We start from the raw sequence: 57,382 nt of genomic DNA, 5'->3' as shown, positions 1-57,382 counted from the left end.
GGGCCGCGGCGAGCTCTCCCCCGGTCGCCGGGCGCGACGGCCGCGGCCCCGCGCCATGATCCTCACGAAGCCCCCTGCGGGTACAGCGGTTTTCCGCCGCCGAGGGCCTCGCGCTGGGCGTCCGTGAGCCGTCCGGCCCCGGCGGCGACGGTGTACAGACCGGGCGCGGTCCGGTGGAGGGCCACGGGTCCGGCGATCCCCGGATACCGTTCCGCGTCGCCGAGTGCTGCGGTCACCCGGTCGTCGGGCCAGCCGAGTGCGGCGGCGAGGCGGTCCGGCCCGAGGGGAACGCCCGCGTGGACCAGCGCGGCGAGCACGGTCAGCGCGTCCTCGGACGCGGGAGCCTCGGAGCCGCCCGCCATGTCCTCGCTGAGGATGCCGAAGAACTGGCTCATCCGGGCCAGCCGGGCCCCCACCGGACTGCCCGGCGGGAAGATCGCGGCTCCCTGGCTGCTGGTTTCCGCGAGGGTGGCGTGAGTCCGGGCACTGGCCGTCCACACCCGGGCCCACGGGTCGTCGTCGACGACGTAACGCTCGCGCCGCCGCCCGGCGTCCCGTTCCCGGCGGACCATCGCCAGCTCCTCCAGATAGCCGATGGCCTTGGACACGGACGCGGGGCTGACCTGGAGACGGCGAACCAGTTCGGAGGCCGTGAGGCTGCCGGATTCGGTGGTGAAGAGGTGCGCGAGCACCCTGGCGGCCATACGCGGAAGCCCGATGTGGACCATGGTCGCCGCGAACCGCTCCGCGAAGCCGTCCGCCGTACCGGGTCCGTCCCCGCCGCCCCCGTCCCGCGCCGCCTCGCCCGGGTGCGGGCCCGTCCGTCCCCGGCGGGCGCGCTGCCCGGTGGCCTGCTGCGCGGGATCGGCGCCGTAGCCCTCCGGTCCGCCGTTGCGGGCGACCTCCCGGCTGACGGTGGACGTCGGCCGGCCCAGCCGCCGGGCGATCTCGGCGTATCCGAGACCCTCCGACAGGGCGGACGCGATCCGCCGCCGGTCGTCGTGCGTCAGTCTGCCTCCCGGCATCGATGCCCGTCCTCTCGCTGGCCGGCCCCTGGGAACCACGCGTCGGTTCCGCTCGCCGACGGCCGCTCCAGTATGCGTTCACCGTCATCCCATTGCAACAAACTCACCTTCATCCTTGCATTCACCCTCAGACTCATTGCAATTTTCGCCTTTAAATTCCAAAGAATCAAGGGCAAATACCCAAGCAATAGTTTGACGAATATAGAAAGGCAACGTAGCTTTCGTGCTCCTGAAATAGCTATGACGATCGACAGACGGGGGTGAACGGATGACCGCGAGCGACGGCGTCGTGCTCGAAGCCGAGGGGCTCCGGATGCGCTACGGCACGACCGACGTCCTGCACGATGTGAGTTTCCGGGTGCGCCACGGTGAAGTCCTGGCGCTGCTGGGGCCGAACGGCGCGGGCAAGACCACCACGATCGAGATCCTGGAGGGCTTCCGGATGCGCTCGGCGGGCCGGGTCGAGGTCCTCGGCACGGACCCCGCCCACGGGGACGAGTCCTGGCGCGCCCGTCTGGGAGTCGTCCTCCAGTCCTGGCGGGACCACGGCAAGTGGCGGGTGCGTGAACTGCTCGCCCACCTCGGTACGTACTACGCCCCCTACTCCACCCCCGCGCGCCGGCGGCCCTGGGACACCGACTACCTCATCGCCGCCGTCGGCCTGACCGCGCACGCGGACAAGAAGATCAAGGCCCTGTCCGGCGGACAGCGGCGCAGGCTCGATGTGGCGATCGGCATCGTCGGCCGCCCCGAAGTGCTGTTCCTGGACGAGCCGACGGCGGGTTTCGACCCGGAGGCGCGATACGAGTTCCACGATCTGGTCCACCGTCTCGCGCGGGACCACGAGACCACGATCCTGCTGACCACCCACGATCTGAACGAGGCGGACAAACTCGCCGACCGCATCGTGATCCTCACGGGCGGCCGGATCGTCGCCGACGGCACGGCGGCCGAACTGGCCCGGCGTATCGCGGGCGAGGACGAGGTCCGCTGGACACTCGGGGGCCGGCGCTTCACCGAGTCGACCCCCGACTCGACCGCCTTCGTACGCGGACTGTTCGGCCGCCACGGCGAGGAGATCGGCGAACTGGAGGTCCGCCGGGCCTCCCTGGAGGACACCTATATGACGCTGGTGCGCGAGAGCGAGACCGCCGTACGGAAGACACAGTCCGGACGCGAGGCGAAGGAGGAGGCGGCCCGGTGAGCGCGACGACCACGGCGGTACGGGCGGGCTGGACGCGCGGCCTGATCGAACTGCGCCAGTCCTTCACCAACGGCTCCGATCTGCTCTCCCACTTCCTGTGGCCGGTGCTGATGCTGGTGACCCTCTTCTTCCTGCGGGACCGGGAGTTCGGCTCCAGCGGATTCCTGCTCGGGACCCTGGTCCTGCCGAGCGTTCTCGGTATGAACGTCGCGATGGGCATGGTCAGCATGAGCCAGGTGCTCACCGCCGAGCGCGAGGACGGCACCCTGCTGCGCGCCAAGGCGACACCGAACGGCATGCTCGGGTATCTCACCGGCAAGGTCGTCTCGGTCGGCGGCGGACTGCTCGCCGATCTCGCGATCCTGCTGATCCCCGGACTGCTCCTCATCGACGGGCTCTCCGCCGGCAGCCCGGGTTCCTGGCCGACCCTCGCCTGGGTACTGGTCCTGGGGATGCTGGCGACCCTGCCGGTCGGCGCGATCCTGGGCTCGGTGTTCCCGACCGCCCGGGCCCAGGGTCTGGTCCAGCTGCCGGTCATGGGCCTGATCGCGATCTCCGGCATCTTCTATCCGATCACCTCCCTCCCGGAGTGGCTCCAGTGGATCGCCCAGGCCACCCCCATCTACTGGCTGGGCCTCGGCATGCGCTCCGCACTGCTCCCCGAGTCCGCCGTCTCCGTCGAGGTCGGCGACTCCTGGCGCCAGCTGGAGACCGCCGGAGTACTGGGAGTCTGGGCGGTGCTCGGGCTGCTCGTCGCCCCGGTCGTCCTGCGCCGGATGGCCCGCCGGGAGTCGGGTTCGAGCGTCGCCGAACGCCGCGAGAGGGCGCTCAGCCGGGTCGGCTGAGCGTGTCGTGGTCGTCTGGGGGCAGGGGGCTCTCCGGCTTACCTGGTCGGCTCACGCTGATGAGGCTCTACAACTCGACGGGAGTACAGCCGGTGAGCCGTACGACGAGCTGCGCGGCCAGCAGCCACGGCAGCCGGGGATCCCCGAACGGCACGTCCACGGTCTCCTCGACGACCAGGAGTGTCGGGGCCCCGGGCCGGGTGAGGTCCGGGGTGTAGAGGCGGCCGTGATAGCCGTACGAACGCGGATACCGCACCCGGATCGCGGTGTGCCCCCGGGCGTACAGATGGGGACACTGCCGGATCGCCTGCGCCGCGCAGGGCAGGCACACGGGCGGATGCGTGGTGACGGCCCCCTCCGGCCACCCGGGTTCACGGCCGCCGGGCCCGCCGTCCAGCAGCCACAGGACCCCGTGCTCGGGGATGTGGGAGGCGGCCTCACCGCACAGATGGCACAACAGCATCCTCATCGCCCTGCGCTGCCGGTTCGGATGCACCCCCGCGAACAGCGGGCGCCCGCGTCCACCGTGGGGCGCGGGCCTGCGACCCCGGTGGAGCAGGGCATCGGACTCGCCCCGGTCGGTGGGCAGTTCACGGGCGTACGCGATCCCGCCGCGCCGCCCGGGACGGCGTACGACGGGCTCCTCGATCACGGTCTCCCCTGACCAGGCGGCCATCCAGGGAACGCTGACCGGCGGCTGTGGGCGGAGTTGTGTCACGGGGGGCCTTTCACGGTTGTACGAAGGGGGCTGGGGTGGCCGCCCGGGTGCGGGTCGGCGGGGGTTCCGACGGCACCCGGGCGACCGGCTTCAGGAGCCGGGGGCCACAGGAGGAGGCACCCCCGGAAACCGCCACCGGCGACTCCACCGGGGTCATGGGCGTGCCTCACGTACCCCCGATGGCCAGCGCACACCAGACGCCGTCCCCGCTCACGCCCCACCCGTCGGCGAGCGCGGAGACCAGCAGAAGTCCCCGGCCGCTCTCGTCGTACGGCCCGGCCTCCCGGGGCACGACCGTCTGAGGACCGGCACTGCGCACCTCGGCCCACAGCCGGGTCTCGGTGCGCCACACCCGTACGCCCACGGCGCCGTGACCGTGCTCCAGCGCGTTGGTGACCAGCTCCGACATCAGCAACTCGACGGTGTCGGCGAGAGTGCCGAGCCCCCACAGGCCCATATGCGCCCGCACGACCCGCCGCATGAGCGCGGGCCACAACCGGTCACCGTCCGTCAACGGCTCACCCTGCTTCCCATCCCGCCCGAGGGTCACATCGAACCCGCTGCCGGATCCGGTTTCTTCGGGTCTCGTGACTGCCATCGGCATCTGCCCAGTCCTCCACGGTTCTTCGGACAGGGCGCGGCTGGGCCCCCGGGTCAGGAAGGTCCGGTATGTGCATCGCCGTCCGGCTTGGCTGTTCCCAACTACCGTGAGGCATCGTTGAGTTAACCTGCAACTCAATCCCAAGCACCAGAGAAATTGGCACATGCCACAGCACCGGCATGGGCTTCCGGAGGGGAAACTGAGCGCCCATGACCCCACACAGGCATGCGCCAGGGACCAACAGAGCATCAGGAAGGGTGGACAGGTGGCAGCACGGAGGGGACCGACGTACCGTCGACGGGAACTGGGCAAGGAGCTACGGCGCCTGCGCGAAGGTGTAGGCCTGACGATTCAGGAGGCAGTGGCGGGACTCGGTTTCAGCGACACGAAGCTCGGCCGGGTCGAGACCGGGCACAACAGCCTTCCCAAAGCGGAAGACCTGGAGAAGCTGCTCAACCGGTACGGGATCGAGGACATCGACGACCGGGAGTTTCTGATGTCGCTCCAACGCGAGTCGCTGAGCCGCGATCGTTTCATTCGATTCCGGCACTTCCTACCGTCCGGCATGCCGATGTACATGGGCCTGGAAACCGATGCGCTGGAAGCCCGGGCTTGGCATCCGACTCTGATCTATGGACTGCTTCAGTCCGAGGCGTACGCCCGGGCCCAGTTCATGACCGCCAAACCGATCAATGAAACAACCACAGCCTTCGTCGAGAACAACGTGCGCCTGCGAATGCAGCGCAAGGAGAGGCTGACCTGCGCGGAGAATCCCTTGACACTCCGCGTGATCCTGGACGAGGCGGCGCTCAGGCGGGTGATGGGCAGCGCGGAGGTCATGAAGGGGCAGTACGAGGAGATCGAACGGTTGAATGCCCTGGACAATGTGACCGTCCAGATCCTCCCCATGAACGTCCCGGCATACCGCTCCGACATCAACTTCCTCATCCTGAACTTCGATGCTCGGGTGGACCCGATCGTCACGTCGGACGCGGGGGAAATGATGACCTTCACCGACAAGGAACTTGACGTCTGGAAGTACAACCAGAGGTTCGACGCCATGCGCAGCGAGGCTCTTGGACCTTCGGCGACTGCCGAATTCCTGCACCAACTAGCACAGGAGCTCTAGCCATGTACTTTCACCGGAACACGCTCAATGTGGCGGGCGAACCCAGGTGGATGAAGTCCTCCTACAGCAACGAGTACGGCGCAAATTGCGTCGAAGTCGCCAATCTGACCACCCGGGTCGGCATCCGCGACTCCAAGAACACACAGGGCCCCGCCCTCCACGTCACCCCTCATGCCTGGGCCCGGTTCATCGCCTTCGCGAGCGAACCCGTTTCCACCTGACCCCGCGCGGGGCGCGCCGTTCGACCGACGAGCGGGCGCGCCCAGCGCTCACGCCTCGCGTGCGCGGAGATCGCCTGAGCCGTCGCCGCTCCGAAAACCATCTGTCCCGCGTTCCTCGCCATGCGTGACCATGGAGCGGATCAATCAACCCGGAAGGGACGAGCATGGGTGACCACAAGAAACCACCGGCGGACCTGTCGACGGGAAGACCGCCCCCGGGGAACGCTGACGGTCAGGTGCCGGCTCCCCCGCCTTCCGGCGGCAAGCACAAGAAGAAGTAGTGGTGCACTCTTTCGCAAACCGGCGTCGACGACTCGCGGAAACAATGGAACGGCAAGCCACTTGGCCTGTCCGTTCGCCGTGGATCCGGGAGGCCGTCGACGTCCTTCCCCGGCATCTGTTCGCACCGGACAGGCTGTGGCACTGGGACGGTCACGCCTATGTCCCGCTGGACCGTGCGGGGGACGGCTCCCGGTGGGCGGACGAGGTGTACGCCGATCCGGACGCCGCGGCCGTCACCCAGGTCACCGACGGCCGGGCCTCCTCCAGCCTGTCGTGCCAGGGCGTGGTGGTGGACATGCTCGACTCGCTCCTGCTGGAACCCGGACAGCGAACCCTGGAACTGGGCACGGGCACGGGCTGGAACGCCGCACTGCTGGCCTACCGGACCGGGCCGGGCCGGGTGACCAGCGTGGAGGTGGACCCCGCGTTGGCGTCGGTGGCCGGGAAGCGACTGGAAGCCGTGGCGGCCGATGTGGCGGTGGAGGTGGGTGACGGCACTGCGGGGTGGGAGCACGGCGCACCGTACGACCGGGTGATCTCGACCTACGCCGTGGACCGCGTCCCCTGGGCATGGGTGGCGCAGACACAGCCCGGGGGCCGGATCGTCACGCCCTGGGGGCGGCTCGGACATGTGGCGCTCACCGTCGCCGACGACGGCCGCTCGGCGAGTGGCTGGGTGCAGGGCCTGGCCCAGTTCATGCCCGCTCGCGGGACCGACCATAGCTATGACGACTTCACTGCCGTGCGCGGTGACGGGCCATCCGATTCCCAGCGGGGTTGGGCGCGGGATCTGACGCCTCTGCGGAACAATTGGCATCTGCTCTTCGCCCTGCGTGTGGCGCTTCCTGATGTACGGATCACCACGTCAACCAACGCGGACGGTGTCAAAGCCCGTCTCCACGAGGGCACTTCGTCGTGGGCGGAGCTGTCCCGGCGGAGTGACGGCACCACCGTGGCACATCAGGGCGGCCCGCGCCGACTGGCAGACGAACTGGAGCGGGCGTGGGAGGTGTGGCTCGACATGGGAGAACCGGACCTGTACGACTACGGCCTGACGGTTGAATCGACGGGCGACCAGCACGCCTGGGCCGTGGACCCTGAATCGGGCCCACGCTGGCCCGCGCCCGAAGCCTGAGGGTCGGCCGGCACAGCGCATCCACCTCAAGGAACTCCTCAGCCACACCACGTCCGATCTCGCTGGTCGCCAACCGCCGTTCCCCTGCGCTGCGTCCGTCCGCTGCCGTCAACTACTGCCGTCAGACGCCTCAGATCACGGCAGCCGTCCCCACCGGATCCATTCGCGATGGGGACGGTCTGCTTATTTCCCGCGATACCCGAGAGCGCCCTCGATGCTACCCGGACATACGGACCAGGTTTATGAATCTTCTACGTCGAGTCGCTCCGCCGCATCCAGCAAGCGCTGCGGCAACTTCGAACTTGCCGCCAACACCTCGATACCGACGAGGCGCCCCTTCCCATCGAAGTCAAGGTTGATCATGCCTCCAACCTCGACTGGATCGCAGGGATACATGCGCGACACTTCTTTGCGTGTTTGCGAATCGGTGAAATATATGTATGCCGCATCCACCTGCTGATCGTATGTGACTCTGACGTCCACCATGGTCAACGCCTCCCCTGGAGGCGGTTGATGTAAGCCTGACTCACGTCAGTCATCACTGTATTCACATTCCCATCAATGGTCTTGGCAACAAACACTTTGGAGTTGGGATCGTAGTAGCCCGTTTTCCACTGATCATCATGATGATAGGAGAAGGGCTCTCTCCCAAGAACGGCTCGAGCATCCTCTGCCGAAACCCCACGCTGCTCCAAGCGCTGCATCGCGTGACCAGTAAAGGCATCAGTCGGACTGGCGGCCCGAGGGACCTCCTTGGGCGTGATATCCCCGATGCCCTCACACGTGCACGACTCCGCATGGCCCGGGAAATAGCCGCCGCAATTATGAACGAGGATCGGAGTGGCCCCCGCCAGCACATAGTACGCGTGCAGATTCCCGACTGTGAGGTCATGCGTGCGCTGCCGCTTCTCGAAGTAGCGGGTGTCCTCCAGGACCGCGATCGCGCCGTCGGGAGTCGTGAGGCGGGTTCCGGGCTTGAGGTCGCCGGCGTCGGTCCAGGACTGTTCGGACTCGACCCAGAAGGGGTGGGTCGTGGTGGTGATCAGGGTTGAGGTCTTGCCGTCGTGGGTGACGGTGAGTTCGACGAATTCCTTGTCGTCCTCGGTGACGATCGTGCCGACGACTTCGCGGACGACCTCCTTCCCGGTCCCGGGGTCGGTCGTGGTGATCCTGTCACCGGTTCTGACCTTCTCGATCGGTTTGGTGGAGCCGTCGGCGAGGAGTACGCGGGTGCCGGGAAGGAAACTGTGCTTGGTCGCACAGCTCTCCGTGTCCTGCTTCGTGGCCTTCTTGTACTTGGCCTCGGCCGCGGCCAGTTTGTCCCTGGCCTTGTTGAGCGTCTTGGAGGTGTCCCAGACTTCCTTGACTCCGCTGACCAGGTCGTCGAGGAGGCCGCCCACGCGCTTGGCCAGCTTCGCGGCGTCGTTCCATTTCCATGGAGCTCCGTACTTCGCGAGCAGCTTTCCTGCCAGGCCCCCGGCGAAGCTCCCCGCGATGTTGAGGAGGGTTTCGCCGCAGGAAGCGGCGTCGCCGCTGGATATGCAGTCCAGTGCGGCGGTGACGCCGAGCTCGTCCATCAGGATCTTGGCGAGCTTCTTGCCGGCGTTGACGACCTTCTGCTTGGCCTTGTTGTGCGAGGCCGATGCCCGGGCGACGTTCTTGCTCGCGTTGTTCGCCGCCTTGCCTGTGGGCGTCGACTGCTTCTTCTCGTCCTGGGTCGTGCCGATGGCGCATTCCAGGGTCACGCAGAACCCGGCGTACAGGCCCGACGGGTCGGCCAGCGTCACCGGTGTGTTGTTCGCGTACGCGTAGGCGTTCATCTGCTGCGGGTCGGTGACGTCGATGACCGGGTCGACGGAGATGAATTTGCCCAGGGCGGAGTCGTATTGACGCGCGCCCAGGTTCGTCAGTCCCGTGGAGTTGTCGACCGTTCCACCGACGAATCCCTTCTGGCCCGGCCAGACGCTGGTATTGCCGGTGCGCGGGTTACCGTACGGATCCAGGCGGCGCTGGGTGACCGCACCGGTGGTGGAGTCGATCGCGATGTCGCCCGTGCCGTGGTGGTCCGAGGCGAGGTAGCTGACCTTGTTGTCGGAGGTGCGTACGGCGACGGTCTGCCCGGCGTGGGTGTAGTAGCGCGTGGCCTTCGCGGCGGTGGCACCGGTCGGGAGATGGAGTTCGGTGCCCCCGGGGAGGTAGAGCGTGGTGCCCGAGGGGTCCTTGCGCTTGAGGCGGTTGCCGCTTCCGTCGTACAGGAAGGTGGTCTCGGTGGCCTCGTTCTCGTTCGGCGTGGTGGGATCGTCCGGCTCGGCGATCTTGGTGACCTTGCCCTCGGGGTTCCAGGTCAGGGTCTGGGTGTCACCGCCGATGGTCCGCCGGGTGGTGTTTCCGGCGTTGTCGTAGGCGTACTTCGCCACCTGGGGGCCGGTCCGGGTCTGCTCGGTGACCTTGGTGACCGCGTGAGGGCCGCCGTCGCCGGGCTCCTTGGGGATGCCGTTGTCGTTGGCGTCCGCGTAGGCGTAGGTGCGGGTGACGTTCTTCGTGGCGTCGAGGCCGGTGTCGTGGCGGACTTCCTTGGTGCGGTTGCCGATCTTGTCGATCGTGTACGACGTCCAGTACGGAGCCGGCCCGCCGAGGGGGCTCGCACCGGGTGCGGCGGCGCAGGCGCTCGGTGTGCTGCCGTTGTACTCGGGAGTCTTCATACCGACCGTGCCGGAGCCGGCCGCCGTGGTCGCAGTGGCCGCCGGGGTCCAGACCTCGGACAGCCTGCGCTGTGCGTCGTACGCGAAGCACTGCACGTCCGTGACGGCCGTGGAAGCGGTGTTCGCAGTGTCGGAGATCGAGAGGACGTTCCCTGCGGGGTCGTACGAGGTCCTGACGTCCTTCGCGGCCCTGCCCAGGCCGTCGACGGTGACGAGCTGACGGGTGATGCGGTCCGTGCCCTTCTCGTAGAAGAAGTGCTGCTCGGACTGCTTGGCGCCGCCGTTCATCGTGAGGGTGGAGAGCTGGCTTGTGGGTGTCCACACCGTGTTGGTGACGTAGTTGGACGTTCCGGACAGGCTGACGGGACGCTGCAACCCGTCGTAATCGAAAAGGAGGGTCTCCTGCGCGAGCCCTCCGACCCCCGGCATGCCCTGGGAGGCTACGGTGCCGTCTTTGTTGTAGCGGGTGGTGAACGCGTACAGGCCCTTGAGGGCCGACCCCTCCGAGGCGGGCACGGAGCTCAGCGTCAGAATGGGACGGTAGAGCATGTCGAACTGCGAGATGTACGAGCCGAAGTACTCCGTGGCGTTGACGTAGCGGAGGGACGCGTATGGATGTCCCAGCGCTCCGGCCTTGTCGTAGAGCGTCTCGGTGAGCTTGGCGCCGGTGGTGCCCTCGCCGGCGTAGGTGGCCTGGGGGCGGCTGAGCACGTCGTAGGCCGTGGTGACTTTCTTCCCGCTGCCGTCGGTCTCGGTGACCGGGCGGTCGGCGTCGTCGTAGGTGGTGGTGGATGTGCCCGCGTCGGGGTCGACGGTCTTGGTCCTCCGGCCGAGTTGGTCGTACTCGTACGACCAGACGTTGCTCTGCGCGTCCTTGACCGTCGCCGGATCGCCGGACGGCCGGTAGGTGTACTTGGTGACGGTGTGCTCGCCGAGCGGTCCGGTGACGACCGGTGAGGGACCGTCGAAGTGGCGCAGCTCGGTCAGCCGGCCGGCGGGATTGCTGATGGCGGTGGTCGGAACGCCGCCCTGGGGCGGGTCGGTGTGGACCCGGTCGCCCTCGCCCGTCGAGTCGTACGAGGTGGTGGTGCGCCACTGCTCGTGCCCGGAGATGGCGAAGATCTCGGCAGTGGGACGCCCCAGACTGTCGTGCAGGTTCAGGGTCTGCGCACCGACGTCACCGTCCGATACGGCCATGAGCTTGTCCGACGGCGCGCCGAGCGCGTTGTAGGTGGCGTTCGTCTTGGCGACCTTGCCAAGGCCGTCGTACCAGGTGTCCGCCACCATCCGCGTGCCGTGGGGGCCCTCCGTCTGGTGCTGGCGGGGGCGCATCAGTGCGTCGAAGAGCTGGTACTCGGCGACGCCGTAGATGCCGGTGTTTCCGACCTTCTCGGTCTTGATGGCGGAGACGTCGTCCTGCCGGATGAAGTAGCCGTAGTGCAGGCTCGGGCCGACCGCGCCCTTGGGGTGGCCGGGCAGCCAGACGGAGGTGAGCCGGCCCAGTGCGTCGAACTCCAGGTCCGTGCGGTGGTTATTGGGGTCGATCTGAGCCTTGGCCTGACCCCACGCGGGCTCGTACTCGGTGGTGGTCAGATGGGTGAGCTGATTCCTGGAGGTGACCTTGGAGATCAGCCCGTTGGACTCGGTGTAGGCGAGGGTGGTGGTCGCCCCCGCCGGGGTGTCCGTCTGGGCGAGGGGCCGCCCGTAGCCGTCGTATGTGGTGGTGCCGGTGATCTGGTACGTGGCCGTGGTCCCGTCGTGGGCCTTCAGCCGCTCCGTCCTGGTGGCGAGCCCTCGGGTCGGCGCGACACCCAGGGCATGGCCGTCATAACCGGTGCGCTGGTCGGACAGGACCTGGGTCTTCCTGTCGGGGGCGACACCGCACGCCACTGAGACGGTCTCACTCCGCTCGGACAGATTGAGCAGATTGAGGCCCGGGTTGTCGGCGTACCGGGTGCGGGTGCACCGGTCGTCCTCCGCGGTGGCGACATCGCCCAGGTCGTTGACGAGTGTGGTGCGCCCGACGACCCCGGGGGCGGTGTCGAATCCGGTGATGGTCCGTGACTCGCGCCAGGTGCCGTTGGTCAGGGCGGTGAAGTCGCGGGTCGTCTCGGTGCGTACGACGGTCGCCTTGTTGACGACCGGGGCGCCGTCCCAGGTACGGGTCTGGGTGGCGGTCGTCCGCTGCCAGGGGGTGGAGATCGTCTTCGAGACGATACGGCCGCCGCTGTAGGCGGCTTTCTCCAGTTCGAAGCCGGCGTACTCCTCCAGTCCGGTGTGGCTCACGCCGCCGGAATCGACGACGACCTCCTGGCGGACGCCACCGCCGGGCCGGGCGTCGCCGTGCATGCCCTGGAGATAGGTGTAGTCGACCCGTGAGGTCTGGTTCTGGCCGTCGCCGGAGGTCACCCTGGCCTTGCCGTAGCCCTGCCACTGGCTCCAGGTCAGAAATCTCGGCTGGGTGATGCCGTCGGGTTTGCTCTTCCGCCAGGCGGCGTCGCCGAGGTACTCGTACCGGGTCACCATCGGGTCGCTCAGTCCGGTGCGGTCCGACTGCTGCACCGAGGCGACCACGTACTTGTGGAACCAGTCCGTGATGGGTTCCAGATGTCCGGGCGGAGCCCAGATCACCGGATAGCAGCGCTTGACCGAATTCCCCGGACTCGGCAGTGTTCCGACGGCGCAGTCGGCCGGCTGGTAGGAGACATCCAGCTGCGCGCCGGACTCGCTGAGCACCGTGTACAGCCGGAACCGCTTGATGGGCGAGAGATTGTTGCCGATCGCGTCGACACGGTTGGGCAGGGTGCGACCGATCAGCTGTACGGAGGGCAGTTTGATGCTGCCGCCGTGTCCCTTGCCCTCGTGCTGGATCTCGGACAGCCACAGTGTCTTGGAGTCGTCGCCGTTGTCGGTGAACAGATGCTTCAGATGCCAGGCGTCGACATCCGCGTACGGAGTGCTGGTGCCGGTCGGCGTGGTCGTGGTCGGACCGGTGCGCATCTGCGTGGTGACGGTGGTCAGTTTCTTACGGGTGAAGAAGGACGGTGACGCCTGGTTCAGCGTGCACTTGGCTCCGACCGCGCAATTTCGGTCGAACGGAGTGTCGGGCCAGTGCGCGGTGTTGGCCGCGGTCCATTTCGCCGGGGCGCAGTCGAAGGTCGCGGTGATCTGGCACCGCTCGTCCGTGGTGAACAGGACGCGCGCCGGAGCGGCCTCGGTGAAGGCCGAGTTGTGCTTCTGCCCGTACTCGATGCGCTGGAGGTGGCCGCCGCGGGTGTAGGTGGTGCCGACGACATCGGTCCTGCCGCCGCGGGCGTAGGCGTTGACCTCCTTGCCGTAGCGGTAGGAGATGGTGTTGCTGTGGACGTCCTTGACGTAGTCGAGGTTCCACCGCCAGGCCTGGTGACACCAGGCGTTCGCGAACACCGGGTTGTAGCACGCGTCCCCGCTGTCGTCGCCGGTGACGGGGACGGTCCAGGTGGAGTAGGTCTCCGGGTCCGGGTCGGTCTTTCCGGTGGTGTCGGGGTTGTCGGCACGCCAGCCCGGGCGGCGGTTGAGGCCGAAGTAGTACTCGCTGCCGTCGGCGGTGACCTTCCAGTGCTCTCCGTTGTTGTCGCCGTTGACCGTGCCGGTGAGCTTCTCGATCTTCCATCCGGCGTCGCCGGTCATATGCCAGGCACCGGTGGTGTTGTCCTGGATCAGCTGCCCGGACGAACCGTTGAGCATGATCGTGGCATTGTCGTGGGCCCAGCACAGCTCCCCCGAGTCCGGGTGCCCGTCGTCCGCACACGGCTTGTACTGGCGCTCGATGAAGCCGGGTTCGTACGAGAACGACTCACCCACCCAGGAGCCCTGGTTGTTGGTGATACCGGTCTTGCCGTCGGCGCTCTGCGAGGAGTACGAGAGCCCGACCGACGGCACCTGGCCTCCGGGGGTGGGTACCAGCCGCATGGGATACGACCAGGAGAAGCCGCCGGAGGACGGTGAGACGTTCCAGGAAGCCGAGGGGGCGAGCGGAGTGGCGCTGTAGCTGCCCTGGGACGAGGCGGCCGTGGACGCCACGGCCAGAAGCGAAGCCGAGGCCGCGCGCGTGACCGACACATCGGCGGAGAGGGTTCTGGTCCCGGTGTTGTTCACCGAAGGGAGGCGGACGGGCCGCTGCGGGCATGCCCGGGAACCGGGTACGGCGGTCAGGGCACAGGCAGGCAGCCGGTAGAGAGCCAGCCGGGCGCCGAAGTCGCCGCCGTGTCCCTCGGCGAACCGCGTGTAGTCGACGCTGAGCCGGGTACGGGCCGTCCCGGCCGTGGCGTCGGCGTGGCTGACCTTCAGGAGCGCGGTCGTGCCGAGGGCCGACGCGCGGTCGCGGTCCATGACCTCGACTCGCACCTTCCTCGCCGCGGGGGCCTGCTTGGCGGCGGGGGTCTTCGTCTTCAGGGTGGCGCGGGCCGCCGCGGGGGTCGATACGGGTACGGCCAGGGTGACCGGGAGTCCGCCCGGTTCGGCCTTCCCGCCCTTGGCCGTCACCTCGACGGTCACGCTGCCCGCCCCCGGCCAGCTCGCCGGTTCGAGGGTGGTCACCGCCGCCTTCTTCGTGGTGTCGACGGGCCGGGGTTTCGCGGCGGCCGGGCGGCCCTCGGCGGGGGCGTCGAAGGTGGGCCCCTCGGCCGAGAAGCGACTTGCCGCCGGGGCGGCCGGGGCCTGCACGGTCGTCGCCATGAGGACGGTCGACAGTGTCAGAGCGACCGCGGCGAACGCTCCCCGGCCGCGTAAGAGGCCCGGGCGGGTGGTTCGGGCAGACATGAAGACTCCCGGAGAAAGCGAAGTGAGGACGGGAACGTCCCTTGGTCCCGGCCGCCCGGAGGGGGTGGCGGCCGGGTGAGGTTGCTAGAGCGCGGGTTTGGTGTGGTTGTCCGCGAGCCGACCGATCGTGCTCCTGTCGAGGACGCCGTTGTAGATCCGGACGTCGTCCACGTCACCGGAGAGGTGGTCCCCCCAGGTGCCCGCTCCGGTGCGGGCCCGGCCGACCTGCAAGCCGCCTGTCGCCGGCCAGGTCATCGCGACCCCGTCGACATGCCCGGAAACCGGTGGGGAAGTACCTGGCCGGGGTTCCGCCATGGCCCCGTCCACGTAGAGGCTCAGCCGCTGCGTCAGCGCGTCGTAGGTCACGGTGACGAACTGTCCGATTCCCTCGTGCGGGTTGCCGTCCGCATACGCACGGGCCACCGCGGCCGGGGTCTCCGAGCCGGCTTCGCTGGGGACGGCCAGTTCCCAATGGCCTGGCAGCCCGCCCTCGGAGGCGGTGAAGCGCACCACGAAACGGTTGGTGGTGTCCCCGGGAAGGGCGAGCACGGCTTGGCGGGTGGTCGCCGTATCGCTCGAGAGCCGGACCCGTGCGGTCACCGAGAAACTCCCGGTCCCGGGCAGCGGAGGGGTCGCGGTGGCCGCGTATCCGCCGCCCTTCAGCAACAGGCGCCCGCCGGGGAGCTGCTGGCCCGCCGCGTCCTGAGTGACCATCAGGACATTGCCGGTGAGCACATCCAGCTCCGTCTCCCGGTAGTACTCGGCACCGCCGCCCATGACCAGGGGCTGTCCATGGCCCCCCAGTTCGGGGAAGGAGGTGCCACTGACGGTGTCGAGCGGCCAGTACCCCAGACGATCCACCCGGCCGGCCACCATCCTGGAGACCTCGTCGGGGGGTGTCACCCGGTTGTAGGCGCGGACGTCGGCGAGCTGCCCGTCCCAGTGGCCGTGGTAGCCGGTCTTGGCCCGGGCCCGTCCCATCTGGAACGCGCCGTGCGCGTGCCATGGGGACGGCTGGGCCGCCTCGGCCTGGAGCCTGCCGTCGACGTAGAGCCTGAGCGGCGTGGCCGCGCCCGGATCGTAGACCCCCGCAATATGACGCCATTCGCCCGCGCAGACCACCTGCGGTGCTGTGACACCGGGGCACGTACGGGTCCCGGTGGCGCGGAGCGTGGTCTCCCCCATGGCCTGGACATCGGCCGTCGCCAGCGCGAACTCCCAGGTCTTCCGGTCGGCCCGATAACCCAGCCGGAAGCCGGGCTCACCGGTTCCGTTCTGGCTGACGGCGGTCATGTCCCGGTCCAGCGCATCCGGCTTGACCCATGCGCTGACCGAGAAGCCGTTGTCCGTACCGACGACCGGCCCGTCCGTCTCCAGGTAGGAGTCCGGGGTCCCGTTCAGATCCATCACCCGGTCGGCCTCCGTGCCGTTCCCCGCGGTGTCGCGCCGGACCGCGGGCCCGATCCGCGCCGGGTGATGCCCGGACTCGTCGCGGGCCACCTCTGCCCGGCCCTCCTCGGACAGACCCCACTCACCTGCCGCCGGCTGTCCTTCGACGGCGGTGAACAGATAGGCGACCGGGGTACTGGGGTTGTTGGCGCCGTCGTACGCCGTGACGAACAGCTTGTGCCCGCCCCGGAGCTGCGGTGTCCAGCGCACGGTCACCGGATCTCCCGCGCGTACCGCCTGCACGGTGGCGGCCGGATGGTCGTCGGTGTCGAAGTCGTACACGTACGTGACGACGGCGTCGTCGAATCCGTCCTCGGTGTTCGGCGAAAAGGTGAAGTCACCCGTGGCGCCCACCCCGTCACCGCTTCTCTCGACCGGGAACTGCGGGGAGTTCACCAGAGGAGCGCCCGGGACGTTCTTGTCGACCACAAAACGACAGGTCAAACTCCAACCGCTCCACACCACCCCGTCACTGACCCGGGCAGCCCAGCCGACCACGGCGTTCTCCTGGATGGCCTTCCCTCTGGGCACGATCACCTGATGCTGGAACGTCGCACCCGGCGAGCGCATCCCCGTGGTGTACGAGTACGTCTGCGCGATACCGCCCCCGTCGGTCCAGAAGACCTTGTACTCCACCTTCACCGGCTCCGCCTCGCGGGAACTGTGATCCGGGTCCGTGGGCTGGGCGTACAGTTTGGGCAGCCGGTTGACCCGCACCCCCGTGGCGGTGGTGTTGCACGCCCCTCCCGGATTGCTCGACAGCTTGGCCGCGGTCGGGGTGGCCGGCGGGCGGTTGTACGTCACCGAGAGATAGGCGTTGCCGCACATGCGCTTCCACTCGGCGAACCGGCTCTCGTCGGCCGCACGCAGCCCGAACGTCATCCGCGACCAGCCGCCCCTGACCGCGGCCTGCACATCGTGGGCCAGCGCCCCGGCCGCCGCGGACTCGAAGTGGAGGTTCGCCGGGCTGTTGCACGATGTGGGTGAGATCGCCCTGTCGACGGTCGCGAGGGATGTGCTCCACAACGCGTTGGTATTGCTCCAGTTGCTCGCTGAGGTGACGCCGAAGTCCTTGCCGCCGACCCGGAACAGCCGCACGGGCTCGGCCGTGGGTGTGGCGCTGTAGATATGGGCCACCCGGGCCGAGAACGTGGCCTCCAGGATCGTCATATTCGTCCGGTAGGCCGTCAGCGGAACCGTGTACATCAACCGGCGGGTGTCGATGCCCCGGCAGGACGCGGCACTGTAGTCGGTGGGGCACTTGCCCATGCCCGCCGGTGTGGTGAACTTCCAGTCCTGCTCGTTCGGCATGCCTTTGATGACCGAAGTCCAGGCGGAGCCGCGGCTCGTCACCGTCGGGTCGATGACGACGGGGAACGCCGCGGGTGCTGCCAGCAGTCCGGGATCGGGAACGAGTGTGAGGCTGTCGGCGCCGACCGTCATCCCGACCGGGGCGACGGCGGCGGCGGGGTCGGGCGACAGCGGGGAGCCGCCGGGGGCTGCGGACTTGGGCCGGACTCTCGGTGGTGAGGCGGCGGGTGTGTCCCACATGAGGGGCTCCGCGGCCTCGAAGACCACACCCCCGGACTGGGTGTCGACTGCCTCAAGATCCCCCGAGGGTGTTTCCTGTACGGCGAGCGCGTCCGTACGCAGTCCCAGTTCGATGCGCGCGACTTCGGGTCTGGCGGCGGCCTCCGGCGTCCTGATGACGATGAAGTGCCCGAATCCCTCCGCCTCGGCGCGTACGACCAGGTCCACACCCGGCAGGACGTCGCCGTACGTCGCGGTGTCACCGCTCACGGCGGGAACGGGCAGCGGACCGCCGGGCCAGGTCAGCGCGAACTCGCGGCCCGCCCTTTCCACCGAGGCGAAGGGTCCCGTTCCCCCTCCCGACACCTCCAGATTCACGGTGGTGGCCAGGGGGCGCCACTTCCCGTCCGGGGACCTGGTCAGGTTGGTGTCGATCGGTTTCCACTCGCCGTTGCGGAAGGAGCGGACGGGTTCGAGGAACTCCTTCGCGGTGAAGGTGCCGTCGCCGTTCGCCACCACGGTGCGGCGTTCCTCGCGCAGGCCGGTGACCTCCACCGGCTGGCCGGCTTCCGCGGCTGCGGCCCCGGCCGCGGCCTCCGTCGGCAGGCCGCCTGCGACCGCCGCCTTGAGACCGGTCTGTGCGGCCTCCGCGATCCGCGGGCTCCGCACCCGCTCCCCGCCGTCGTCGTCGCCGTAGTGCGCCCCTGTGACCAGGAGTGCGATGACCGCGCTGATGGCACCCGTCGCCGTCCAGGCGCGACGGTGCCCCGTCCCCTTCGACACTGCTGTGTTCCCCGCCCTGTTGGTGTGTGGGTACGTCCGTCGGGTCCCCGGGGGGACGAGTCACCGGATCGCGGTGCCGAAGGCGGCGTTGTCGGCCGGGATGCCGCCTTGGCCGGGCTTCCAGGTCCCTGCCGGGCTTCCGCCGCCACCGGTCGTCCACGGGTAGGAGTGAACCGCGCGGTCCCCGGTCTTCGCGTACGGGAGCCCCACCAGCACAGCCGTACCTCCGGCGGTTCCGAGGTTCAGCCCCGCCAGCAGATGATCCGCCGGTTCCGCGGGGATGCCGTCTCCCGCCTCCAGCCACACATCACTCACCCCGGGCGCGCCCAGCAGGGGCAGCAGGCCCACGCCGCCGGTATCCGTCACGCCCGTGCCGGAGTCCTCGCCCGGAGCACCCGCCGCGAGGCGCATCGTCGCCGCGGTGCCGACGACCACAGGGGAGGTGTTCGCCGCGACGACGCTCTGACCGAAGCGGTCACCCGCCTCCGCGACAGCCTCCATGTCCGCCGAGTCCTGGGTGATCCAGGAGTGCCACACCGCGCGGCTGTCCCAGGTCACCTGCCCGATCTGGACGCCTCCCGCGTCGGCGATCGAGCCGAGATCCTCACCGGGGACACCGGCCGCGATCAGCGCGTCCCCCGGGGGTGTCGTGGTCGTCGTACGGTGTGCGGCCATCGCCACGGATGTGCCGTAGCCGTCTCCCGCCTCGGCGTGGCTGTCACCGACGCCGTTGCGGGCCTGTCCCGAACCCCAGGCCGGGGCGGGGATTCCGTTGATGTCGATCGAGGCCTTGAAGACCGAGATGGCTCCCGCGGCCCTCGCCGGGCCGATCGATTCACCCGGTACGCCGACGGTGAACCAGTTGCCTGCCGCGGCGACCGAGTAGCCGAACCGGTCGTGGGCTTCGGCGGTCTCCCAGACCCCGGGGCTGTCCTGGGTGATCGTCGCGACGTCGAACGCGACCGACTGAACGGCGTTCACCAGCCCGGTGTCGGGCCCGGACGGCAGATCCTCACCGGGAGTGCCGATGATCAGGTACGGGTGCCCGGTGGCCGAGACCGTGGTGGCCACCGAGTAGCCCACGAGATCGCCCTTCTCGGGAACCTCATGGAGAAGACGGGAAGCGCCCTGTGCGAACCCCACGTCCTTCTTCCCGAGTCCGATGCCGAGGGTCGAGCCGTGGACGAGGTGCACCAGGCCCGCATCCTCGACGGTGTCCACGTCCTCATGAGGGATGCCCACGGCCAGGTCGCTGCAGCCGTCCAGATCGGCGTCGTAGACCGCGAAGGAGAACCCGAACCCGTCGCCCGCCTCGGCGCTGTCCGACACATTCGGCATGTCCTGCGAGACCTCGACGACACCCTTGCCGCCGCCGAGCACCACACGGATCAGTCCCGCACGCCGCTGGCCCGAGACCGTCGCCTCGGGGTCGGCTATGGCCGTGTCGCGCAGTCCGTCACCGTTGAAGTCCGTATCGACTCCGCCCACACAGCCGACAGCCGATGCCGACACGGCGCCGGACAGGCCCATGGCCGCCGCTAGCACGACCACCGCGGTTGAGCGCGTGGCTGCGCGACGCCAACTCCCCCGTCTCCACATGACGTTGTCCCCCCGATGTAGACCGATGTACGGATCATCCAAGGGTTCCGACGACCACCGGACAAGACTGGAATTCGGACATGCATTCGGATCATGCGTCACACGCCCACCACTTTGTCCACAACTGATTGATCGTCCGCCGGCTGTGCATCGGTACGGGGGCTGAGGCCCCGCACCGACCTCGGAACACACCCTCCCGGCGACGGGTGGAGCGGAGCCCCACCCTGTCCGAGAACGTCTCCGTGGCGATGCCCACCGCCCCCGGAACGCTCCGCCGCCTGGACATCGGAGTCCGTCCGGGTGGAGGGTCTGGGCTCCGCAGGGTGGTGCGCCGCGGGCGGGGTCACCCGATCCGGCACCGGCCGCGCACCGGCGGGGGCCGTTGGTGTCACAGTGGGTCAGAAGGCGGAGGTCGTGCCCGGTTCGGCCGGGATCTCACCGCGGAGCAGGCCGATGAACATGTCCGCGAACGCCAGCAGCGGGCGGGTGTCCAGATCGTCGTTGAAGGACTCCGGCTCACCGCCGGTTCCGAAGGCGTTCACGACGTCCTTGGGGATAGCGGGATCCCACCCCGTCAGCCGCTGCCGGACCAGCTCCGACAGGGCGGCCACCGTCGCGACCCGATCGGGATGGGCTCCCAGGTGCTCGTCCAGGCAGGGAGAGACGCACCCCATGAACCCTGTGGTCGCCTGAATCTCCCAGTCGCCCCGGGCCGCATCGAGCCAAGCGGGGCGGCCGGCGGCTTGGGCCGCCTCCCTGGACAGCAGATAGAGCCACACTTCCGCCTGGAAGTCACGCGACCAGAACCCGCATCCGCGGTACTCCATGTACGAACTGCCCATGGACTCAGGAGACCACCCGTGTCACGAGTACCGCGTGTCTTCGGGAACCTGTGGCCGAAGCCACGCCCTGAACAGCCTTGAACCAGCGACCCGATACGGAGATCCGGCGGCGCATACGGACCGTTCCGCCCGTGCGGAGAGCGGAGAACTCGGCGGCTGAACAGCCGGCAGACACACCCGGCGGAGTGTCCCTTCCGGCACCCGCGTACTCCTCGCCGACGGGGCGACCGCGCTCTTGAAGGCACCCGCGGACGACACCCGCAGACGAATCTCGGAGCGGTCATGCCTACCGAACGGACAACGAGGAGCCTGTCACTGCTCCCGACCAAGTGGCGGAAATCTTCGAGCCGCAGGCTCATTCAATGAACGGTGGATATACGGAGAAGCAGGCCGTCCGCCCCGCGTGTTGCGGGGCGGACGGGCTCATCGGCGTAACGGCTCGTGCGGCGCGCGGCTTGGCCGGCGGGGAGTTCGCGTCAGAACGACCTGGTGCGCCAGTAGTCGATCTGGCGCTTCTCTTCGGGAGAGAGCTTGTCGTACCGCTCCTGGCCCTTGCGCGACTGCTCGGTGACGAAGTCCTCGATGGGCTTGCCCACTCCGGCGATCTCCGACGCGCCGCAGGTGACCTTGGCCGCGCCGGCCCTTGCCGCCCGGCCCAGGGTTTTGTCGAACCAGTCCGCTTCCGTCTTCTTCTCGTCGGCCATGCTTCCCCCTCCAGAAGAGCGTCGGTCTGTCGTCCGGGCGCACCACGGCATGCCGTCCATCCGCGACCACCCGGGGCGACGGTCTTCATTACGGTACTTCCGGCTCATGACCGAAGCCATAGGGCGAATGGGAATACGTACGTCAAACTGTCATCTGTCCTGAGAACGCAAGTAATTCATGGACACCGTCTCCCGAAAGCCGGGAACGACAAGCCGACTCTCGGCGCCGGGTCAGCCGCAATGGCGGTGACATCAGTGATTCCGGTGGCGAAAGTGGCCGGCTGCCGACAAATTCGGAACCGTGAATTCCCCATACTCCCCGGGTCCGGAGCTCCCATGAAAGGCCGTTGCATCCAGACCCTCACCATCCCACTGGAACGAACGTTCCATCCATCGCTCCCAGGTAGTCACCCGAGCTTCCGAGCCGCGGCAACACCCCTCTGGTCAGTCCGATCACCGGCCGGCCGGGCACGGCATCCAGGCTGCTGCGGCCAACCCGCACGCTGACCACCGCCGTCCGGCACAACGAGCCGCTGCGGACAGCCCGTCCGGAGCTCACTGACCGCCAACGACCACCGATCCTTGGAACGGATCAAAAGCGGGACGGCGCCAGGGTGCGCAGGACGTCGAACTCGTTGCCCTCGGGATCGGCCATGACCACCCAGCTCCGGCCGGGGCCCTGGCCCACGTCCGCCTTGACGGCACCGAGGCCGAGCAGCCTGGCCACCTCGTCATCGGTGCTGCTGTCGATCGGGCTGACATCGAGGTGGAGCCGGTTCATCACGGTCTTGCCCTCGGGCACCCGGATGAACACCGGAGTGGGCGGCATCTGGCGGGCCCGGACCTTCTCGACGGACGGCTCCCAGGAGCCGATCTCGACCTTGTCCTCGCTCCGGTCGATCACCGTGAAACCCAGGACGGCGCACCAGAAGGCGGCGAGCCGCTCCGGGTCACGGCAGTCGACGACCAACTCGGGGCTCAGCTTAAGTGGCCGCGCCACCCCTCCGGTCCGGGATCGCCATGACCACCTACCCTTCAGAATCGATGAAACGATGAATCGATCGTCTAGATCGCGTATCGCCAGCTCGTGAGCATATGGGCGCCGTACCAGCATCCGAAGAGCGTCGCCGCCACCAGGGCGAGGGCGGCGGAGCGTGTACGGGCACGGCTGAGCGCGCGGGCGAACGGGAGCAGGAAGACCATCGCGGGGATGAGGAGCCGTAGTTTCGAGTGGTAGAAGTTGCTCTGCGCGAGGGTGAGGACGAGCATCGTCGAGCCGTAGACCAGCAGCGGCGGCCACGCGCCGCGGTGCCAGGCGAGGACGGTCGCGCAGATCGCTCCGACCAGGAGCACCGCGGTGCTCACGGCCACCCAGCCCTCTCCCCGCAGCAGCGTTTCGCGCAGGAAGGCGAGGAAGGACGCGCCGTTGTCCCAGTGGGTTCCCCAGCCGGCCTCCTGGATGAGGAACCACGCGTTGAGCTGTCCGGAACGCAGGCCGACCCAGAGGAGATACGCGGGGGTTCCGGCGCAGGCAAGGGCGACCCCGAGGACCGGGCGTGCGGAGATACGGCGTTCGCGCCGCATGGCGAGGACGGCCGCCACGGCGAGCGCGACCGCGAGGGCGAAGGCGGCGGGGCGGGTGAGTCCGGCGAGGAGACCCAGCGAACCGGCGGTCAGCCACACGCCCCGGTGCGCGGCGAGCAGCGCGCCTGCGGCGAGCGCGAGGAAGAGGGACTCGCTGTAGCCCATGAGGAAGGTCAGGGCCATGGGCTGCGCCCCCGCGAGCAGCACGATCGTGATGGTCGCGGTGCGCGTGTCGTACAGCCTGGTCACCAGCGCGTGGACGGCGAACAGCGCGGCCAGCAGCGAGACGTGGGCGATGACGATGGCCGCCGTGCCCGGATCCATGCCGGTGAGGCGGTGCAGCCATCTGGTCAGCAGGGGGAAGAGCGGGAAAAAGGCGAGGTTGTTGCCCGCCGGCTCGCCCGTGGCCGTACGGGTGAAGCCGTCGGGGTAGCCGTCGGTGGCTATGGAGACATAGAGGAGCCCGTCCCATGCGAGCAGCCGGTCCTTGATGCCGGAGCCGCCCGGCGGAATCATCGCGGAGAGGATCCAGAGATGGAGAACCGTACTCACGGTGTACACCGCCAGGATCGTCCTCACGACCCGTCCGCGACCCGCGCCCGCCGCCGAGGGTGAGGCCGTCAGCCTCCGGCAGCGCGCGGGAGTGACAGCTGTGCCGGGCAGACGGCGGACGTCACTCTGGGTCTGGTGGGGCATCGGTTCCTCGCAAGGTCAGGTTCTCGCTGGCCTTTACGCAGGAAGGTAGGTAAATGGTTGACACGACGTGACGCGGATCACGTTGGAGGCTGTTCCATCCCGCCCGGGACACACCCCGGCAGCGGACGCCCTCAGGGCACCCCGGTCACCCGCGCGGGCCGCGTTCCGGAACCGCCGTCGTGCCGGGCCCGGGCGGCATCGTCAGGGACGGGGGCACCGGCGGACTGGTCTCCGGGGCCGGGGCGGTGGACAGGGGCGGCCCGCCCTCCGGGGTCGCGGCTCCGGTGGACCCGGCGCCCGAGGTCGACTTCGGCGCCGGGGTGGCGGTCGACAGGGAGGCCGGGTCCGAGGGGACGTCCGCGGGTACGGGCGGCCGTACCGGCGCGGTCTCCCCGCTCGTGAGGACCACGGAGGCCAGGGACACCACGGCGCACAGCACACCCGCACCGGTCGCGGCCATCAGTCTGTGGCGTCGGCGCTCCCGCCCCTTGGCGACGACCGTACGCGCGTCGATCGGCTGAGCGTGCTCAGCCGCCCGGCCGGCGGCGCTCCGCAGTCCGGCCCGCACGGGGTCGTCGAGGTCAGACATCACGGCTCTCCCCGGTCGGTGCATGGTGATCGGTCTGGTCGAGAAGGTCGGGCGGGTCGAGATGATCCGGCTGGTCGAGAAGGCCGGGCCGGTCGAGAAGGCCGGGCCGGTCGAGAAGGTCGGGCCGGTCGAGAAGGTCGGGCCGGTCGAGAAGGTCGGGCCGGTCGAGAAGGTCGGGCCGGTCGAGAAGGTCGGGCCGGTCGGGATGATCCGGCCGGCCGAGATGGTCGGCGAGCTTGGCGCGGGCCCGGGACAGATGCGTCTTGACGGTGCCGGTGGAGAGCCGGGTCTCGGCCGCTATCTGCTCCACCGGCAGATCACAGACGTAGAAGAGGGCGGCGCACTGCCGCTGCCGCAAGGGCATACGGCGCAGCGCTCGCTCCAGATCGACCATGCCCGGATCCGGCCCTTCGCTCGTCAGGGGGTCGTCCCGCGACTTCCACGCGTGCCGGCCCCGCACGACCCGCCGCCAGCGGCTCACCGCCAGTCGCCACGCGACCGTCCGCACCCATGCCTCGGGCCCCCGCTCGCGCTCCAGCCGGCGGCGTGCTCCCCAGGCCCGTACGAACGCCTCCTGGACCACGTCCTGGGCCTCGTGGAAGTCCCCGGTCATCACATACAGCTGGCCGGTGAGCCGGTGCACGGATCGGGTGTAGAAGTCCGTGAACTCCTCCTCGGTCAAACGTCAGCGCTCCTTGCAGATGTGCGGGTACGCGTCGACGTTACGCCTCGGGGGTTCTGCCCGGTCGACGGGCCGAGACGGAGATCTCTGCCCGCTCGCTCCAGGCGGCCGGGCCGGAGGGCTTCGTGGGCGGCTGCCGGCCCGGCGGCATCCGGCGTGGTGGGTGCACGACAGCGGGTCCCGTTACGTCACCGTACGCCCCGATGCATCCCGGTGCGCGGGACACCGGTCCGGCGGAGCGCACCTGTGCGGGGCCGGTGGCGCGGCCGGGCCGCACCCAGGGACCGGCCGACGCCCTCAGCCCGCCGTCAACGGGCTCCCGCAGCGCAGATTCCAGCGCTCGGAGCGGCCGGTCAGCTCGGTGAGGGCCAGCGGTGGCACATCCAGCCGCCAGAACGCCTCCGGGGGCAGGGCGAGCGCATGCACCACGACCGCCCTGACCAGGGCGGGTTCCACGACCGCCAGCACCTGGCCGTCCGGCAGGGCCGCCAGCCAGCCGCCCACCCGTTCGCACAGCGCCACGAGCGATTCACCGCCGTGCGGGGCGGCCGAGGGGTCGGCGAGCCACGCGGACACCGCTTCCGGCTCGGTCCCGGTGACCTCCGCGAGCCGCCGTCCCCGCCAGCGGCCCACGTCCCAGTCCGCGAGTCCGGCCACGGGTTCCGCCGCCAGCCCGAGGGCGCGGGCCGTCTCCCGGCAGCGCAGGGAGGGGCCGGTGAACGGCCGCCCGGCGCGCGACAGGGTGCCCGCCACGGCCCGCGCGGCGGCGAGACCCTGCTCGTCGAGGGAGACCTCCCCCTCGAAACGTGCCTCCCGCAGCGCGGACGTCGTCGCGGGTGAGATCAATGTCACCCGTACCGTCATCTCCCCACTCCCTCCCGTCGAGTGCTCCAAGAGCCAAGCACATCACGGGAGTTCACATGCCTCCCTTCCCGTGCCGTTCGCGCGTTTGCGCACGTACGAGCCATGGCGGCACCCGGCCGTACACGGTACGGTCACGTGGACATGACGAGGGCGTGACGGAAGTCCGGTGAGAATCCGGCACGGTCGCGCCACTGTGTACCCGTACCTCTGCGGGAAGTCAGACCCAGCGCCCTCGTCCCAGGCACCACGACCGGGACGCGTTGTTCCCTCAGGAGGTTCTGCCATGGCTCAGTCCGCCGCGCCCGCACCCGCCGCCGCACCGGCACTCACCCCCGTCTCACTGAGGGCGATCGCCCCCTGGGCCGCCTTCTTCGGCCTGCTGATGCTGGTCCTCCTCTACTTCGTCGGCGCGGAGCAGGGCGCGGTCGCGCTCGTCTCCGGAGAGACCGTCCACGAGTGGGTCCACGACGGGCGTCATCTGCTCGGCTTCCCCTGCCACTGAGGGCCGCGCCCGGACGTCAACGGACCCCGGAAGTCCAGGGACACGGAAGTCCAGGAACACGGATGTCCTCCGGACCCCGGACGCCTCGCCCGCACACACATCGTTCCGGCGGCACACCCCCCTCCGGAATCCCTCTCGCGGCGCCCCGGCGCCGTATCTCGGACGCGTTGTCCGCAGCAGCGGACCGAGCCGCCTTCACCACACAGGGGAACACTCACCCATGCCTTCCATATCCGTCAGAGCCCTGCTGGTGCGCGGTATGCTCGCGGGCCTCGTCGCCGGGGTGTTCGCGCTGGCCGTCGCGTACTTCATCGGCGAGGGCCCGGTGGACGCGGCCATCGCCTTCGAGGAGGCCGGCAGCCATGAGCACGGCGGCGAGGAACTCGTCAGCCGCGCCATGCAGTCGACCGCCGGTCTCGCCACCGGCGTCCTGGTCTTCGGCGTCGCGATCGGCGGGATCGCCGCGCTCGCGTACTGCGTCGCCCTCGGCCGTATCGGGCGGTTCGGCCCGCGCGCGACGGCCGCGCTGGTGGCCCTCGGCGCACTGGTCACCGTGTACGTCGTGCCGTATCTGAAGTACCCGCCGAACCCGCCGGCCGTCGGGGACCCCGGCACCATCGGCGGGCGCACCGCGCTGTACTTCCTGATGATCGTGCTCAGTGTGCTGCTGGCGGTGGCCGCGGTGATCGCCGGGAAGCGGCTGGCGCCCCGGCTGGGGAACTGGAACGCGACCGTCGCCGCGGCGGCCGGGTTCGTCGTGGCCGTGGGGGTCGCGTTTGTGTTCCTGCCGTCGTTCAACGAGGTCCCGAAGGGCTTCCCGGCCACCGTGGTCTGGGAGTTCCGGCTGGCGACCCTCGCGATCCAGGTCACCCTGTGGACGGTCTTCGGGCTGGTCTTCGGACAGCTGGCGGAACGGCTCCTCGCCCCGGCGACGGCCCCGGGGTCCACGGGAACACCGGCCACGACAGCCGCACTCTGACCCCGTGCGCCGGGTGACCCTGGGGTCGTACGTCTCCCTTACGGGCCGCCGCAGGCCCGCGGACCGCGCCTCCCGGCGGCCGGTCCGACGGTCACCCGAGGGCTCCTCGGGTGGACTCCCGCCGTTTCAGCCGGCCTCCGACGACCATCCGAACCAGGCCGGGCGGAACTCCATATGAAGTTGTTCCCACCCATGGGTCTCCAGATCCGCCCAGCGGTAGAGGGAACGACAGACGTGGTAGTTGCATCCGCCGGAGTAGTACAGCTGTGTCGCGGCGGCGGGAGGGCCGTCCTTCGTGACGGCGAACAGATGCGGAGCCGCCTCCCGGAACGCCGTCGTACCGCCCGTCAGGAACAGAGTCTCGGCATGGACGTGCTGGTGGAGCAGTTCCCTGGGCTCCCGACGGCTCGGAGCCGCGTAGTCGATCTCGCCGGGGTCGGGCAGCAGGTCGCTCTCCGGCACGCTCGCGGTACGCAGTTCGCGCGGAACGGTCCCCGTGCGCATGATCGTTCGCAGTCGCTTCCACCGGGAGGGCCGGAACTGTACTTCCCGGTGGGCCAGCACGAGGTCGAACGGCGTCTCTTCGTCCCACTCGCCCCCGTACTTCCGCGCGGGGGCGCGCAGCGGGAGGTAGACCAGGGACCGTGGGGACCGTGCCGCGAGCAGCCACAGGGCGCCTATGCGCCGGCCGTCCGCCCGGTCCGCGTACAGGTTGTACGAGGTATGGGACTGGAAGAACGCCCCGTGCCTGATCGGCTTCGACGGGCTGATCACCCGGTACACCTCGTCTCCGAGCCGCACCCGCTGGACAGTGATCTTCAGTCGCAGGCTGTCCCGTGTGAGCGCGGCCCTCGATGCGGTCATCCCGTTGTCTCCCCCGTGGATCTGATCTCTTGCGGTGATGTCTTCTGCGATGAGGTCTACTGCGGTGATGGTCCCGGCCTCGGGCGAGGAAGCTCCAGGAAGGCGGGGCCGCCTGGAACGCGGACCGGGAGGCGCCGTCATCCTCTCAGCTCCCCGCGGAAACCGGGTGGTGTCCGGCGGTACGAAGACCGGTGATCGGAAGAGGGCTGGGCCGGCATCGGGCGTGGCGTCCGATTCGTACAAGACCCTTGGTTTCGTACAAGACCCTTCGTCCGGGTCCTGCCTACGGTGGGGCGATGACTCCACGATTCGATTCGCTCAGTATCGTCACCGCCGACATGGCCGCGTCGCTCGCCTTCTACCGGCGGCTCGGCCTGGACATTCCCGCCGACGCCGACGGTGCCCCGCATGTGGAGGCGGCACTGCCGGGCGGGCTGCGCCTGCTGTGGGACACCGAGGAGGTCATCCGGTCGTTCGATCCCGCCTGGTCCCGTCCCGAGGGCGGCGACCGGACGGGGCTCGCCTTCCGGTGCGACTCCCCCTCCGACGTGGACGCGGTCCACGCCGGGCTCGTCTCGGCCGGCTACCGGAGCCATCTCTCGCCCTGGGACGCGGTGTGGGGGCAGCGCTACGCCGTCGTCCTGGACCCCGACGGCTGCGGGGTCTCCCTGTTCGCCGAAGCGGAGTAGGAGCCCGGGAGCCCGGGGCCGTCCCGGGCCCGATCGCGCGTCTGCCTGGGTCATACGGCCGTAAGGCCACTCCCCCGGACCACGTTCCCCGAAGGCTCAATCCCGCGAAGAGCCGTTCGAGCGGTCGGAGCCCTTGGAACGGTCCGGACGGTTCGAACGGTCGGAGCCATTGGCGCGGTCCGAACCGTTCGCGTGGTCGGAGCCGTTCGCCCGGTCGCCCGGCGGCTTGTGGTGGCCGCCCCCGGGCTTGTGGGGGGCGTGGAGGCGGGACTTCACATCGTCCGGGGGCAGGAAGCGGGACCAGCGTTCCGGGAACTCGGAGGGCATGTCCCCCGAACCGCCGACCGGGTCGTCGCCGTCGTCCTCGTCATCCGCGTCGTCCGCGTCGTCCGCGTCGTCCTCGAAAATGTGTGCCGCTTTCGCCCGCGCGAGGACCTCGGCGGCCTGGGCGGCGCGCACGCGCTCGTTGGCCGCGCGGGCCGCCGCCGTGGCGACGGACGGCCAGACATGGTCGATCGCCGCGTTCACCGCCGCGCCGACGAGGACCGCGAAGGCGGAGATGCCGATCCACAGCAGGACGGCGATGGGCGCCGCGAGGGAGCCGTAGATCGTGGGGCCCTCGACCGTACTGGTGAGATAGATCCGCAGGAGGAAGCTGCCGAGGACCCACATCCCGAGGGCCACCAGCGCACCGGGAACGTCCTCGATCCACGGGGAGCGTACGGGTACCGAGACGTGGTACAGGGTCGTCAGAAAGGCGATGGAGAGCAGGATGACGAGGGGCCAGTACAGCACGGTGACCACTTCCGTGCCCCAGGGCATCAGCTCCACCACCCGGTCGGGCCCCACCACCGCGAGCGGCAGCACGACCGCGCCGATCAGCAGCGCCACCAGATAGAGCAGGAAGGCCAGCAGCCGGGTCGCGACGATGCCGCGCTGGCCGTCGAGTCCGTACATCACGGTGATCGTGTCGATGAAGACGTTGACCGCGCGGGAGCCCGACCACAGGGCGATCGCGAAGCCGATGGAGATCAGATCAGGGCGTCCGCCGTGGGTGACGTCCGCCAGCAGGGGTCTCGCGATCTCGTTGACGCCCCGCTCGGACAGAACCGTTCCGGCGGCGTTGAGGATGTTCCCCTCGATCGAGGCGACGGTGGTGGTGTTGGTCCAGTCGTCGATATAGCCGAGCAGGCCGAGGAGGCCGAGCATCAGCGGGGGCAGGGACAGCAGGGTGAAGAACGCCGCCTCGGCCGCGAGACCGAGGATCCGGTACTCGATGCACGAGGAGACGGTGTCTTTCAGCAGCAGCCATGCCATCTTCCGCTTCGAGACGTTGCGGTAGAGGACCCTGGCTCGATGTAGCCGGCCCGATGACGGCTCGGGTGTTTCATTTGCTGCCTGCACCTCCTTACCGTATCGGCATGGCAGCGAGCACCCACACAGTGACCAACCAGGCTCCGCCCCTGGTGGGGTACGACGTCTACACCGCGGACCGGGCCCTCTCGGAGGCCGTCGAGCGGCATGTCGCGCCGGAGCTCCTCGACGGCGTACGGGAGGAGCTGGCGGCACTGGGCCGGACCGCCGGATCCGTCCAGGCGCAGGAGTGGGGGCGGCTGGCGAATGAGCACCCTCCGCGACTGCGCACTCACGACCGGTACGGGAACCGGATCGACGAGGTCGAGTTCCATCCGGCCTGGCACCGGCTGCTCGGGCACGCGGTCACCGCGGGTCTGACGAATGCCTGGGGCCGGCCGGCCGGGCACGTCCGGCGGGCGGCCGGGTTTCTGATCTGGACGCAGGCGGAGGCCGGGCACGGCTGCCCGGTGTCGATGACGCACGCCGCCGTGCCCGCCCTGCGGACCGACCCGGCGCTGGCGGCCGAGTGGGAGCCCCGGCTGACCTCCCCGGTGTACGCGGAGGATCTGCTCGCGCCGGGACTGAAGACGGGCGCCCTCTTCGGCATGGGCATGACCGAGAAGCAGGGCGGCAGCGACATCAGGTCGAACAGGACGGCCGCGGTGCCGCTGGACGGCGGCGGCGGGGAGTACGCCCTCACCGGGCACAAGTGGTTCTGCTCGGCCCCGATGTCCGACGGCTTCCTGGTGCTGGCGCAGGCTCCGGGGGGGCTCAGCTGCTTCCTGGTGCCCCGGGTGCTGGCGGACGGGACCCGGAACGTCTTCCGTATCCAGCGGCTGAAGGACAAGCTCGGCAACCGGTCGAACGCCTCGGCCGAGGTCGAGTTCGACGGCACCTGGGCCCGGCTGGTCGGCGAGGAGGGCCGGGGGGTGCGCACCATCATCGAGATGGTCGCGGCGACCCGGCTGGACTGCGCGATCGGCTCAGCCGCGCAGATGCGGCAGGCGGTGGCGCAGGCGATCCACCACTGCGCGTACCGGAACGCGTTCGGCGGACCGCTCATCGACAAGCCCCTGATGCGGAACGTCCTGGCCGATCTGGCGCTGGAGTCGGAGGCGGCGACGGTGCTCGGGCTGCGGCTGGCCGCCGCGTACGACTCCGGTACGGAGGCGGACCGGGCGCTGCTGCGGCTCGCGGTGCCCGCGGCGAAGTACTGGGTCACCAAGCGGTGCCCGCCGGTGGTGGCCGAGGCGCTCGAATGCCTGGGCGGCAACGGCTATGTGGAGGAGTCGGGCATGCCCCGGCTGCTGCGCGAGTCGCCGCTCAACTCGATCTGGGAGGGCTCGGGCAATGTACAGGCGCTGGATGTGCTGCGGGCGCTCCAGCGGGAGCCGGGCGCGCTGGACGCCTTCCTCCAGGAGGTGGGCCGGGCGCGCGGCGCGGATCACCGGCTGGACGGGGCGATCAAGGATCTGCTGACCGAGCTCGCCGATCTGGAGGGCGTCGAGGGGCGGGCGCGGCGGCTGGTGGAGCGGATGGCGCTGGTGCTCCAGGGGTCTTTGCTGGTGCGCTGGGCGCCGTCGGAGGTGGCGGACGCGTTCTGCGCGTCACGGCTCGGCGGGGAGTGGGGCGCCGCCTTCGGGACGCTGCCGCACGGGCTGCCGCTGGGCGCGGTCGTGGAGAGGGCAAGGGCCGTGGTGTGAGGGGCCGTTGGGCCGGATGGGGAGCCATGATCAGCCATGCTTGACACGTGTATTGCGATGGCCCCGCACCAGAGATGATCATGGTCGGGGTGGTGCTGCGCCGACACGGCACCACCCCTCGCGCTGTACACCTTCGTACACACGCGCGCCCATTCGCGAGGGTTGCAGAGGGTTGCAGCCATTGCGCCGTATCGCCGTCCGGGAGGACCACCGCGTGCACACCACGCCGATCGACCTGGCCAGACTCGCCGCCATGGACCTGGCGGAGGCCACCAGACTTCTGAAGGGAGTACGGGAAGCCACCCTCAGCGGACGCCGTCCGCCCGTCGGACCGAGGGCGGACATCGACGAGTCCTGGCAGCGGTTGCTGCGCAGCGGCCTGGACCCGGACCGGGGGCGGCGGGTCGGACTCCTCCCCCGGGACGAGACGGAACGGCGCCGCGGCGCGAGCCCGCTGCGCGAGGTGCTGCCCCTGCTGCGGGACGGGCTGGTCTCCATCGCGGACGCCGCGCAGCACATCATGGTCGTCTCGGATGCGGACGGGCGCGTGCTGTGGCGCGAGGGGACCTCGTCCGTGCTGCGCAAGGGGGACACGAACGGGGTGGTCCTGGGTTCGGACTGGAGCGAGGCGGTGGCCGGTACGAACGGGATCGGCACCTCGCTGGTGGTCCGCCGGCCGGTCCAGGTGCACTCCGCCGAGCACTTCGTGGCGGCGCACCACTCGTGGACCTGCGCGGGCGCGCCGGTGACCGATCCCCGGGACGGCCGGCTGATCGGGGTCGTCAATCTCAGCGGGCCGCTGACCTCGGTGCATCCGACGACACTCCCCCTCGTCACCGCGGTCACCCGGCTGGCGGAGGCGGAACTGCGCCATCAGCACTTCGCGGCGCTGGACCGGCTGCGGGGGGCCGCGGCGCCGCTGCTCGGGCGGATGACGGGCCGGGCACTGGCCGTGGACGCCAACGGCTGGCCGGCGGCGGTGATCGGCATGCCGCCGCCGGGGCGGCTCCAACTGCCCAAGTCACCGGCCGGCGGGCGGTTGTGGCTGCCGTCGCTCGGTATGTGCGCGGTCGAGCCGCTGCCGGGCGGCTGGCTCGTCCGGGTGACGGAGCCGGGCGCCCCGGCCCCCGCCGCGCGGATCGTCCTGGATCTGAGCAGGCCACGGCGGGCGTCGGCGACGGTGTCCGGGGAGGCGGGCAGCTGGGTACAGGAGCTGAGCCCCCGTCACGCGGAGCTGCTGCACGCCCTCGCGGTGCACCGGGAGGGCCGGAGCGCGGCACAACTCGCCGAGGAACTGTTCGGCGACCCGACCCGGACCGTCACCGTACGGGCGGAGATGTCGCGGTTGCGACGCCATCTGGCCCACGTCCTGGCAAGCCGCCCGTACCGCTTCGCGGACGGCGTGGAGGTCGAGGTCCGCCACGAGGGACCTCCCGGACCCCGCGTCTACCCGCCCCGGGAGCCCTCCTGGTGACGCGGTCGTCCGACCCCGCTCCGGGGAACGATCCAGCCCTCATACGCTCAACACCGGGTACGGAAGGCGCGTCTCCAGCCCCACCGGGTGCAAGCCCTCGGGGCAAATCCAGCCCCCGGACACTCCGGACGGGGCGCGGGAGGGCGAACCCAGCCCCACCGGATACGCCCCCGGGGGACGTATCCCACCCCGCCGGACACGACCCCCGGGGAACAGAACCAGCCCCGCCGGCGATCGAGGCGCGGGGTTCGGGGCAGAGCCCCGACAAGCAAGCCACCGCCCCGGAGACAGCCCAACCCCGGGGCAGCAACGTCGGCCCACCGGCGTTCGGGGCCGGGGCACCCATCCCGCCGTACACCCCGGACCAACGGAACGGCTCCGGCGGACCGGCTCCGCGGGCCCGCCCGGACACCAAGCACCGCGGCTCCGGTCACGGCTCCGGCCGCGGCTACGCGTACGGGGAACAGCACTGCCCCCCGCCGTCCGGCGTCACGGTGCTGACGCTGACCGCGCCCTCCGCGCGCAACGCCTCCGTCACCTTGGGCCCCGAGCCGCGGCGCACGTCCCGTACGACGACATGCAGTCGGCCGTCGTCGCCGACATGGCTGGAGTAGCCCCCTGTGACGGCGTACTTCGAGACCTCGTTCACCAGGGACAGGGGGAACTCGTGGTCCTTGTCGACGTCGAAGGCCCCGACGATGTTCACCAGGCCGCCGACCCGGACGCTTCGGACGGTGATGCCCTCGTCGGGAACGGCGACGCTCACCTCGGACGAGGTGGCCATGACGCAGTACCGGCCGGAGGCGTGCGCGGCCTGGATCATGCCGTTCGGCGCCGGGACCCCGCTGAGGATCCCGCCCTCGTGGTCCAGCAGCGACACCATGAAGTCGCCGATCAGCCACATGCGGTCGGTGCCCGCCGGAAGGGCGTAGGCGCCGTAACTGGCCCTCAGATGCCGGGCGCCGTCCGAAGTGAGCCAACCGATGTCGGAATGACGCCCGGCCCACTGGGCCGTGACGAGAACTCCGCGGGCAGTGGCGTAGCCGATCTGCTGGATCTCGGGGGCGCCGCCGCTCATCCAGAGTCCCAGGAGACGCAGATCCGGGCTGAAATGGGCCACGACGCCCCGTCTGCCGTCCGCGACGACCAGTCCGTATTCGGTGGCGGTGAGCGTCGGGTCGTCCCCGATGGCGCGGGAGCCCGGCTCCTCGTCGGTCACCTGGAGACCGGGGAGCACATCGGCTGCGAGGTCGTCCAGGACCACTTCGCGCTCCCAGTTCCCGGGTGTCCCGACGGCCAGCCGGCAGACGCCGTCGACGGGAGGGAGAACCGCCGCCAGCCGCCCGCCGCCGAGTCCCGCGACCCGTACGACCTCCTCATGGCTCGCGACCTCGGTGAGATCGCTGAGCCGGAACTCCCGGAGCCGGACGCCGGCCCAGATCCGGTCCGCGTCCACATCGACCGCCAGCGGAGTCTTCCAGCCGAGATCCTTGACGCCCTTGGCCTCACCCACCACGGCGAGGTCACGCAGGACTCGCACGTTCTCCGTCTCCTCGTGCGCCTGGACGACCACGGTCCCATCGGTCCAGATCTCCATCGGTTCCCCCACGTCGGCGTGCCAGAGAACGCACAAACTAGCGGAGGCGCGGACAGACGGCCGCTCATGCGCGCGAGCCGGCCGTCCCGTTCACGGCCGCACCACACCTGGCCTGCGCACTTCCGCCGGAGAACATCGCGGAATTCTGCCGTGATAGAGCGGTACGGCCGGGAGGCGGAGGCGGTGCTGTCGGGGCCGCGCCCCCTTACGCGTCGTGCCACCGCCCCGGACCGGCGCGTCCCCCGCCCCGACTCCCTGTGTCTCACCCGCCGACCGGGCCGGGAATGCACGCCCCCGCCCTGACGGGGTGGAGGGCAACGGCGGCAACGTGGGCACCATGCGCCGAATCGGCGCCCACCACTCGTACGGCATCAGCGCCTCAACAATTCCCCCAGGAACCACAGCCCGCCAATTCCGCCCCAGGAGATGACCTCTCCCTCAGCATAAGGAGAGATATCGAGCCATGACCCGCACCCGATTCACCGATCAACCATCAGGATCACCTCACCGGTGCGATACACGAAGACGCCCGACCCTCCCCGATCTCCGTACCACTTTCACGCAACAAGCGCTTTCCGGCCAATCGACGCCGGACATGTCGATCGCTTGACTGGGGATAAATCGCAACGGAGGATGAAAGCCGCGCCGACCGAAGGAGGGGGATTCGGTGTATCACCCGCAACTCATGGACGCTTTCCGCGATCCGCCGGCCGCCCGCGAGAAGGTGCTGCATTCCTTCCGGCACCGGCTCGGCAATATTCCGACCCGGGGATCGAGCTTCTTCATCCATCTGAGCGAACTCTGCCCGGTGGCCTGTGAGCACTGCATGTACTCATCGGACCTGGAAAGGAAATCCGATAAAGTCGCGCTCTCCAGGAGGGAACTGGAGGACGCGATCCGATTCATTTCCGAGTCCTCCTCACAGAAGCTGAACATCACCGGCGGAGGAGAGCCGTTCCTCAAGTTCTCCAGCATTTTACGGTTACTGGAAACGGTCGAGGTTCCCAGAATCGAGATCGTCACCGCGGGCCACTGGGCCATGAGCCCCAAACGCACGGCGCGCATGATGCGTCAGATCGACGAAGCGCGCTCGCGCAATCCCGTGAACCCCGAACTGCTGCTGCGGCTGAGTATCGACCGCTACCACCTGAACGCTCCCCGACCTGTAAGGATCGAGCACTACGGCAATGTGCTCCGCTGCTGGTCCGAGTCCCGGCCCGGTTTCGCCGTGGGACTGCGCAGCATCCAGCCGGACATGGGCACGGTGGACCGCATGATCGCGAAGGAGGTCGGCGCGGGCGTGGAGCGGGTGGACGACTGGAACCGCCTGCTCGTGCTGCCCGGCGGGATGACCGTTCCCCTGACGTTCAATGTCTTCCGGCGCAGCGGAAAGGCGCTTCGGCTGACGGAGGACCACAGCGGCGCCACCAAGACCATCCGGGAGTACTACGGCCCGTTCGAGTCCCGACCCGGGAACCTGTCGCTGGCCACGGCCGTGAACGACGCGATCCGGGGGGAGTACACGGCCAGTACCGGAGTCGCCGTCACCCTGAACTCCGACGGAACGTTCTGGATCTTCTGCGGCACCGCTCCCGACCGCAGGCTCCTCCTGGAGAAGCAGAGCTTCGCCGAGGCCGTGGCGTACTTCTTCGAGGACCCCATCACCCATCTGCTCGTCGACGAGGGGATCTGGGCCCTGTCCGACCTCGTGATGGAGATGGACCCGAGGACCCACGCGGGGGCCCTGGCCAAGAACGACTCCGCGTCCCTGGTGGACGACCTGCTCGCCCCCGACGACGTACGCCTCGCCGTCACCCTGATCGCGGCCCACCGGCAGGTGACCCGCGACCGGGCCACGGTCGACGCGGAGCATCCCCTCGCGCGGATGCTGGCCGATCCGGCGGCCGACATGGCACGGATGTGCCGTGACACCGTCCTGGCGAACAGGGAATCGCGGTGACCTTCGCGGCGGAGACACCGGATGACGAGAAGGGGTACGCGCGGCTGCGGCACAACCGCGATCCGGGCGGGGTCCGGCGCGGCCTCATCCGGCTCGGGGGTGTGCTGGGTCTGCGGACGGCCGAGATCACGCGCGGCGAACTCGGCGCCCCCCGGGACGTGCTGTGCGTGGTCGTACTGCGCGGCGGCGCGCTGCTGTATCCCGGATTCGTGACGGCTTTCCCGCAGGCGGACTTCTGCGTGCTCGGTATGCGGCGCACACCCGGCCGGCTCTCCGTGGACCACCAGTACATGAGCGATGTGCCGCGGGACGGCTATCAGGCGACGGTCTACATCGACTGCGTCGCGGCGACCGGTGGCACCCTGCTGGCCGCCAGGGAGGCGATCGCCGCCCGGTGCGCCACCGGGCATGAGGTGGCCGCGGTCATCAGCGGTGCCGCCGCGGCCACCGCCAGGCTCCGGGAGGCGGGGGTCAACATGGTCGGCTTCAGCCTGTACGAGGGCCTGGACGGCCAGGTGGTCTACCCGGACATGGGCGAACTCGACGCCGGTGATCTCTTCAGCGGCGTCTCATCGCCCGAAGGCCCCGGCGGAGCCGACGTACCCGACGCACCGCGCGAAGCCGACGCGCCCGACGCGCCCGCCGGAGCCGACGGACCCGGCCCACCTGACCGAGCCGGCGGACCCGGCGTGCCCGGCGCTCCCGAAGGCCCCGGGCGGTGACCCTGGGGCCGGCTCCCGCGCTGCTGCTGACGAACGCCCGGCTTCCCCACGGTTCCCCGGCGGACGTGCTCCTGCGCCATGGACGCATCGAGGCGCTCGGCCCGGCCGGTGGCCTGGAAACGGCCGGTGGCCCGGCGTCCGGCGCCGAGCGGATCGATCTGACCGGCCATCTCCTGCTGCCCGCCCCGGCCGAGCCCCACTGCCACTTCGACAAGGTGCTGCTCGGCGGACTCGGCGGAGACGGACGGGCAGACCTGGAGAGCGCGGTCGCGGCCTGGTACGCGGCCCGGAGCACGGCCACCCGGCACGAGGTCCGCGACCGGGCCCTGCGCGCCTCCTCCGAACTCCTGGCGAGCGGTGCGACCGCGATCCGTACCCATGTGGACGTCGGTGTGACGACCGGGCTCCTGATGGTCGAGGCCCTCACCGAGGCACGCGAACTCCTCGCGGGGCGGCTGGAACTCCAGATCGTGGCCTTCGTGGACTTCCCGCTGCGGGGCCGTGCCGGTGCGGACAACCGCTCCCTGCTGGCGGACGCGCTCGGGGCGGGCGCCGACGTGGTGGGCGGTGCGCCCTACCGGGACGACGACCCGCCGGCGTGTCTGGACATCCTCATGGACATGGCGGCCGAGGCGGGGCGCCCGATGGACCTCCATACCGACGAGACCCTCGACCCGGCCTCGGCCACGCTCGCCGCTCTCGCCGAGCGGGTCCTCGTCACCGGCTTCCCCCACCGGGTCACGGCGAGCCACTGCGTGAGCCTGGGCACCCAGCCGCGCGAGCTGGTGGAGCGGACGGCCGCCCGGGTGGCCGAGGCGGGGATCTCGGTGGTGACCTGCCCGGGGACCAATCTGTATCTCCAGGGCCGGGACCGCGCGCTCGCGGTACCGAGAGGGCTCACGGCGATCGCCGCGCTGCGCGCCGCCCGTGTCACCGTCGCGGGCGGCGGGGACAACGCGCGGGATCCGTTCAATCCCCTGGGCCGGTTCGACCCCATGGAGACGGCCTCGCTGCTGGTGCTGGCGGGCCATCTGTCGCCGCGCTCCGCATACGGGGCGGTCAGCGACGCCGCGCGGACGGCCATGGGCCTGCCCCGTACGCGGATCGCCTCCGGGGCCCCCGCGGAGTTGCTGGCCGTACGGGCGGACACGCTCGCCGACGCCATGGCGGACGGCCGGGCGGACCGGATGGTGTTCCACCGGGGCCGTCTCGTCTGCCGCACCCGGCACGAGCGGACCTTCCCGGCGGGCATCCCCGGCGGGCACCCTGCCCGGGGCACCGCGCCCTGACCCCCGGCCCTGTCTCTCCCCTGGCCGGGTCCGGGTCCCGACCCCGCACCGGGCCTGGGAGAAAACGGCCCGCCCCCCTGGCCCTCGGCCCTGCCCCCTCCCCCGTGCCGAGGGACCGGCCCGCCCGGCCGTCCGGCGCACGGGGAGCGGGGACAGTCCCGGGTGTGCTTGGGCCCGCACGAGAAGGCGTGATTATCTGGGCATATGCGCATCCGTGTCACCACGTGGTCCCTCGAACAGACCTCCCCCGCCGATCTCCGCCCCGCCGCCCCCGCGAGCGGGGACGTGACCATCACCCGGGCCGGCATACCCTCGCCCGAGTTCAGCCGGTTCCTGTACACGGCCGTGGGCGGGGACATCATGTGGACGGACCGGCTCGGGATGACGTACGCGGAGTGGGAAGAGGTCCTGTCACGGCCGGGCTCCGAGACCTGGGTCGCGTACGAGAACGGGACACCCGCGGGGTACGCGGAGATCGAGGCGCAGGAGGAGGGCTCGGTCGAGATCGTCTACTTCGGGCTGATCCCGGCGTTCCGGGGCCGGGGAATCGGCGGCCATCTGCTCTCGTACGCCGTCGCCCGTGCCTGGGACCTCGCCGAGCGCCGGCCGGGGCTCGCGCCCACCAAGCGCGTCTGGCTGCACACCTGCTCCAAGGACGGGCCGCACGCCATGGACAACTATCTGCGGCGCGGGTTCACCCTGTTCGACACCACGGTGGAGGAGGAGCCGCCGACGGTCACACCCGGCCCCTGGCCCGGCTCCCACCCCTGATTCCACCCGCCCCGCGGTAACCCCCGCGCCCCCTCGGGAAGGCCCCCCGGGAAGACCCCTCGGAATCCTCCCCCGACCGCCGCGCCGGCCGTGTCACCTGCCGGGCGGCCGGTCCAGTGCCCCGTCACGTGACCCCTACCACACCGTCTCGCGATTCGAGACCCAGCTGTCCACCATGCGGATAATGGTGGACTGCCGTCCAATCGCCGTGACACGCTTCCGTCATGTCTCGAGCTGGAATTGCCTTGGTGAGTCGGCGGCACGTCGACCACGGCCGCATGTCCAGCGCCATCTGTCCCGCCTGCTGACAGCCCAGCACCGCCGCACACAGTCGAGCATTCCCCCCTCCTGCTACTCCCGCGTTCCCTTGACGCACCGTACTCCGGCGCACCGTCGCGCCTCAGCGCGAGTGTGCAGCTCAGAGCCGCCCTCCTGCAGTCCCGAAGGACATATCGCCATGGCCGCCACCCCCGAAAAGCCCGCTCCCGCCGCCGCGTCCCGCCGCAAGACGGGACGTCACCGCGGCGAGGGTCAGTGGGCCGTTGGCCACATGACGCCGCTCAACGCCAACGAGCAGACCAAGAAGGACGACGACGGTCTCAATGTACGGACACGTATTGAGACGATCTACGCCCACCGCGGTTTCGACTCCATCGACGGCGCGGATCTGCGCGGCCGGATGCGCTGGTGGGGCCTCTACACCCAGCGCAAGCCCGGGATCGACGGCGGCAAGACCGCGATCCTGGAGCCGGAGGAGCTGGACGACAAGTACTTCATGCTGCGCGTCCGTATCGACGGCGGGCGGCTGACCACCGAGCAGCTGCGGGTGATCGGCGAGATCTCCCAGGAGTTCGCGCGCGGCACCGCCGACATCACCGACCGGCAGAACATCCAGTACCACTGGATCCGGATCGAGGACATGCCGGAGATCTGGCGGCGGCTCGAAGGGGTCGGGCTGTCCACGACCGAGGCGTGCGGTGACACCCCCCGGGTGATCCTCGGCTCGCCCGTGGCGGGCATCGCCGAGGACGAGATCATCGACGGCACCCCCGCGATCGAGGAGATCCAGCGCCGGATCGTCGGCAACAAGGCGTTCTCGAATCTGCCCCGCAAGTTCAAGTCAGCGATCTCCGGATCCCCCCTGCTGGACGTGGCCCACGAGATCAACGACATCTCGTTCGTGGGGGTCGACCACCCCGACCACGGCCCCGGCTTCGACCTCTGGGTCGGCGGCGGGCTCTCCACCAACCCCAAGCTCGGGGTGCGCCTCGGCGCATGGGTCCCGCTGGAGGACGTCCCCGATGTCTTCGAGGGGGTCATCTCGATCTTCCGGGACCACGGCTACCGGCGCCTGCGCACCCGGGCGCGGCTGAAGTTCCTGGTCGCCGACTGGGGCCCGGAGAAGTTCCGCCGGGTGCTGGAGGACGAGTATCTGCTGCGGACCCTGGCCGACGGGCCCGCGCCCCCCGTTCCCGTACAGCAGTGGCGCGACCACGTGGGTGTGCACCGGCAGCGGGACGGGCGGTTCTACGTCGGGTTCGCGCCGCGCGTGGGACGGGTCGACGGCACCGTCCTCACCAAGATCGCCGAACTGGCCTCTGCACACGGCTCCCAGCGGGTGCGCACCACCGTCGAGCAGAAGATGCTCGTGCTCGACGTGGCCGAGGAGCAGGTCGACTCGCTGGTGGCGGGTCTTGAGGCGCTCGATCTGCGGGTGACCCCGTCGCCGTTCCGGCGCGGGACGATGGCCTGCACCGGTATCGAGTACTGCAAGCTGGCGATCGTCGAGACCAAGGCGCGCGGCGCCTCACTGATCGATGAACTGGAGCGCCGGATCCCGGAGTTCGACCAGCCGATCACCATCAACATCAACGGCTGCCCTAACGCCTGCGCCCGTATCCAGGTCGCGGACATCGGTCTCAAGGGGCAGTTGGTCCTGGACGGCGACGGCAACCAGGTGGAGGGTTTCCAGGTCCACCTGGGCGGCGCGCTGGGCCTGGAGCCCGGCTTCGGCCGCAAGGTCCGCGGTCTGAAGGTCACCTCCGCCGAACTGCCCGACTACGTCGAGCGCGTGCTGCGGCGTTTCCAGGACGAGCGCGAGGACGGCGAGCGCTTCGCCGCCTGGGCGGCGCGGGCCTCCGAGGAGGCCCTGTCATGAGCGGCGCACGCGCGGCCGCCGGGCCGCTGACGGCACCAGAGACCGCACCCCCGCGCCACGCGGGCGCGGAAGCTCACGGGGAGGCCCTGTCATGAGTGAGCGCGCCGCCCCGTTCTACTGCCCCTACTGCGGCGACGAGGATCTGCGTCCCAGCGAGCAGGGCCACGGCGCCTGGGAGTGCGCGGCATGCAACCGGGCCTTCCAGCTGAAGTTCCTCGGGCTGCTGGCCCGGGGGCTCCAGCGCGGCCGTGACGCACTCGACGGGCTCGACGGCAACGGAACGGAAGGCAAGGGGATATGACGGTCACTTACACAGGTGAACTCAAGGCCCTCGCCGAGCGCGCCGGGCGGGACCTGGAGGACGCGTCCGCCCTGGACATCCTCACCTGGGCCGCCAAGACCTTCGGCCCCCGCTTCTGTGTCACCTCCTCCATGGAGGACGCGGTCGTCGCGCATCTCGCCTCCCGCGCCCTCCCGGGCGTGGACGTGGTCTTCCTCGACACGGGCTACCACTTCCCCGAGACGATCGGGACCCGGGACGCGGTCGAGGCCGTGATGGACGTCACTCTGATCACCCTGACCCCGCGCCAGTCGGTCGCCGAGCAGGACGCCGAGTACGGGCCCCGGCTGCACGACCGCGACCCCGATCGGTGCTGCGCCCTGCGGAAGGTCAAACCGCTGGAGGACGGCCTGGCGGCGTACGACGCCTGGGCGACCGGGCTGCGCCGCGACGAGTCCCCCACCCGGGCGAACACCCCGGTCGTCGGCTGGGACGACAGGCGCGGGAAGGTCAAGATTTCCCCCATAGCCCGCTGGACCCAGGACGACGTGGAAGCATACGTCGCCGAGCACGGTGTCCTGACCAACCCGCTGCTGATGGACGGCTACACCTCCGTCGGCTGCGCGCCCTGCACCCGGAGGGTGCTGGAGGGCGAGGACGCGCGCGCCGGCCGCTGGGCCGGGCGCGGCAAGACGGAATGCGGGCTGCACGGCTGATGACGACTGCGGGAGAGCAGGGAGACAAGGACGTGACAGGGGCCACCATCTGGCTCACGGGGCTGCCGAGCGCCGGCAAGACCACCATCGCGCTGGCGCTGGCGGAGCGGCTGCGCGAGGGCGGCCACCGGGCCGAGGTGCTCGACGGCGACGAGATCCGTGAGTTCCTCTCCGCCGGGCTCGGCTTCAGCCGCGAGGACCGCCACACGAACGTCCAGCGGATCGGCTTCGTCGCACAGCTGCTGGCGTCCCACGGCGTCACGGTCCTCGTGCCGGTGATCGCCCCGTACGCGGACAGCCGCGAGGCCGTCCGCAAGCGCCACGCGGCCGCGGGCACGCCCTATGTGGAGGTCCATGTGGCCACGCCCGTCGAGGTGTGCTCCGTACGCGATGTGAAGGGGCTCTACGCCAAGCAGGCGGCGGGCGAGATCAGCGGGCTGACCGGGGTGGACGACCCGTACGAGGAGCCCGTCTCCCCGGATCTGCGGATCGAGTCCCAGAACCAGAGTGTCCAGGAGTCCGCGGCGGCGCTGTTCGCGCTGCTCACCGGGAAGGGTCTGCTGTGAGCAACGCGAAGGGACGCCTCGGGACGGCCGTCGCCGCCGTCCAGGACGCGGACAGTCCGTACGCCCTCTCCCACCTCGACGCCCTGGAGTCCGAGGCGGTGCACATCTTCCGTGAGGTGGCGGGTGAGTTCGAGCGGCCGGTGATCCTCTTCTCCGGCGGCAAGGACTCCATCGTCATGCTGCATCTCGCGCTGAAGGCGTTCGCGCCCGCTCCCGTCCCCTTCTCCCTGCTGCACGTCGACACCGGGCACAACTTCCCCGAGGTCATCGAGTACCGGGACCGCACGGTCGCCCACCACGGGCTGCGGCTGCACATCGCCTCCGTACAGGAGTACATCGACGCCGGGAAGCTGCGTGAGCGGCCCGACGGGACCCGCAATCCGCTCCAGACCGTACCGCTGACGGAGAAGATCCAGTCCGAGCGGTTCGACGCGGTCTTCGGCGGCGGCCGCAGGGACGAGGAGAAGGCCCGCGCCAAGGAGCGGGTGTTCTCGCTGCGGGACGAGTTCTCGCAGTGGGACCCGCGCCGCCAGCGCCCCGAGCTGTGGCAGCTGTACAACGGCCGGCACGCGCCCGGTGAGCACGTACGGGTGTTCCCGCTGTCGAACTGGACCGAGCTGGACGTCTGGCAGTACATCGCGCGGGAGAAGATCGAACTGCCGGGGATCTACTTCGCCCATGAGCGGGAGGTCTTCCAGCGCTCCGGGATGTGGCTGACGGCCGGTGACTGGGGCGGCCCGAAGGCGGCCGAGCCGGTCCAGACCCGGCTCATCCGCTACCGGACGGTCGGCGACATGTCCTGCACGGGCGCGGTCGACTCCGACGCCACCACCCTGGACGCCGTGATCGCCGAGATCGCCGCCTCCCGGCTCACCGAGCGGGGTGCCACCCGCGCCGACGACAAGCTGTCCGAGGCCGCGATGGAAGACCGCAAGCGCGAAGGGTACTTCTAGCCATGAGCAACTCCACCGAGCAGCTGACGGAGCAGTTGTCGGCGACGACCCTGCTGCGCTTCGCGACGGCCGGTTCCGTCGACGACGGCAAGTCCACCCTGGTGGGGCGGCTGCTGCACGACTCCAAGTCGGTGCTGACCGATCAGCTGGAGGCGGTCGAGCACGCCTCCCGCTCACGCGGCCAGGACGCGCCGGACCTGGCGCTGCTCACCGACGGGCTGCGGGCCGAGCGTGAGCAGGGCATCACCATCGATGTGGCGTACCGCTACTTCGCCACCGCGCGCCGGCGGTTCATCCTCGCCGACACCCCGGGCCATGTGCAGTACACCCGGAACATGGTGACGGGCGCCTCCACGGCCGAGCTGGCGGTCGTGCTGGTCGACGCGCGCAACGGCGTTGTCGAGCAGACCCGCCGCCATGCCGCGGTCGCCGCGCTGCTGCGGGTGCCGCATGTGGTGCTGGCGGTCAACAAGATGGACCTGGTCGGGTACGAGGAGTCCGTGTTCGCGGCCATCGCCGAGGAGTTCACCGCGTACGCGAGCGCGCTGGGCGTCCCGGAGATCACGGCCATCCCGATCTCGGCGCTCGCCGGTGACAATGTGGTGGAAGCGTCGGCGAACATGGACTGGTACGGCGGTCCGACCGTGCTGGAGCATCTGGAGACCGTGCCCTCCACCCACGATCTGACGGCCTGCCACGCCCGGCTGCCGGTGCAGTACGTGATCCGTCCGCAGACGGCCGAGCACCCGGACTACCGGGGGTACGCGGGCCAGATCGCCGCGGGCACCTTCCGGGTCGGCGAGAGCGTGACCGTACTGCCGTCGGGGCGCACCTCGAAGGTGTCCGGGATCGATCTGCTCGGCGAGGCGGTGGACATCGCCTGGACGCCCCAGTCCGTGACCCTCCTGCTGGAGGACGACATCGACATCTCGCGGGGCGATCTGATCGTGCCGAGCGGTGACGCGCCGGCGACCACGCAGGACGTGGAGGCGACGGTGTGCCATGTCGCCGACCAGCCGCTGACGGTGGGCCAGCGGGTGCTGCTGAAGCACACGACCCGCACGGTCAAGGCGATCGTCAAGGACATCCCGTCGCGGCTCACCCTCGACGATCTGTCCCAGCACCCCGACCCGGGACGGCTGGTGGCCAATGACATCGGCCTGGTACGGGTGCGTACGGCCGAACCGCTGGCGCTGGACTCGTACGCCGATTCGCGCCGCACCGGCTCCTTCCTGCTGATCGACCCGGCCGACGGCACCACGCTGGCGGCCGGTATGGCGGGCGACTCGTTCGCGACCGCCGCGAAGTCCGTACCCGCCGACGACGACGCCGAATGGGACTTCTGATGACCGATGTGTTCGCTACCTTCGCCAAGGAGGGCGGCCGGGTGGGCAGTGGCACCCTCGGCGCCGGCTCGGGGGGTGTCACACGATGTGCGTGATGGCCCCGGCGCGCGATCCGCGCCACCGACGAAGACCGTTAACCGCCGACTTCCCGGCCACGCTCCACGAACGTGACCGCCGGGTCCTCCGAGAGGACACCCTCCCGTGCCTGCCACCCGTACCACCCTGCGCCGCGGTATCGCCGTCGCCGCCGCACTTCCGCTGCTGATCGGCGCGCTCGCCTCCTGCGGGTACGGCTCCGACGCCGAGAAGGACGACGACTCCGCCCCGGCCGCGAAGGGCGAGAAGCTCTCGTCCGATACCGTGAAGCTCGGCTACTTCCCGAATCTGACCCACGCCACCGCGCTCGTCGGTGAGCAGGAGGGCATCCTCCAGAAGGAACTGGGCGGCACCCAGATCAAGTCGACCACCTTCAACGCCGGCCCCTCGGAGATCGAGGCGCTCAACGCGGGCTCGATCGACATCGGCTTCATCGGCCCCTCGCCGGCCATCAACGGCTTCACCAAGTCCAAGGGCAAGAACCTGAGGATCGTCGCCGGTTCCGCGTCCGGCGGGGTCAAGCTGGTGGTCAACCCGGGGAAGATCAAGACCCTGGACGATCTCAAGGGCAAGAAGATCGCCACTCCCCAGCTCGGCAACACCCAGGACGTCGCGTTCCTCAACTGGATAGCCGAGAAGGGCTGGAAGACGGACGCCCAGAGCGGCAAGGGCGATGTCTCCGTGGTCCGTACGGACAACAAGATCACGCCGGACGCCTACAAGTCGGGGTCCATCGACGGCGCCTGGGTACCGGAGCCGACCGCGTCCAAGCTGGTCAGCCAGGGTGCGAAGGTGCTGCTCGACGAGGCGACGATCTGGCCGGACAAGAAGTTCGTGATCACCCACATCATCGTGTCGCAGAAGTTCCTGAAGGAGCACCCGGACGTCGTGGAGGCCGTGGTGCGCGGCTCGGTGAAGACCAACGCCTGGATCGCCGCCGACCCGGACCGGGCGAAGGCGTCCGCCAACGCCAAGCTGAAGGCGCTCACCGGCAAGGAGCTGCCGGCGGAGATCATCGACCCGGCGTGGGCGTCGATCCGGTTCCTGGACGACCCGCTGGCCCCGACGCTCCAGGCGCAGGCGGACCACGCGGTGAAGGCCGGTCTGCTGGAGCAGCCGGACCTGAAGGGCATCTACGACCTGACGGCCCTGAACAAGGTCCTGAAGGCCGACGGCAAGCCCGCGGTCTCCGACGCCGGTCTCGGCGTCGGCTAGCCGGCCAGACGCCGAACGATTCCCCGCAGCACTGACCCAGGAGGTGACGACCATGGCCAGCACCCTCACCAAGGACCCGGCCGAGGCCCGTACGACGGCCGGGCACGCCGCCCGTATCGAGCATGTCTCGAAGTCCTTCGCGGGCCCCGGTGGGGGGCAGCTCGTTCTGGACGACATCAGCCTCGATGTCGCTCCCGGCGAGTTCGTCACCCTCCTGGGCGCCTCGGGCTGCGGAAAGTCCACCCTGCTCAATCTGGTCGCGGGGCTGGACGCGCCCTCCTCGGGGTCCATCGAGACCCCCGGGGGGCGGCCCGCGCTGATGTTCCAGGAGCACGCGCTGTTCCCCTGGCTGACCGCGGGCAAGAACATCGAACTCGCGCTGCGGCTGCGCGGGGTCGCCAAGTCGGAGCGGCGCACCGAGGCCGAGCGGCTGCTCGAACTCGTACGGCTCGGCGGCGCGTACCGCAAGCGGGTGCACGAGCTGTCCGGCGGTATGCGGCAGCGGGTGGCGCTGGCGCGCGCCCTGGCGCAGGACAGCCAACTGCTGCTGATGGACGAGCCGTTCGCGGCGCTGGACGCCATCACCCGGGATGTGCTGCACGACGAGCTGACCCGGATCTGGCGGGAGACCCGGCTGTCGGTGCTGTTCGTGACGCACAACGTCCGTGAGGCCGTGCGGCTGGCCGAGCGGGTGGTTCTGCTGTCGTCCCGGCCGGGACGTATCGCCCGGGAGTGGACGGTGGGGATCGAGCAGCCGCGCCGTATCGAGGACGCCGCTGTGGCGGAGCTGTCCATCGAGATCACCGAAGAACTGCGTGGGGAGATCCGCCGACATGGCCAGCACTGACACCTCGGCCAAGGGCGCGCAGTCCCGGGACCCCGGGTCCGGGACCGGGACCGGGACCGGGTCCACAACTGGGTCCACAACTGGGTCCGGGTCAACCGCCTCCGTGTCCGGGGTGGACTCCTCGCACGACCTCGCGGGGCTGGAGGCGGGCCTCGACGCGCTGGACACGGTCCAGGCCCGGCGGACCCCGTTCGGCGAAGTGCTGCTGAAGAAGGTGCTGCCGCCGGTTCTGGCGGTGGTGCTGGTACTGGTCGTCTGGCAGGCGCTGGTGTGGGCGGAGGTCACCGACGAGGGCAGCCTGCCCGCTCCGTCCGCGGTGTGGGACAGCGTTTCCGACCTCTGGCTCCAGGGCACTCTGCTGGAGATCGTCTGGACCAGCATCTCGCGCGGTCTCCTCGGCTTTCTGCTCGCGCTCGCGATCGGTACGCCCCTCGGTCTGCTGGTCGCACGGGTGAAGTTCGTCCGGGCCGCGATCGGGCCGATCCTGTCGGGACTCCAGTCGCTGCCGTCCGTGGCGTGGGTGCCGCCCGCGGTGATCTGGCTCGGCCTCAACAACCAGATGATGTACGCGGTGATCCTGTTGGGCGCGGTGCCCTCGATCGCCAACGGGCTGGTCTCCGGGGTGGACCAGGTCCCGCCGCTCTTCCTGCGCGCGGGCCGCACGATGGGCGCCACCGGGCTCAGGGGCACCTGGCACATCGTGATGCCGGCCGCGCTGCCCGGCTACGTGGCGGGTCTCAAGCAGGGCTGGGCGTTCTCCTGGCGGTCCCTGATGGCGGCGGAGATCATCGCGTCGTCGCCCGATCTGGGGCTGGGGCTCGGCCAGTTGCTGGAGAACGGCCGCAACAACTCGGACATGCCCGGGGTGTTCCTGGCGATCCTGCTGATCCTGACCGTCGGTATCGCCATCGATCTGCTGATCTTCAGTCCGCTGGAGCGCGCGGTTCTGCGGGGCCGCGGTCTCCTCGTCAAGAACTGAGCCCGCCCATGCGCCTTCCCGTCCTTCTCGTCGTCGCCCACGGCAGCCGCGATCCCCGGCACGCGGCGACCGTGCACGCCCTGGTGCGCCGGGTCCGCTCCCTGTGCCCGGGGCTGCGGGTGGAGACCGGCTTCCTGGACTTCAACGCGCCGTCCGTCCCGAGGGTGCTGGAGCGGCTCGCCGCCGAGGCGGGGGGCGGTACGGGCCGGGGGCGGACGGGCGGCGGCGGACCGGACGGCGAGGTGACGGAGGTGGTCGCGCTGCCGCTGCTGCTGACGCGCGCCTTCCACGCCAAGTCCGACATCCCCGCCGTCCTGCGCGAGGCCTCGGTCCGGCTGCCGAGGCTGCGCGTCCGCCAGGCGGAGGTGCTCGGCCCCTCACCGCTGCTGCTCGCGGCGCTGGAGCGGCGGCTGTACGAGGCCGGGCTCGGCCCGGCCGACAGAAGCTCGACCGGGCTCGTCCTGGCCTCGGCGGGCTCCACGGACCCGGAGGCGATCGCAGTGATCGCTGACATAGCGCGGGAGCTGGGGCACACCGGTTGGTGTGCCGTGCGGCCTGCGTTCGCCTCCGCCGTCTCACCCGGGGGCTTCCCCCGGACCGAGGACGCCGTACGCTCCCTGCGGGCCGACGGCTGCGCGCGGGTGGCGGTGGCTCCCTATGTCATCGCCCCCGGGCGCCTCCCCGACCGGATCGCCGCGGGCGCGCGGGAGGCGGACGTCCTCGCGGATGTCCTCGGCCCCTCGCCCGAACTGGCCCGGCTGCTGCTGGAACGCTACGAACAGGCGCTCACCCCGGCCCGCCCGGCGGAGCGCTCCCTGCCTCTCGGGGTCCCGGCCTGACGAGCCGGGTCCCCCTCCGGCCCCGGGCCTCAGCCGTCGGTCCTCGCGCGCCCGGGCCCGGCGCCCTCACGGCCTTCGCGCCACGGCGACCGACACGACCGCAGCCCCTGGCGCTCGCCCCTTGACGGCACGGGCGGCCGGACGCGGACCCCCGCGGTCGACGGCCCTGCCCTGACCGATTCCCGGGCCCTGGGCGTGTGATGAGCGGCATAATGGAAAGCCGTTCCGGTGAGGGCGGCCGAGGGGTCGGGCGCCACGACGGCGGGCAGGGCGATGCCCCGCGGGGTTCTCCCCCTTCCACGGCCGGACGCCCGGATCGGACACGCCGGACAGGAGGATCCGTGACGGACAGCGCTCCTGATCCGACCGCGCCCGGCGGCGACGCCGACGCTCGCATGCGCCATCTCCGCACGGAGGTGGGGCTCGTCGTGGAGGAAGCCCGGATCGGCGCCAAACGCGCCCAGCGGCGCAGCAAGCTGTGGAACGCGACGTACATCTGTCTCGGCTTCCCCGCGGCCGTGCTGGCGGGTATCTCCGGCGCCGCCGGACTGGCCGCCCCGGGAGCGCGCGTTCCGGCGGCGGTGCTGGCGCTGCTGTCGGCGGGGTTCTCGGCCGGATCGACCTTCTTCCGCGCCGATGCCCGGCAGGTGGCGAATCTGCGCAGACGCTACGCGTGGCAGCATCTGGAGACCCAGGCCCGGCTGGTCCTGGCGCACCAGGCGTACGAGGGGGTCGAGCAGCTCCACGCGGCCCTGGTCTCCCTGCTCGACATCCGGGCGGCCATCCCGTCCAGCGCCCTCGTCCTGACGGAACTCCCGCCGCCCGCGGCCCCGGCGCAGGTCCCGGCCACACCGCAGCTGCCGCCGGTCACTCCCTCGGCTCCGGGGCCCTGATCCGGGCGGAGGTGCCCTCGGAGGCCGGTGAGCGGGAGACGGGCGTCAGGGCCGTCAGGGCACGATCGGGGGTCCGCCGCACTCGTGCCCGGCCGCCCGCGGGGGCTCGGTGACAGATTCGTAGCGGTGCGGTGACGGCCGCGGGCCGCGCTTGACGCATCATCGGGACAAGGAGGCCGACATGTCGTTCCACTACCACAAGCGGATAACACTGATCCCCAAGGTGCTGCACCTCAACATCAGCTCGCACGGCTGGTCCTGGTCGTTCGGCGGGCGCCGGGCGCACATCACGCGCGACAGCCACGGCCGTCGCAGCGCCGCTGTCCGGCTGCCCGGCGGGTTCACCTGGCGCCGGGACTCGCGCCGCCGCCGCTGACGCGCCCGCTCACGGAATCCTGTAGGGAGGTGATTCCGCTCCGCGGACAGCCGTCTCAGTCCGTGGTCAGCTCCACCAGTTTGAGGACGGTGTTCCAGTTACGGCTGGTGGCGACGATCCCCTTGGTGAGACCCGGCCTGGCGAGGACATCGGCGAGCTTGGAGCGGCCGAGGCCGTCCGGGGCGTAGAGATAGAGCGCGCGGTCGCCGAGCCGGAACTCCTCCGGCGCGAAGGCCGCTCGGTCGATCGCGCTGAATCTCTCGGGGTCGACCCCTTCGGAGAAATAGGTGACGTGCAACTGCCTGGCCTCCAGCGTGGCGGCCGGAAAGGGGCAGTCGTCGGCGATGGACCGGAGATACGCGGCGTCGCGAACCAGACAGTCGACGGCGAAGCCGAACCTCCGTTCGATCGCGCGCTCAAGGTTCCGCGTCAGCGTCCGCTCGTCGGCGGAGTCACTGGTGAAGACGGCGTTTCCGCTCCCCAGATAGGTGGCGACGCCACTGAGGCCCAGCTCCTCCAGCACCTCGCGCAGCTCGGCCATGGGCACTTTTCGGTGACCGCCGACGTTGATGCCCCGGAGCAGGGCCGCGTATCTCGTACTCATGGCGACACCCTAGGCCGACGGCTCCTTCTGACGGGCACCCAGTTGCATGTAAGGGACCTTCACTTTCGTTGTCGGGGATACGGCAGTCCCAGCGGAGGAGAGCACCGTCCCCGGAGTCACCGGTGAGCAGGACGAATGGATCAGCGGCGGCCTCTAGCGTCATGTCGAGAGCCGGTGTCGCGCCGGTCCGACGCCACGAGAGGCAGACGCTGTCATGGGGAAGACCGGGAGCGGACCGCGCGGGCTGGCCGCACGGGCAGGAGGCTGGAGCGCGCGGCACCGATGGGCCGCCGTGGGCATCTGGGTGCTGTTCGTCGTGCTGGCGACGGTGGCCGGTTCGGCCGCGGGCCGGGTGGAGATCAAGGACAGCGACCAGCTCAAGGGTGAGACCACCCGGGCGGCGAAGATCATCGAGGCCGCCGGTATCGAGAACGCCGCCGGTGAGAGCGTGCTGATCCAGGCGCGCGGAGGCACCCTCAAGGCGACGGACCCGCGGTTCCGCTCCGCCGTCGACGAGGTGATCGAGGCGGTGGACGCGACCGGCGAGGTGACCGAGGTGACCTCCCCGTACACCACCAGGACGATCTCCAAGGACGGGCGCAGCGCGCTCGTCCAGTTCGATGTGCGCGGGGACCCCGAGACGGCCGGGAAGCGGATCGACCCGGTCCTGAAGGCGGTCTCCGGGGTGCAGGACCGGCACCAGGAGCTGCGCATCGAGGAGATCGGTGACGCCAGCATGAACAAGACGTTCGACGAGGCGTTCGGGAAGGACTTCCAGCAGGCGGAGTTCTCGGCGGTGCCGGTCGCGTTCGGGATTCTGCTGATCGCGTTCGGCGCGCTCGTGGCCGCGCTGGTGCCGGTGCTCCTGGCGATCACGGCGATCATCGCGACCATGGGGCTGATGGGCGTCGTCAGCCATCTGATGCCGATGAGCGACACCGCGAACTCGGTGATGCTGCTGGTCGGTCTGGCCGTCGGCGTCGACTACTGCCTCTTCTATCTCCGGCGCGAGCGCGAGGAGCGGGCGGCCGGGCGGGACGCCCATACGGCGATGCAGATCGCGGCGGCGACCAGCGGCCGGGCCATCGTCGTCTCCGGGGTGACCGTGTGTGTCGCCATGGCCGGCATGCTCTTCACCGGGATCGGTGAGTTCGAGTCGATGGGCCTGGCGTCGCTGATCGTGGTCGCGGTGGCGATGGTCGGGTCGGTGACGGTCCTTCCCGCGCTGCTGTCCCTGCTCGGTGAGCGGGTGGAGAAGGGGCGGGTCCCGTTCCTCAACCGTCTGAAGAAGGGCTCCCGGGGCTCGGGCGGTTCCGAGAGCCGGTTCTGGCGCAAGGTCCTCGGCGTGGTGCTGAAGCGGCCCGTGATCTCCCTGGTCGTCGCCGCGGGCGCACTGGCGGCGGTGGCACTGCCCGCCATCGGGATGAAGACCCAGGAACTGACACTGGACCAGGAGTTCGGCGACTCGGTGCCGATCGTGGCAACCTACCAGCGGCTCAACGAGGCCTTCCCCGGTGGCGCGGACCCGGCACGGGTCGTCGTCAAGGCGGACGACATCAACGCCCCGGCCGTCAAGCAGGCGATCGCCGACTTCCGGGAGAGGGCGGTCAGCTCGGGCGCGTCCCAGGGGCCCGTCGAGGTCATCACGCACGACGAGCAGAACGTGGCCTTCGTCGCCGTCCCGCTGATCGGCGGCTCCGACCAGGACGAGGCGGAGAAGAGCCTGCGGATCCTCCGTGAGGAGGTACGGCCCGCGACCCTCGGCAAGGCGGACGGCGTCGAGGCGCCGATCACCGGCCAGGTCGCCGGCTCGAAGGACTTCAACGACCAGCTCTCCGGGTCCGTGGCGCCCGTCTTCGCCTTCGTGGTCGTCTTCGCCTTCGTCCTGATGCTGCTGTCCTTCCGCTCCCTGACGATCGCGGTCACCTCGATCGTGCTCAATCTCCTGTCGGTCGGGGCGGCGTACGGAATCCTCACCGCGGTCTTCCAGCACGGCTGGGGCGCGTCACTGGTGGGCGCGGAGGGCGTCGGTGCCATCGTCGCCTGGCTGCCGCTCTTCCTGTTCGTGATCCTCTTCGGGCTCTCGATGGACTACCACGTGTTCGTGGTGTCCCGGATCCGTGAGGCGAAGACCCAGGGCCGTACGACCCGTGACGCGATCACCCACGGTGTCGTCACCACGGCGGGTGTCGTGACCAGCGCGGCGGTCATCATGGTCGCGGTCTTCGCGATCTTCGGAACGCTCTCCATGCAGTCCATGAAGCAGATGGGCGTCGGCCTCGCGGCGGCGGTCCTGATCGACGCCACGATCATCCGCGGTGTCCTTCTCCCGGCGATCATGGCCCTGCTCGGGGACAGGAACTGGTACTTCCCGAAGTGGCTCGGCTGGCTGCCCGACCTGACCCACGACGAGCCGTCAGCACGGGAAGCACACCATGAGCCGAAGGGGCACGACGACGACGGCCACCGCGCGCCGGTGAGCGTCCAGTCGTCCTGAGCCGGGACAGGGGTGCGGCGGGGTGCGGGGCCTTCGGGGGCCCGCACCCCGCCGCGTACGTCGGCGCCCGTCCCGCGTCGGGCCCGGGGTGACCGCGGATGGACTGCCGGGGCGGTGGTCCGGGCGCGCGCAGGGGCACCCCGTTGGGTACGGGCGCGCTTGCCAGGGCTCTGCCCCAGGCCCCCGCTGCCGCGGCCGTCGCGGATCCGACCGCGGGGACCTGTCCGGTCGGAACGGGTCCGGTCAGAACGGGTGCCAGCGGACCTCGGGCTCATCGTCGCGCAGGGAGTTCACCCGGCGTACGAACTCCTCCCGCGCCCTCGGGTTGGTGACCGCGTGCTGGGCCACCCAGGCGCAGCTCGCGGTCTCCCGCGCGCCCCTCAGGACCGCGCAGCCCTCCCACTCGCGGACATCCCATCCGTACGTCCGGGTGAAGGAGTCGTACGCCTCCGGGGCGAGCCCGTACCGGTCGCGGGACAGCGCCATGACCACGAGGTCGTGCTCGCGGAGGTCGAGGGAGAAGGTCTCCAGGTCCACGAGCACCGGTCCTTCGGGGCCGATGTGCACATTGCGGGGCAGGGCGTCGCCATGGATGGGGCCGGGCGAGAGCCAGGGGGTCAGCTCGGCCGACGCTTCGGCGAAGCCGTCGCGGCGGGCCCGCAGATACGCCGCGTCGGCGGGGTCGATCGCGTCCTGGGCGAGCCGGAGCCAGCGCTCCACGCCACCGAGCAGCTCCCGCCGCGGCAGCGCGAACCCGGGCGCGGGCAGGGCGTGCACCTGACGGAGCAGCCGGGCGAGGTCGGCGGGTTCCGCGGGGCGGACGGCCTCCGGGAGGCGGTGCCATACGGTCACGGGGTGGCCCTCGACCAGCCGCGCTTCCGGTTCGGCGGGGCGGACGGCGGGGACGCCATGGTCCGCGAGCCACGCTCCGATGGCGAGCTCACGCTCGGCACGGGGCAGCAGCTCATCGGAACGGCCGATCTTGACCACGAGGTCACCGACCCCGAACACCGCGTTCTCACCGAGGGCAATGAGGGCGGCGCCCGGAGCGTGCAGCCGGGCCGCGGTCAGTACGTCGAGGGCGCGTGATGTGTCCATGTGCCGCGCGTGCTCCTGCCTTCACCAGTACGCATGGGTGGATTCTCCCATCCCGGGGCGGCGCGGGCGCGCCGCGGGTCCGTCGCGCCTGGTCCCCGGGTCCGTCCTCAAACGCCGGACGGGCTGGAATGCCTCCTCGGAGGGGTGCCGCTGAGCAGCAGACCTGAGGTCTCGGGGCCGACCAGTCCGATCCGGTTCTCGATGCTCGCAGCGGGCGGATCAAGACTTGGTGATGACAGCGAGATGGGCCCTGGCCGACGCCGAGAAGCTGTCCAGGATGGCCCTGCCCTTGGCGGCGGTGGCCAGGGACGGCCGGCCGATGATCCCGTTGGAGGTGTACCCGGCCATGCCCAGACTGAGAAGGTGCGGGCGGCTCGGAGCCGAATGATCGTCCTGCTCTATGCCGTCACGCACGAGGTGGGGTGCCCCGTGCAGGAGGAGTGAGACTTCGAATTCGCCGCCATGCATGTCTTCGGCGGCGCTGCTCTCCAGGCGGGCGTCCGCACGGGCCCGGGCTCGATCTTCGTGGACGGGGAACAGTACGACTTTCGGGCCGGCGGCATTGAGTTCCTGGGCGACGTTGGACAGGACGTAATTCCCGCCATGTCCATTGACGATGATCAAGCCTGGGACGCCGGCTGCCTGAAGGGATTGCCAGATGTCGTTGACCATGGCGTAGAGGGTTGTTGCACTGATACTGACGGTGCCTGCCGCGGAAGCATGCTCGTGAGAGCAGGAGACCGTGACAGGCGGCAGGAGGAAGAGATCGTGATCGTCTGCGATCCGGCGCGCGATCAGACAGGCAATCACGGTATCGGTTGTCAGCGGCAGATGGTCGCCGTGCTGCTCGAAGCTCCCGACGGGGAGGACGGCCACCGCCTGCCCCCTGCGGCGCACGTCGGCTGATGTGGCCTGCGTGATCAGATCATCCATGTGCCCAGTTTTCCTCATACTGCCCGAGACAACTGGGTCGCCAACCGATCACGAACGATCTGGAGACGCTCGGTGAACGTCGCCACAGCGGGCAGCTGCTGTCGGGCCCCCACGATGCGAGCCATGGCGGCCAGCTCGGTCAGTGTCCGGGCCGAACCCGTCTGGGCGACGATCGCCAGGGCCTTTATGCCGGCTTCGGCTCCCCGCTCGGGTTCTCCGGCGACGGCATACGCACGGGCGAGCCTGGCGAGGTAGACGCCACGGTCGTTGCGGTAGATCTGGGGCAGTGCATCGATCTCGTCCTCAAAAAGCCGCACTGCCCGCCATGGCTCGCCGAGGTCGATCCAGCAATTCGCACGTTGCATCTCGATATATGCGGGAGTGCAGTACGAGGTGTCGGGTGCTGTTGCGGAATCGTGTGCCGACGGCCTCAAAGCCAATTCGTGCGCCTCGTCGAACTTGGCGAATGCCGCCCTGGGGTTACGCTGCAACGCGTAACCGATGGCTTCTTACTGAACCGCCAGGGCAACGATTTCTGATGACGGGTCGGTTACTCGTTGAGCAGCCCTGGCAAGCCCGATGGCCCGTTCCGCGTTGGCCTGAGAGGCCGCTTGGTGGCCCTTGCGGAACAGTACGTACGACTGCATGTGATCGTCGGCCGCTTCCTGCGCCCATTCCATGGCCCGGTCCGACCAGTAGCCACACGCGCCGAAGTCCCCGAGGTCCTGGTGGAGCCACCCGAGGAACTCCGTCGTTCGGCTGCCCAGACGCAACAGCTCCTGGCGGATCGATCCATTGGCACTACCCAGCAGGTGGTCGATGGTCTGAGCGTGATGAGTGACCGTCATCAGGGGATGTCGTGCACCGAAGTAGTTGGCGCTCTTGTAGTGGTGCACCAGCTGCTTCTCGATGAGTGCGGCGGCGAAGCGTGGATCGGTGAGGTCGTCCCCCGAAGATTCCGTCCATGAATCAGCCGCGCTCGCACTCAGGGCAAGTGAACCGCTGATCCCCGGTAATGGGGTGGAGGACGCCCGTTCCGGGCCCTCCCAGTCGCGATCCCTCAGGCCCAGCATGGTTCCGGGGATGCGCAGACCAT

Annotated in this window: 48 protein-coding genes, 1 pseudogene and 1 riboswitch (1 of these 50 only partly in view); of the genes and pseudogenes, 27 read left to right on the top strand and 22 right to left on the bottom strand. The window is 70.0% G+C overall.

The window, feature by feature from the left end; genetic code table 11:
• Window positions 1–62 precede the first annotated feature (62 nt).
• Window positions 63–1,025 carry a MarR family transcriptional regulator gene (locus tag ACIBCM_RS09820; protein ID WP_399241469.1) on the bottom strand — a complete coding sequence of 321 codons (963 nt, stop codon included), beginning with the start codon at window positions 1,023–1,025 and terminating at the stop codon, window positions 63–65.
• Window positions 1,026–1,293: 268 nt separating this feature from the next.
• Between ACIBCM_RS09820 and ACIBCM_RS09815 the strand changes: the two genes are divergently transcribed.
• Window positions 1,294–2,229, top strand: a complete 936-nt coding sequence (locus ACIBCM_RS09815; protein WP_399241468.1) for an ABC transporter ATP-binding protein — start codon at window positions 1,294–1,296, stop codon at window positions 2,227–2,229.
• Window positions 2,226–3,074: an ABC transporter permease gene (locus tag ACIBCM_RS09810; protein ID WP_399241467.1), complete on the top strand. Its 849-nt coding sequence runs from the start codon at window positions 2,226–2,228 to the stop codon at window positions 3,072–3,074. The genes ACIBCM_RS09815 and ACIBCM_RS09810 overlap by 4 nt, the downstream gene beginning before the upstream one ends.
• A gap of 67 nt (window positions 3,075–3,141) precedes the next feature.
• On the opposite strand, the gene ACIBCM_RS09805 is transcribed toward ACIBCM_RS09810, so the two are convergent.
• Together ACIBCM_RS09805 and ACIBCM_RS09800 are read right to left on the bottom strand one after the other, a co-directional pair.
• Complete coding sequence (locus tag ACIBCM_RS09805; RefSeq protein ID WP_399241466.1) at window positions 3,142–3,750, bottom strand: hypothetical protein; 609 nt, start codon at window positions 3,748–3,750, stop codon at window positions 3,142–3,144.
• Between the two features lie 208 nt (window positions 3,751–3,958).
• Entirely contained in the window at window positions 3,959–4,390 is a 432-nt protein-coding gene (locus ACIBCM_RS09800) for an ATP-binding protein (RefSeq protein ID WP_399241465.1), read from the bottom strand.
• Window positions 4,391–4,658: 268 nt separating this feature from the next.
• On the opposite strand from ACIBCM_RS09800, the gene ACIBCM_RS09795 reads away from it, so the two are divergent.
• The 3 genes from ACIBCM_RS09795 to ACIBCM_RS09785 all read left to right on the top strand — a co-directional run bounded on the left by ACIBCM_RS09795 (window position 4,659) and on the right by ACIBCM_RS09785 (window position 7,160).
• Window positions 4,659–5,522 (top strand): helix-turn-helix domain-containing protein, encoded by an 864-nt coding sequence (locus ACIBCM_RS09795; RefSeq protein ID WP_399241464.1) that lies wholly within the window; start codon window positions 4,659–4,661, stop codon window positions 5,520–5,522.
• 2 nt (window positions 5,523–5,524) lie between these two features.
• Complete coding sequence (locus ACIBCM_RS09790; RefSeq protein ID WP_399241463.1) at window positions 5,525–5,743, top strand: DUF397 domain-containing protein; 219 nt, start codon at window positions 5,525–5,527, stop codon at window positions 5,741–5,743.
• A gap of 325 nt (window positions 5,744–6,068) precedes the next feature.
• Window positions 6,069–7,160: a methyltransferase domain-containing protein gene (locus ACIBCM_RS09785; RefSeq protein WP_399241462.1), complete on the top strand. Its 1,092-nt coding sequence runs from the start codon at window positions 6,069–6,071 to the stop codon at window positions 7,158–7,160.
• Window positions 7,161–7,400: 240 nt separating this feature from the next.
• Here the strand turns inward: ACIBCM_RS09785 and ACIBCM_RS09780 are convergent, their stop codons facing one another.
• The 11 genes from ACIBCM_RS09780 to ACIBCM_RS09730 all read right to left on the bottom strand — a co-directional run bounded on the left by ACIBCM_RS09780 (window position 7,401) and on the right by ACIBCM_RS09730 (window position 25,984).
• Window positions 7,401–7,646: a DUF2283 domain-containing protein gene (locus ACIBCM_RS09780; protein WP_399241461.1), complete on the bottom strand. Its 246-nt coding sequence runs from the start codon at window positions 7,644–7,646 to the stop codon at window positions 7,401–7,403.
• A gap of 2 nt (window positions 7,647–7,648) precedes the next feature.
• Window positions 7,649–14,662, bottom strand: coding sequence for a polymorphic toxin-type HINT domain-containing protein (locus tag ACIBCM_RS09775; protein ID WP_399241460.1), 7,014 nt, complete (start codon window positions 14,660–14,662; stop codon window positions 7,649–7,651).
• A gap of 84 nt (window positions 14,663–14,746) precedes the next feature.
• Window positions 14,747–18,424 carry a LamG domain-containing protein gene (locus tag ACIBCM_RS09770; RefSeq protein ID WP_399241459.1) on the bottom strand — a complete coding sequence of 1,226 codons (3,678 nt, stop codon included), beginning with the start codon at window positions 18,422–18,424 and terminating at the stop codon, window positions 14,747–14,749.
• 60 nt (window positions 18,425–18,484) lie between these two features.
• Complete coding sequence (locus tag ACIBCM_RS09765; protein ID WP_399241458.1) at window positions 18,485–19,912, bottom strand: VCBS repeat-containing protein; 1,428 nt, start codon at window positions 19,910–19,912, stop codon at window positions 18,485–18,487.
• Window positions 19,913–20,421: 509 nt separating this feature from the next.
• Entirely contained in the window at window positions 20,422–20,865 is a 444-nt protein-coding gene (locus ACIBCM_RS09760) for a hypothetical protein (protein WP_399241457.1), read from the bottom strand.
• Between the two features lie 476 nt (window positions 20,866–21,341).
• A complete protein-coding gene (locus ACIBCM_RS09755) occupies window positions 21,342–21,569 on the bottom strand; it encodes a hypothetical protein (protein WP_399241456.1) in 228 nt (75 codons plus the stop codon).
• A 592-nt stretch (window positions 21,570–22,161) separates the two neighbouring features.
• On the bottom strand, window positions 22,162–22,569 hold the full coding sequence (locus tag ACIBCM_RS09750) for a VOC family protein (protein WP_399241455.1): 408 nt from the start codon (window positions 22,567–22,569) through the stop codon (window positions 22,162–22,164).
• A gap of 65 nt (window positions 22,570–22,634) precedes the next feature.
• Window positions 22,635–23,732 (bottom strand): hypothetical protein, encoded by a 1,098-nt coding sequence (locus tag ACIBCM_RS09745; RefSeq protein ID WP_399241454.1) that lies wholly within the window; start codon window positions 23,730–23,732, stop codon window positions 22,635–22,637.
• Window positions 23,733–23,994: 262 nt separating this feature from the next.
• Window positions 23,995–24,438, bottom strand: a complete 444-nt coding sequence (locus tag ACIBCM_RS09740; protein WP_399241453.1) for a hypothetical protein — start codon at window positions 24,436–24,438, stop codon at window positions 23,995–23,997.
• Window positions 24,431–25,120 carry a SigE family RNA polymerase sigma factor gene (locus ACIBCM_RS09735; RefSeq protein ID WP_399241452.1) on the bottom strand — a complete coding sequence of 230 codons (690 nt, stop codon included), beginning with the start codon at window positions 25,118–25,120 and terminating at the stop codon, window positions 24,431–24,433. Before ACIBCM_RS09735 ends, ACIBCM_RS09740 begins: the two co-directional genes overlap by 8 nt.
• Window positions 25,121–25,417: 297 nt before the next feature.
• Window positions 25,418–25,984 carry a histidine phosphatase family protein gene (locus tag ACIBCM_RS09730; protein WP_399241451.1) on the bottom strand — a complete coding sequence of 189 codons (567 nt, stop codon included), beginning with the start codon at window positions 25,982–25,984 and terminating at the stop codon, window positions 25,418–25,420.
• A 143-nt stretch (window positions 25,985–26,127) separates the two neighbouring features.
• A riboswitch (adenosylcobalamin (AdoCbl) riboswitch) is annotated at window positions 26,128–26,221 on the top strand.
• Window positions 26,222–26,267: 46 nt separating this feature from the next.
• On the opposite strand from ACIBCM_RS09730, the gene ACIBCM_RS09725 reads away from it, so the two are divergent.
• A complete protein-coding gene (locus ACIBCM_RS09725; protein ID WP_399241450.1) occupies window positions 26,268–26,486 on the top strand; it encodes a CbtB-domain containing protein in 219 nt (72 codons plus the stop codon).
• 220 nt (window positions 26,487–26,706) lie between these two features.
• A complete protein-coding gene (locus tag ACIBCM_RS09720; protein ID WP_399241449.1) occupies window positions 26,707–27,465 on the top strand; it encodes a CbtA family protein in 759 nt (252 codons plus the stop codon).
• Between the two features lie 126 nt (window positions 27,466–27,591).
• Here the strand turns inward: ACIBCM_RS09720 and ACIBCM_RS09715 are convergent, their stop codons facing one another.
• Entirely contained in the window at window positions 27,592–28,329 is a 738-nt protein-coding gene (locus tag ACIBCM_RS09715; protein WP_399241448.1) for a hypothetical protein, read from the bottom strand.
• A gap of 296 nt (window positions 28,330–28,625) precedes the next feature.
• On the opposite strand from ACIBCM_RS09715, the gene ACIBCM_RS09710 reads away from it, so the two are divergent.
• Window positions 28,626–29,018 carry a VOC family protein gene (locus tag ACIBCM_RS09710; RefSeq protein ID WP_399241447.1) on the top strand — a complete coding sequence of 131 codons (393 nt, stop codon included), beginning with the start codon at window positions 28,626–28,628 and terminating at the stop codon, window positions 29,016–29,018.
• A 96-nt stretch (window positions 29,019–29,114) separates the two neighbouring features.
• On the opposite strand, the gene ACIBCM_RS09705 is transcribed toward ACIBCM_RS09710, so the two are convergent.
• Window positions 29,115–30,422: a YihY/virulence factor BrkB family protein gene (locus ACIBCM_RS09705; RefSeq protein ID WP_399241446.1), complete on the bottom strand. Its 1,308-nt coding sequence runs from the start codon at window positions 30,420–30,422 to the stop codon at window positions 29,115–29,117.
• A 17-nt stretch (window positions 30,423–30,439) separates the two neighbouring features.
• Between ACIBCM_RS09705 and ACIBCM_RS09700 the strand changes: the two genes are divergently transcribed.
• Together ACIBCM_RS09700 and ACIBCM_RS09695 are read left to right on the top strand one after the other, a co-directional pair.
• Window positions 30,440–32,077, top strand: a complete 1,638-nt coding sequence (locus ACIBCM_RS09700; protein ID WP_399241445.1) for an acyl-CoA dehydrogenase family protein — start codon at window positions 30,440–30,442, stop codon at window positions 32,075–32,077.
• A 214-nt stretch (window positions 32,078–32,291) separates the two neighbouring features.
• The gene (locus ACIBCM_RS09695) at window positions 32,292–33,551 is read left to right on the top strand and encodes a GAF domain-containing protein (RefSeq protein ID WP_399241444.1); all 1,260 of its coding nucleotides are present in this window, start codon (window positions 32,292–32,294) and stop codon (window positions 33,549–33,551) included.
• A gap of 448 nt (window positions 33,552–33,999) precedes the next feature.
• Here the strand turns inward: ACIBCM_RS09695 and ACIBCM_RS09690 are convergent, their stop codons facing one another.
• On the bottom strand, window positions 34,000–35,148 hold the full coding sequence (locus tag ACIBCM_RS09690) for a hypothetical protein (protein WP_399241443.1): 1,149 nt from the start codon (window positions 35,146–35,148) through the stop codon (window positions 34,000–34,002).
• 685 nt (window positions 35,149–35,833) lie between these two features.
• Here ACIBCM_RS09690 and ACIBCM_RS09685 point away from each other — a divergent pair.
• The 16 genes from ACIBCM_RS09685 (at window position 35,834) to ACIBCM_RS09610 (ending at window position 51,154) form a co-directional block, all read left to right on the top strand.
• Entirely contained in the window at window positions 35,834–37,108 is a 1,275-nt protein-coding gene (locus ACIBCM_RS09685; RefSeq protein ID WP_399241442.1) for a 4Fe-4S cluster-binding domain-containing protein, read from the top strand.
• Entirely contained in the window at window positions 37,105–37,830 is a 726-nt protein-coding gene (locus tag ACIBCM_RS09680) for a uracil phosphoribosyltransferase (protein WP_399241441.1), read from the top strand. The genes ACIBCM_RS09685 and ACIBCM_RS09680 overlap by 4 nt, the downstream gene beginning before the upstream one ends.
• Window positions 37,827–39,119 (top strand): amidohydrolase family protein, encoded by a 1,293-nt coding sequence (locus ACIBCM_RS09675; protein WP_399241440.1) that lies wholly within the window; start codon window positions 37,827–37,829, stop codon window positions 39,117–39,119. The genes ACIBCM_RS09680 and ACIBCM_RS09675 overlap by 4 nt, the downstream gene beginning before the upstream one ends.
• A gap of 204 nt (window positions 39,120–39,323) precedes the next feature.
• Window positions 39,324–39,890, top strand: coding sequence for a GNAT family N-acetyltransferase (locus ACIBCM_RS09670; protein ID WP_399241439.1), 567 nt, complete (start codon window positions 39,324–39,326; stop codon window positions 39,888–39,890).
• Between the two features lie 457 nt (window positions 39,891–40,347).
• Complete coding sequence (locus tag ACIBCM_RS09665) at window positions 40,348–42,048, top strand: nitrite/sulfite reductase (protein ID WP_399241438.1); 1,701 nt, start codon at window positions 40,348–40,350, stop codon at window positions 42,046–42,048.
• 91 nt (window positions 42,049–42,139) lie between these two features.
• The gene (locus tag ACIBCM_RS09660) at window positions 42,140–42,349 is read left to right on the top strand and encodes a hypothetical protein (protein ID WP_399241437.1); all 210 of its coding nucleotides are present in this window, start codon (window positions 42,140–42,142) and stop codon (window positions 42,347–42,349) included.
• Window positions 42,346–43,044 carry a phosphoadenylyl-sulfate reductase gene (locus ACIBCM_RS09655; RefSeq protein ID WP_399241436.1) on the top strand — a complete coding sequence of 233 codons (699 nt, stop codon included), beginning with the start codon at window positions 42,346–42,348 and terminating at the stop codon, window positions 43,042–43,044. Before ACIBCM_RS09660 ends, ACIBCM_RS09655 begins: the two co-directional genes overlap by 4 nt.
• Window positions 43,026–43,610, top strand: a complete 585-nt coding sequence (cysC, locus tag ACIBCM_RS09650) for an adenylyl-sulfate kinase (RefSeq protein ID WP_399241435.1) — start codon at window positions 43,026–43,028, stop codon at window positions 43,608–43,610. The genes ACIBCM_RS09655 and cysC overlap by 19 nt, the downstream gene beginning before the upstream one ends.
• Window positions 43,607–44,563, top strand: a complete 957-nt coding sequence (gene cysD, locus ACIBCM_RS09645) for a sulfate adenylyltransferase subunit CysD (protein WP_399241434.1) — start codon at window positions 43,607–43,609, stop codon at window positions 44,561–44,563. Before cysC ends, cysD begins: the two co-directional genes overlap by 4 nt.
• Before the next feature lie 2 nt (window positions 44,564–44,565).
• The gene (locus ACIBCM_RS09640) at window positions 44,566–45,909 is read left to right on the top strand and encodes a sulfate adenylyltransferase subunit 1 (protein WP_399241433.1); all 1,344 of its coding nucleotides are present in this window, start codon (window positions 44,566–44,568) and stop codon (window positions 45,907–45,909) included.
• Window positions 45,910–46,110: 201 nt separating this feature from the next.
• The gene (locus ACIBCM_RS09635) at window positions 46,111–47,220 is read left to right on the top strand and encodes an aliphatic sulfonate ABC transporter substrate-binding protein (protein ID WP_399241432.1); all 1,110 of its coding nucleotides are present in this window, start codon (window positions 46,111–46,113) and stop codon (window positions 47,218–47,220) included.
• A gap of 52 nt (window positions 47,221–47,272) precedes the next feature.
• Window positions 47,273–48,067, top strand: a complete 795-nt coding sequence (locus ACIBCM_RS09630; protein ID WP_399241431.1) for an ABC transporter ATP-binding protein — start codon at window positions 47,273–47,275, stop codon at window positions 48,065–48,067.
• Window positions 48,036–49,046 (top strand): ABC transporter permease, encoded by a 1,011-nt coding sequence (locus ACIBCM_RS09625; protein ID WP_399241430.1) that lies wholly within the window; start codon window positions 48,036–48,038, stop codon window positions 49,044–49,046. The genes ACIBCM_RS09630 and ACIBCM_RS09625 overlap by 32 nt, the downstream gene beginning before the upstream one ends.
• An 8-nt stretch (window positions 49,047–49,054) precedes the next feature.
• On the top strand, window positions 49,055–49,885 hold the full coding sequence (locus ACIBCM_RS09620) for a sirohydrochlorin chelatase (RefSeq protein WP_399241429.1): 831 nt from the start codon (window positions 49,055–49,057) through the stop codon (window positions 49,883–49,885).
• A gap of 341 nt (window positions 49,886–50,226) precedes the next feature.
• Complete coding sequence (locus tag ACIBCM_RS09615; RefSeq protein ID WP_399241428.1) at window positions 50,227–50,778, top strand: hypothetical protein; 552 nt, start codon at window positions 50,227–50,229, stop codon at window positions 50,776–50,778.
• A gap of 181 nt (window positions 50,779–50,959) precedes the next feature.
• Window positions 50,960–51,154, top strand: coding sequence for a DUF4236 domain-containing protein (locus tag ACIBCM_RS09610; protein WP_399241427.1), 195 nt, complete (start codon window positions 50,960–50,962; stop codon window positions 51,152–51,154).
• Window positions 51,155–51,209: 55 nt separating this feature from the next.
• Here ACIBCM_RS09610 and ACIBCM_RS09605 read toward each other — a convergent pair whose 3' ends face one another.
• Window positions 51,210–51,758, bottom strand: coding sequence for a DUF1697 domain-containing protein (locus ACIBCM_RS09605; protein ID WP_399241426.1), 549 nt, complete (start codon window positions 51,756–51,758; stop codon window positions 51,210–51,212).
• Between the two features lie 214 nt (window positions 51,759–51,972).
• Here ACIBCM_RS09605 and ACIBCM_RS09600 point away from each other — a divergent pair, with 214 nt between their 5' ends.
• Window positions 51,973–54,255 (top strand): MMPL family transporter, encoded by a 2,283-nt coding sequence (locus ACIBCM_RS09600; RefSeq protein WP_399241425.1) that lies wholly within the window; start codon window positions 51,973–51,975, stop codon window positions 54,253–54,255.
• A 243-nt stretch (window positions 54,256–54,498) separates the two neighbouring features.
• Here ACIBCM_RS09600 and ACIBCM_RS09595 read toward each other — a convergent pair whose 3' ends face one another.
• The 4 genes and pseudogenes from ACIBCM_RS09595 to ACIBCM_RS09580 form a co-directional block, all read right to left on the bottom strand.
• Window positions 54,499–55,353, bottom strand: coding sequence for a phosphotransferase enzyme family protein (locus ACIBCM_RS09595; RefSeq protein ID WP_399241424.1), 855 nt, complete (start codon window positions 55,351–55,353; stop codon window positions 54,499–54,501).
• Between the two features lie 219 nt (window positions 55,354–55,572).
• On the bottom strand, window positions 55,573–56,286 hold the full coding sequence (locus ACIBCM_RS09590) for a creatininase family protein (RefSeq protein ID WP_399241423.1): 714 nt from the start codon (window positions 56,284–56,286) through the stop codon (window positions 55,573–55,575).
• 14 nt (window positions 56,287–56,300) lie between these two features.
• On the bottom strand, window positions 56,301–56,651 hold the full coding sequence (locus tag ACIBCM_RS09585; RefSeq protein WP_399241422.1) for a hypothetical protein: 351 nt from the start codon (window positions 56,649–56,651) through the stop codon (window positions 56,301–56,303).
• Window positions 56,652–57,322: 671 nt separating this feature from the next.
• Window positions 57,323–57,382 (bottom strand): annotated as a pseudogene (locus ACIBCM_RS09580) (hypothetical protein) (its annotated part continues 232 nt past the right edge of the window); the annotation flags it as partial.

This window comes from Streptomyces sp. NPDC051018, assembly GCF_044456085.1.
In the GTDB taxonomy this organism is placed as follows: Bacteria; Actinomycetota; Actinomycetes; order Streptomycetales; family Streptomycetaceae; genus Streptomyces.
The sequence above is the reverse complement of the archived record's forward strand: the minus strand, read 5'-3'. Positions and strand labels throughout refer to the sequence as shown.

Coding starts and splice junctions, on each gene's coding strand:
- ACIBCM_RS09820 (WP_399241469.1), bottom strand. CDS start 1,025: ATGCCGGGAGGCAGACTGACGCACGACGACCGGCGGCGGATCGCGTCC.
- ACIBCM_RS09815 (WP_399241468.1), top strand. CDS start 1,294: ATGACCGCGAGCGACGGCGTCGTGCTCGAAGCCGAGGGGCTCCGGATG.
- ACIBCM_RS09805 (WP_399241466.1), bottom strand. CDS start 3,750: ATGGCCGCCTGGTCAGGGGAGACCGTGATCGAGGAGCCCGTCGTACGC.
- ACIBCM_RS09800 (WP_399241465.1), bottom strand. CDS start 4,390: ATGGCAGTCACGAGACCCGAAGAAACCGGATCCGGCAGCGGGTTCGAT.
- ACIBCM_RS09790 (WP_399241463.1), top strand. CDS start 5,525: ATGTACTTTCACCGGAACACGCTCAATGTGGCGGGCGAACCCAGGTGG.
- ACIBCM_RS09785 (WP_399241462.1), top strand. CDS start 6,069: ATGGAACGGCAAGCCACTTGGCCTGTCCGTTCGCCGTGGATCCGGGAG.
- ACIBCM_RS09780 (WP_399241461.1), bottom strand. CDS start 7,646: ATGGTGGACGTCAGAGTCACATACGATCAGCAGGTGGATGCGGCATAC.
- ACIBCM_RS09775 (WP_399241460.1), bottom strand. CDS start 14,662: ATGTCTGCCCGAACCACCCGCCCGGGCCTCTTACGCGGCCGGGGAGCG.
- ACIBCM_RS09760 (WP_399241457.1), bottom strand. CDS start 20,865: ATGGGCAGTTCGTACATGGAGTACCGCGGATGCGGGTTCTGGTCGCGT.
- ACIBCM_RS09755 (WP_399241456.1), bottom strand. CDS start 21,569: ATGGCCGACGAGAAGAAGACGGAAGCGGACTGGTTCGACAAAACCCTG.
- ACIBCM_RS09740 (WP_399241453.1), bottom strand. CDS start 24,438: ATGTCTGACCTCGACGACCCCGTGCGGGCCGGACTGCGGAGCGCCGCC.
- ACIBCM_RS09730 (WP_399241451.1), bottom strand. CDS start 25,984: ATGACGGTACGGGTGACATTGATCTCACCCGCGACGACGTCCGCGCTG.
- ACIBCM_RS09725 (WP_399241450.1), top strand. CDS start 26,268: ATGGCTCAGTCCGCCGCGCCCGCACCCGCCGCCGCACCGGCACTCACC.
- ACIBCM_RS09720 (WP_399241449.1), top strand. CDS start 26,707: ATGCCTTCCATATCCGTCAGAGCCCTGCTGGTGCGCGGTATGCTCGCG.
- ACIBCM_RS09715 (WP_399241448.1), bottom strand. CDS start 28,329: ATGACCGCATCGAGGGCCGCGCTCACACGGGACAGCCTGCGACTGAAG.
- ACIBCM_RS09710 (WP_399241447.1), top strand. CDS start 28,626: ATGACTCCACGATTCGATTCGCTCAGTATCGTCACCGCCGACATGGCC.
- ACIBCM_RS09700 (WP_399241445.1), top strand. CDS start 30,440: ATGGCAGCGAGCACCCACACAGTGACCAACCAGGCTCCGCCCCTGGTG.
- ACIBCM_RS09690 (WP_399241443.1), bottom strand. CDS start 35,148: ATGGAGATCTGGACCGATGGGACCGTGGTCGTCCAGGCGCACGAGGAG.
- ACIBCM_RS09685 (WP_399241442.1), top strand. CDS start 35,834: ATGGACGCTTTCCGCGATCCGCCGGCCGCCCGCGAGAAGGTGCTGCAT.
- ACIBCM_RS09670 (WP_399241439.1), top strand. CDS start 39,324: ATGCGCATCCGTGTCACCACGTGGTCCCTCGAACAGACCTCCCCCGCC.
- ACIBCM_RS09665 (WP_399241438.1), top strand. CDS start 40,348: ATGGCCGCCACCCCCGAAAAGCCCGCTCCCGCCGCCGCGTCCCGCCGC.
- ACIBCM_RS09660 (WP_399241437.1), top strand. CDS start 42,140: ATGAGTGAGCGCGCCGCCCCGTTCTACTGCCCCTACTGCGGCGACGAG.
- ACIBCM_RS09655 (WP_399241436.1), top strand. CDS start 42,346: ATGACGGTCACTTACACAGGTGAACTCAAGGCCCTCGCCGAGCGCGCC.
- cysC (WP_399241435.1), top strand. CDS start 43,026: ATGCGGGCTGCACGGCTGATGACGACTGCGGGAGAGCAGGGAGACAAG.
- ACIBCM_RS09640 (WP_399241433.1), top strand. CDS start 44,566: ATGAGCAACTCCACCGAGCAGCTGACGGAGCAGTTGTCGGCGACGACC.
- ACIBCM_RS09630 (WP_399241431.1), top strand. CDS start 47,273: ATGGCCAGCACCCTCACCAAGGACCCGGCCGAGGCCCGTACGACGGCC.
- ACIBCM_RS09620 (WP_399241429.1), top strand. CDS start 49,055: ATGCGCCTTCCCGTCCTTCTCGTCGTCGCCCACGGCAGCCGCGATCCC.
- ACIBCM_RS09610 (WP_399241427.1), top strand. CDS start 50,960: ATGTCGTTCCACTACCACAAGCGGATAACACTGATCCCCAAGGTGCTG.
- ACIBCM_RS09605 (WP_399241426.1), bottom strand. CDS start 51,758: ATGAGTACGAGATACGCGGCCCTGCTCCGGGGCATCAACGTCGGCGGT.
- ACIBCM_RS09600 (WP_399241425.1), top strand. CDS start 51,973: ATGGGGAAGACCGGGAGCGGACCGCGCGGGCTGGCCGCACGGGCAGGA.
- ACIBCM_RS09595 (WP_399241424.1), bottom strand. CDS start 55,353: ATGGACACATCACGCGCCCTCGACGTACTGACCGCGGCCCGGCTGCAC.
- ACIBCM_RS09590 (WP_399241423.1), bottom strand. CDS start 56,286: ATGGATGATCTGATCACGCAGGCCACATCAGCCGACGTGCGCCGCAGG.
- ACIBCM_RS09585 (WP_399241422.1), bottom strand. CDS start 56,651: ATGCAACGTGCGAATTGCTGGATCGACCTCGGCGAGCCATGGCGGGCA.